This window comes from Pseudomonas sp. AOB-7, assembly GCF_003696305.1.
GTDB lineage: Bacteria > Pseudomonadota > Gammaproteobacteria > Pseudomonadales > Pseudomonadaceae > Aquipseudomonas.
This window is the reverse complement of sequence record NZ_RFFK01000007.1, coordinates 171,880-229,388: the sequence shown is the minus strand read 5'-3', so window position 1 is coordinate 229,388 and position 57,509 is coordinate 171,880. Positions and strand designations below refer to the sequence as shown.

46 protein-coding genes and 1 pseudogene (2 of these 47 only partly in view) are annotated in these 57,509 nt (G+C 66.6%); 21 read left to right on the top strand and 26 right to left on the bottom strand.

Features of this window, described 5'->3' with window-relative positions; genetic code table 11:
• The 3 genes in view from ubiB to ubiE are tightly spaced (each overlapping or abutting the next) and all read right to left on the bottom strand, a layout consistent with a single transcriptional unit that may run on beyond the window.
• On the bottom strand, window positions 1–721 hold the beginning of the coding sequence (gene ubiB / locus EA796_RS15445; RefSeq protein ID WP_122109233.1) for a ubiquinone biosynthesis regulatory protein kinase UbiB. The gene continues 863 nt to the left of window position 1, outside the view; 721 of the gene's 1,584 nt are visible here — the first part of the coding sequence; it begins with the start codon at window positions 719–721; the stop codon falls past the left edge of the window.
• On the bottom strand, window positions 718–1,335 hold the full coding sequence (locus EA796_RS15440; protein WP_021444114.1) for an SCP2 domain-containing protein: 618 nt from the start codon (window positions 1,333–1,335) through the stop codon (window positions 718–720). Before EA796_RS15440 ends, ubiB begins: the two co-directional genes overlap by 4 nt.
• Window positions 1,335–2,105, bottom strand: a complete 771-nt coding sequence (gene ubiE, locus EA796_RS15435) for a bifunctional demethylmenaquinone methyltransferase/2-methoxy-6-polyprenyl-1,4-benzoquinol methylase UbiE (protein WP_021444113.1) — start codon at window positions 2,103–2,105, stop codon at window positions 1,335–1,337. The genes EA796_RS15440 and ubiE overlap by 1 nt, the downstream gene beginning before the upstream one ends.
• A gap of 158 nt (window positions 2,106–2,263) precedes the next feature.
• On the opposite strand from ubiE, the gene EA796_RS15430 reads away from it, so the two are divergent.
• The 3 genes from EA796_RS15430 (at window position 2,264) to EA796_RS15420 (ending at window position 4,041) form a co-directional block, all read left to right on the top strand.
• Window positions 2,264–2,539 (top strand): polyhydroxyalkanoic acid system family protein, encoded by a 276-nt coding sequence (locus tag EA796_RS15430; protein WP_021444112.1) that lies wholly within the window; start codon window positions 2,264–2,266, stop codon window positions 2,537–2,539.
• 238 nt (window positions 2,540–2,777) lie between these two features.
• On the top strand, window positions 2,778–3,224 hold the full coding sequence (locus EA796_RS15425; RefSeq protein ID WP_021444111.1) for a phasin family protein: 447 nt from the start codon (window positions 2,778–2,780) through the stop codon (window positions 3,222–3,224).
• A gap of 10 nt (window positions 3,225–3,234) precedes the next feature.
• Window positions 3,235–4,041, top strand: a complete 807-nt coding sequence (locus tag EA796_RS15420) for a phasin family protein (protein ID WP_122109232.1) — start codon at window positions 3,235–3,237, stop codon at window positions 4,039–4,041.
• A gap of 57 nt (window positions 4,042–4,098) precedes the next feature.
• Here the strand turns inward: EA796_RS15420 and EA796_RS15415 are convergent, their stop codons facing one another.
• The 10 genes and pseudogenes from EA796_RS15415 to EA796_RS15370 form a co-directional block, all read right to left on the bottom strand.
• Window positions 4,099–4,713 (bottom strand): TetR/AcrR family transcriptional regulator, encoded by a 615-nt coding sequence (locus EA796_RS15415; protein ID WP_122109231.1) that lies wholly within the window; start codon window positions 4,711–4,713, stop codon window positions 4,099–4,101.
• Between the two features lie 67 nt (window positions 4,714–4,780).
• Window positions 4,781–6,549 (bottom strand): annotated as a pseudogene (locus tag EA796_RS15410) (alpha/beta fold hydrolase).
• A gap of 174 nt (window positions 6,550–6,723) precedes the next feature.
• Window positions 6,724–7,581, bottom strand: coding sequence for a poly(3-hydroxyalkanoate) depolymerase (gene phaZ / locus EA796_RS15405; RefSeq protein ID WP_122109230.1), 858 nt, complete (start codon window positions 7,579–7,581; stop codon window positions 6,724–6,726).
• Between the two features lie 141 nt (window positions 7,582–7,722).
• Entirely contained in the window at window positions 7,723–9,402 is a 1,680-nt protein-coding gene (gene phaC, locus EA796_RS15400; RefSeq protein ID WP_122109229.1) for a class II poly(R)-hydroxyalkanoic acid synthase, read from the bottom strand.
• A 296-nt stretch (window positions 9,403–9,698) separates the two neighbouring features.
• Window positions 9,699–10,070 (bottom strand): gamma-butyrobetaine hydroxylase-like domain-containing protein, encoded by a 372-nt coding sequence (locus tag EA796_RS15395; RefSeq protein ID WP_021442883.1) that lies wholly within the window; start codon window positions 10,068–10,070, stop codon window positions 9,699–9,701.
• A gap of 78 nt (window positions 10,071–10,148) precedes the next feature.
• Window positions 10,149–11,489 (bottom strand): HslU--HslV peptidase ATPase subunit, encoded by a 1,341-nt coding sequence (hslU, locus tag EA796_RS15390; RefSeq protein ID WP_021442884.1) that lies wholly within the window; start codon window positions 11,487–11,489, stop codon window positions 10,149–10,151.
• Between the two features lie 41 nt (window positions 11,490–11,530).
• Entirely contained in the window at window positions 11,531–12,061 is a 531-nt protein-coding gene (hslV, locus tag EA796_RS15385) for an ATP-dependent protease subunit HslV (RefSeq protein ID WP_021442885.1), read from the bottom strand.
• Window positions 12,062–12,157: 96 nt separating this feature from the next.
• Window positions 12,158–12,832 (bottom strand): SPOR domain-containing protein, encoded by a 675-nt coding sequence (locus EA796_RS15380; protein WP_122109228.1) that lies wholly within the window; start codon window positions 12,830–12,832, stop codon window positions 12,158–12,160.
• Window positions 12,833–14,572, bottom strand: coding sequence for an arginine--tRNA ligase (gene argS, locus EA796_RS15375; protein ID WP_122109227.1), 1,740 nt, complete (start codon window positions 14,570–14,572; stop codon window positions 12,833–12,835). It abuts the gene before it with no gap.
• Between the two features lie 172 nt (window positions 14,573–14,744).
• Window positions 14,745–16,964 carry a primosomal protein N' gene (locus tag EA796_RS15370; RefSeq protein WP_122109226.1) on the bottom strand — a complete coding sequence of 740 codons (2,220 nt, stop codon included), beginning with the start codon at window positions 16,962–16,964 and terminating at the stop codon, window positions 14,745–14,747.
• A 157-nt stretch (window positions 16,965–17,121) separates the two neighbouring features.
• Here EA796_RS15370 and rpmE point away from each other — a divergent pair, with 157 nt between their 5' ends.
• The 4 genes from rpmE (at window position 17,122) to EA796_RS15350 (ending at window position 20,970) form a co-directional block, all read left to right on the top strand.
• Window positions 17,122–17,337 carry a 50S ribosomal protein L31 gene (rpmE, locus tag EA796_RS15365; RefSeq protein ID WP_021445703.1) on the top strand — a complete coding sequence of 72 codons (216 nt, stop codon included), beginning with the start codon at window positions 17,122–17,124 and terminating at the stop codon, window positions 17,335–17,337.
• 26 nt (window positions 17,338–17,363) lie between these two features.
• The gene (locus tag EA796_RS15360) at window positions 17,364–18,164 is read left to right on the top strand and encodes a thermonuclease family protein (RefSeq protein WP_122109225.1); all 801 of its coding nucleotides are present in this window, start codon (window positions 17,364–17,366) and stop codon (window positions 18,162–18,164) included.
• Complete coding sequence (locus EA796_RS15355; RefSeq protein ID WP_122109224.1) at window positions 18,161–19,597, top strand: M48 family metalloprotease; 1,437 nt, start codon at window positions 18,161–18,163, stop codon at window positions 19,595–19,597. Before EA796_RS15360 ends, EA796_RS15355 begins: the two co-directional genes overlap by 4 nt.
• A 104-nt stretch (window positions 19,598–19,701) precedes the next feature.
• A complete protein-coding gene (locus EA796_RS15350) occupies window positions 19,702–20,970 on the top strand; it encodes a malic enzyme-like NAD(P)-binding protein (protein ID WP_122109223.1) in 1,269 nt (422 codons plus the stop codon).
• A gap of 126 nt (window positions 20,971–21,096) precedes the next feature.
• Here the strand turns inward: EA796_RS15350 and EA796_RS15345 are convergent, their stop codons facing one another.
• Window positions 21,097–23,508 carry a penicillin-binding protein 1A gene (locus tag EA796_RS15345; RefSeq protein WP_122109222.1) on the bottom strand — a complete coding sequence of 804 codons (2,412 nt, stop codon included), beginning with the start codon at window positions 23,506–23,508 and terminating at the stop codon, window positions 21,097–21,099.
• A 181-nt stretch (window positions 23,509–23,689) separates the two neighbouring features.
• On the opposite strand from EA796_RS15345, the gene EA796_RS15340 reads away from it, so the two are divergent.
• From EA796_RS15340 to EA796_RS15285, 12 genes are all read left to right on the top strand, one after another.
• Window positions 23,690–24,754 (top strand): pilus assembly protein PilM, encoded by a 1,065-nt coding sequence (locus EA796_RS15340; protein WP_031302590.1) that lies wholly within the window; start codon window positions 23,690–23,692, stop codon window positions 24,752–24,754.
• A complete protein-coding gene (gene pilN, locus EA796_RS15335; protein ID WP_122109221.1) occupies window positions 24,754–25,326 on the top strand; it encodes a type 4a pilus biogenesis protein PilN in 573 nt (190 codons plus the stop codon). The genes EA796_RS15340 and pilN overlap by 1 nt, the downstream gene beginning before the upstream one ends.
• Window positions 25,323–25,943, top strand: coding sequence for a type 4a pilus biogenesis protein PilO (gene pilO, locus EA796_RS15330; protein WP_021441993.1), 621 nt, complete (start codon window positions 25,323–25,325; stop codon window positions 25,941–25,943). The genes pilN and pilO overlap by 4 nt, the downstream gene beginning before the upstream one ends.
• Window positions 25,943–26,467 carry a type 4a pilus biogenesis lipoprotein PilP gene (gene pilP, locus EA796_RS15325; RefSeq protein ID WP_082457771.1) on the top strand — a complete coding sequence of 175 codons (525 nt, stop codon included), beginning with the start codon at window positions 25,943–25,945 and terminating at the stop codon, window positions 26,465–26,467. The genes pilO and pilP overlap by 1 nt, the downstream gene beginning before the upstream one ends.
• 54 nt (window positions 26,468–26,521) lie before the next feature.
• On the top strand, window positions 26,522–28,630 hold the full coding sequence (gene pilQ / locus EA796_RS15320; protein WP_122109220.1) for a type IV pilus secretin PilQ: 2,109 nt from the start codon (window positions 26,522–26,524) through the stop codon (window positions 28,628–28,630).
• A 5-nt stretch (window positions 28,631–28,635) separates the two neighbouring features.
• Entirely contained in the window at window positions 28,636–29,154 is a 519-nt protein-coding gene (gene aroK, locus EA796_RS15315; RefSeq protein WP_122109219.1) for a shikimate kinase AroK, read from the top strand.
• Between the two features lie 51 nt (window positions 29,155–29,205).
• On the top strand, window positions 29,206–30,309 hold the full coding sequence (aroB, locus tag EA796_RS15310) for a 3-dehydroquinate synthase (RefSeq protein WP_122109218.1): 1,104 nt from the start codon (window positions 29,206–29,208) through the stop codon (window positions 30,307–30,309).
• Between the two features lie 10 nt (window positions 30,310–30,319).
• Window positions 30,320–31,876 (top strand): SPOR domain-containing protein, encoded by a 1,557-nt coding sequence (locus EA796_RS15305; RefSeq protein ID WP_122109217.1) that lies wholly within the window; start codon window positions 30,320–30,322, stop codon window positions 31,874–31,876.
• A gap of 237 nt (window positions 31,877–32,113) precedes the next feature.
• A complete protein-coding gene (gene gltB, locus EA796_RS15300; RefSeq protein ID WP_122109216.1) occupies window positions 32,114–36,562 on the top strand; it encodes a glutamate synthase large subunit in 4,449 nt (1,482 codons plus the stop codon).
• Window positions 36,563–36,596: 34 nt separating this feature from the next.
• Window positions 36,597–38,015: an FAD-dependent oxidoreductase gene (locus tag EA796_RS15295; RefSeq protein ID WP_122109215.1), complete on the top strand. Its 1,419-nt coding sequence runs from the start codon at window positions 36,597–36,599 to the stop codon at window positions 38,013–38,015.
• Window positions 38,016–38,134: 119 nt separating this feature from the next.
• On the top strand, window positions 38,135–39,202 hold the full coding sequence (gene hemE, locus EA796_RS15290) for a uroporphyrinogen decarboxylase (protein ID WP_122109214.1): 1,068 nt from the start codon (window positions 38,135–38,137) through the stop codon (window positions 39,200–39,202).
• Between the two features lie 113 nt (window positions 39,203–39,315).
• Complete coding sequence (locus tag EA796_RS15285; protein ID WP_021442235.1) at window positions 39,316–40,086, top strand: ParA family protein; 771 nt, start codon at window positions 39,316–39,318, stop codon at window positions 40,084–40,086.
• Between the two features lie 46 nt (window positions 40,087–40,132).
• Here EA796_RS15285 and EA796_RS15280 read toward each other — a convergent pair whose 3' ends face one another.
• The 10 genes from EA796_RS15280 to EA796_RS15235 all read right to left on the bottom strand — a co-directional run bounded on the left by EA796_RS15280 (window position 40,133) and on the right by EA796_RS15235 (window position 55,263).
• Entirely contained in the window at window positions 40,133–40,930 is a 798-nt protein-coding gene (locus EA796_RS15280) for a universal stress protein (RefSeq protein WP_021442234.1), read from the bottom strand.
• Between the two features lie 87 nt (window positions 40,931–41,017).
• Window positions 41,018–41,461 carry a YiiD C-terminal domain-containing protein gene (locus EA796_RS15275; RefSeq protein ID WP_122109213.1) on the bottom strand — a complete coding sequence of 148 codons (444 nt, stop codon included), beginning with the start codon at window positions 41,459–41,461 and terminating at the stop codon, window positions 41,018–41,020.
• A gap of 180 nt (window positions 41,462–41,641) precedes the next feature.
• Window positions 41,642–42,076, bottom strand: a complete 435-nt coding sequence (gene trxC, locus EA796_RS15270; RefSeq protein WP_122109212.1) for a thioredoxin TrxC — start codon at window positions 42,074–42,076, stop codon at window positions 41,642–41,644.
• 58 nt (window positions 42,077–42,134) lie between these two features.
• Window positions 42,135–43,925 carry an SLC13 family permease gene (locus EA796_RS15265; RefSeq protein ID WP_021442193.1) on the bottom strand — a complete coding sequence of 597 codons (1,791 nt, stop codon included), beginning with the start codon at window positions 43,923–43,925 and terminating at the stop codon, window positions 42,135–42,137.
• 238 nt (window positions 43,926–44,163) lie between these two features.
• Window positions 44,164–45,627, bottom strand: a complete 1,464-nt coding sequence (gene selO, locus EA796_RS15260; protein ID WP_031302667.1) for a protein adenylyltransferase SelO — start codon at window positions 45,625–45,627, stop codon at window positions 44,164–44,166.
• An 18-nt stretch (window positions 45,628–45,645) separates the two neighbouring features.
• Complete coding sequence (mscK, locus tag EA796_RS15255) at window positions 45,646–48,993, bottom strand: mechanosensitive channel MscK (RefSeq protein ID WP_021442195.1); 3,348 nt, start codon at window positions 48,991–48,993, stop codon at window positions 45,646–45,648.
• A gap of 149 nt (window positions 48,994–49,142) precedes the next feature.
• A complete protein-coding gene (locus EA796_RS15250) occupies window positions 49,143–50,888 on the bottom strand; it encodes a potassium/proton antiporter (protein WP_021442196.1) in 1,746 nt (581 codons plus the stop codon).
• A gap of 145 nt (window positions 50,889–51,033) precedes the next feature.
• Window positions 51,034–52,836, bottom strand: a complete 1,803-nt coding sequence (locus tag EA796_RS15245; RefSeq protein ID WP_122109261.1) for an acyl-CoA dehydrogenase — start codon at window positions 52,834–52,836, stop codon at window positions 51,034–51,036.
• Window positions 52,837–53,033: 197 nt separating this feature from the next.
• On the bottom strand, window positions 53,034–54,083 hold the full coding sequence (locus EA796_RS15240) for a nitronate monooxygenase family protein (RefSeq protein ID WP_122109211.1): 1,050 nt from the start codon (window positions 54,081–54,083) through the stop codon (window positions 53,034–53,036).
• Window positions 54,055–55,263, bottom strand: coding sequence for a YbfB/YjiJ family MFS transporter (locus tag EA796_RS15235; protein ID WP_122109210.1), 1,209 nt, complete (start codon window positions 55,261–55,263; stop codon window positions 54,055–54,057). Before EA796_RS15235 ends, EA796_RS15240 begins: the two co-directional genes overlap by 29 nt.
• A 93-nt stretch (window positions 55,264–55,356) precedes the next feature.
• Between EA796_RS15235 and EA796_RS15230 the strand changes: the two genes are divergently transcribed.
• Together EA796_RS15230 and EA796_RS15225 are read left to right on the top strand one after the other, a co-directional pair.
• Entirely contained in the window at window positions 55,357–56,244 is an 888-nt protein-coding gene (locus tag EA796_RS15230) for a LysR substrate-binding domain-containing protein (protein WP_122109260.1), read from the top strand.
• A gap of 26 nt (window positions 56,245–56,270) precedes the next feature.
• A complete protein-coding gene (locus EA796_RS15225) occupies window positions 56,271–57,119 on the top strand; it encodes a 23S rRNA (adenine(2030)-N(6))-methyltransferase RlmJ (RefSeq protein ID WP_122109209.1) in 849 nt (282 codons plus the stop codon).
• A gap of 57 nt (window positions 57,120–57,176) precedes the next feature.
• Here the strand turns inward: EA796_RS15225 and EA796_RS15220 are convergent, their stop codons facing one another.
• Both EA796_RS15220 and msrA read right to left on the bottom strand, forming a co-directional pair.
• The gene (locus tag EA796_RS15220; protein ID WP_021442718.1) at window positions 57,177–57,374 is read right to left on the bottom strand and encodes a putative motility protein; all 198 of its coding nucleotides are present in this window, start codon (window positions 57,372–57,374) and stop codon (window positions 57,177–57,179) included.
• Window positions 57,375–57,390: 16 nt separating this feature from the next.
• On the bottom strand, window positions 57,391–57,509 hold the end of the coding sequence (gene msrA, locus EA796_RS15215) for a peptide-methionine (S)-S-oxide reductase MsrA (protein WP_021442717.1). It continues 541 nt past the right edge of the window; the window shows 119 of its 660 coding nt (coding positions 542–660); its start codon lies off the right edge, out of view; it ends in the stop codon at window positions 57,391–57,393.

Sequence of the window (57,509 nt, the reverse complement as noted above, 5' to 3'; positions counted from 1 at the left end):
GCACCTGCGGGCGGCACAGGTCCCAGTACACCTGTGGCACGTAGAGCAGCGGCGAGCCGTCGAAGTTGCGCTTGAGCTGGCTGGCATTGGCCGCTTCGCGCAGCAGGTCGAGTTCGTCGTAGATGGTCTTCTCGTAGTCGCCGACCACCTCCACCGGGCGCAGGCGGCGGGCGTCGGCCGAGGCCTGCTCGGCGATGCGGGCGAGCAGGAACAGCCAGGCCAGGTCCTGGCGGATCACCGGCCTTAAGCCCGGGCGGATCACCTTGACCACCACCTCTTCACCGCTTTTCAGCTGCGCGGCGTGCACCTGGGCCACCGAGGCGGAGGCCAGCGGCTGGCTATCGAAGCGGGCGAACAGCTCGCCCACCGGCGCGCCGAGCTGGCCTTCGATCAGGGCGATGGCCTGGGCTTCGGGGAAGGGCGGCACCTGATCCTGCAGGCGCGCCAGCTCGTCGGCGATGTCCGGCGGCAGCAGGTCGCGGCGGGTGGAGAGCAGCTGGCCGAACTTGATAAAGATCGGCCCCAAATCTTCCAGAGCCAGGCGCAGGCGCGCGCCGCGCGACAGTTGCAGCGGCTTGCGCGGCAGCCAGCGCCAGGGCAGCAGCCAGCCCAGGGCGCGCAGCCACACCGGCAGCGGCAGTGCCAGCAGCAGCTCGTCCAGCTGGTAGCGGACGATCACGCGCTGGATGCGCAGCAGGCGGCGAACGGCGAGTAGTTTCATGCGTCGGGCTTAGGTCGTGAGGCGAGGCGCTCGATGCGCGCCTCGAGGCGGTCGAGGGCGAGCTTGAGCTGGTCCAGTTCGGCGAAGCGCACCTCGGCCTCGCGCTGGCCGACCAGGCTGCGCGATTCTTCGGCGAGGTAGTCGGCCAGGTCCTGCTTGAGGCTGGCGGCGCCATTCGCCGCGAGGTTCACCCGGCTGCGCAGATGGCCGGCGAGCAGGGGGCTGGCGACTGGGCCGAGCCAGCGCGACAGTTCGTATTCCCAGTCCAGCTCCAGGTCCTGGAGGATGCCGGCCAGCTCCAGCAGCACCGCGCTGTCGCCGTCCAGCGACACTTCCGGGCGGTGCAGCACGGCGGTCTTGTCGCGGCTCAGGGCCAGGCGCGCCAGGCTGGCGGCGGGGGCGGTGAGGCTGCAGTCGGCGGGCGCCTGCCACTGCCCGGCCAGCTGCAGGCCGTCGCCGCTGGGCAGGATGAACAGCTCCAGCGCCGGGCTCTGGCAGTGCACAGCGATCACCTTGCCGGCCAGCTTGTGCAGGCGCGGCAGGGCGGTGCCGTCCAGGCGCAGGACGCGATTGAGGCCCGCCTCGACGCCGGCCAGCAGCCCGCTCAGCAGCATCAGGGCTTGATGCCGCGGTGCAGGGCGACGATGCCGCCGGTCATGTTGTGGTAGGTGACGCGCTCGAAGCCGGCCTCGACCATCATCGCCTTGAGGGTCTCCTGATCCGGGTGCATGCGGATCGACTCGGCGAGGTAGCGGTAGCTGTCGGCGTCGTTGCTGATCAGCTTGCCGGCCAGCGGCATGAAACTGAACGAGTAGGTGTCGTAGGCCTTGGCCAGCAGCGGGTTGCCGGGCTTGGAGAACTCCAGCACCAGCAGGCGCCCGCCGGGCTTGAGCACGCGCAGCATGGAGCGCAGGGCGTCTTCCTTGTGCGTCACGTTGCGCAGGCCGAAGGCGATGCTGACCACGTCGAAGTGGTTGTCGGGAAATGGCAGCTTCTCGGCATCGGCCTGGACGAACACCACGTTGCCGGCCACGCCCTTGTCCAGCAGGCGGTCGCGGCCGACCTTGAGCATGGAGTCGTTGATGTCGGCCAGCACCACCTGGCCGCTCGGGCCGACCAGGCTGGAAAACTTGCGGGTCAGATCGCCGGTGCCGCCGGCGATATCCAGCACGCGGTTGCCCGCGCGCACGCCGGACAGCTCGATGGTGAAGCGCTTCCACAGGCGATGCAGGCCGCCGGACAGCACGTCGTTCATCAGGTCGTACTTGGCGGCCACCGAGTGGAACACCTCGGCCACTTTTTCCGCCTTCTGGCTTTCCGGCACGTCCTGGAAACCGAAGTGGGTGGTGGGTTCCTGCTCCTGGGCCTTGCGTGGATCGCTCATATCGCTCTACCGGCTAAAGATCGCCGCTCATTCTAAAGGCGCCCGGCGCCTTTGTCTTGCCCGGGTGCCCGGCCGCGCGGCGGGCTGGTAGAGTGATGTGACCCCATGCCGCAGGCCACGGCCGCCGCGGCGCCCGGCAGTCAGTCGAAGGAGTTGCCATGTCCCGTATTCGCGTCGAACGTCCCCACCAGCTCGGCCGCGCCGCTGCGCGCGAGAAGGCCGAGCAACTGGCCGAGCGCCTGGCCCGCGAGTACGACGTGCGCTACCGCTGGAATGGCGACACCCTGGAGTTCAAGCGCAGCGGCGCCGACGGCAGCATCGAGGTGGGCGAGGACCGGGTGTGCGTCGAGCTCAAGCTGGGCCTGCTGCTGTCGGCCATGGGCGGCAGCATCAAGCGCGAGATCGAGCAGGTGCTGGACAAGTCGTTGGCGTAGGTTGGCGCTAAGCGCAGCGAAGCCCAACAGGGAGCGCGCAGTGCTCCGCCCGACGATCTCGGCGCCTGGCGCGCCGCCGCCCGGCTGCAATCCGGGGGATCCACCATGGTGGAGCGGTGACGCGCGACCCACCCTGCCGCGCGCCTAGTATGCGATTTCTAATTTTTCTCCCTAGGGTGTACCCAAGCCTGCATTCCGTGGGCGTTTCCGCTAACTGTCAAAGCGCGTGAGGTGCACCATGTCGAAAGTTGCCGTGAAGAAGAAAGTCGAAGCCGTGGCCGAGGACAAAGCCGGTCTGCTCGATGACGTCAAGGGCTATGCCCGCAAGATCTACCTGGCGGGCCTGGGTGCCTACGCCAAGGCCGGTGCCGAGGGTGTCGAGTACTTCAAGGAGCTGGTCAAGAGCGGCGAGAGCCTCGAGAGCAAGGGCAAGCAGCTGGTCGACGAACAGGTCGAAGCCGCCAACAGCCAGATCGAATCGGTAAAGAAAACCGTCAACTCCAACGTCACCAGCGTCAAGGGCAAGGTCGAAGTGCAGCTCGACAAGATCGAGAAGGCCTTCGACACCCGTGTCGCCGCCGCCCTGAACCGTATCGGCATTCCCTCCAAGCAGGATGTTGAGGCACTCTCTGCTAAGCTGGATGAGCTGAGCGCGTTGCTCGAGCACGTCGCGCGTACCAAATAAGGAGATCAGGATGGCTGTTAAGAAGAAAACCGAGAAACAGACCAGCTCCTGGATCGGCGAGGTCGAGAAATACTCGCGCCAGATCTGGTTGGCAGGCTTGGGCGCTTACTCCAAGGTCAGCAAGGACGGCACCAAGCTGTTCGATACCCTGGTCAAGGACGGCGAGAAGGCTGAGAAACTGGCCAAGAGCGAAGTCGACAAGCAGGTCGATGCGGTGAAAGCCGGCGTCGGCTCCAAGGTCGGTTCCGCCAAGTCCAAGGTCGATGAGGTCAAGGACAAGGCGATCGGCAAGTGGAGCGAGCTGGAAGAGGCTTTCGACAAGCGTCTGAACAATGCCATCTCGCGGCTGGGCGTGCCCAGCCGCAACGAGGTGAAGGCATTGAACGACAAGGTCGACAGCCTGACCAAGCAGCTGGAGAAGATCGCTGGCGTGTCGGCCAAGTCGGTGGCCAAGCCGGCGGCGAAAGCGGCTGCCAAGCCGGCACCGAAAGCCGCGGCGAAACCGGCCGCCAAGCCGGTGGCCAAGGCTGCCGCCAAGCCGGCTGCAAAACCTGCGGCCAAACCGGCAGCGGCCAAGCCTGCGGCCGCCGCCAAGCCCGCTGCCAAACCTGCAGCCAAGGCCGCGGCGAAACCTGCTGCCAAGCCGGCGGCGAAACCGGCAGCGGCGAAGAAGCCGGCGGCGAAGAAGCCTGCCGCGCCCAAGGCCACTGCAGCGAAACCGGCTGCTGCGGCCCCCGTCGCGGCTCCCGCGGCGACGCCTGCAGCTCCGGCACCGGCCCCGGCTGCCGTTGCGGCGACGCCTGCCAACCCGTCCTGAGTTTCTCGGGATCACAAGCGCCCGGCCTAGTGCCGGGCGTTTGCGTTTCTGCGCGGCTCAGGCGTCCAGGTAGCGCTGCGCCATTTGCTCGGCGGCGAAGCGCGAAGGCGCAGCCAGGTGCGGCGCCACCAGCATCATCACCTGATAGACCACCAGGCGACTCTCGCCGTCGCTGCCGAGGATGCGCTGGTAGTCGAGGGAGAACAGCAGGGTGAGGGTGATCTGCTCCACCAGCTGGCCGAGGGCGCGGGTGTCGCTGACCAGTTGTCCCTCGGCCATCAGTCGCGCCAGCAGGGCGGCCAGGGTGCGCTTGAGCGAGTTCAGCCAGTGGCGGATGCCGCGCGCCAGCTTGGGCAGGCGCCCGGCCAGGTTGGACAAATCCTGGAACAGGAAGCGGTACTGCGCCAGGCGCTCGACGATCAGGTGCAGGAACAGCCAGTAGTCCTCGACGTCCAGTTGCGCCTCGGCGGGCGGATCGAGCAGCGGCGCCATCTCGGCCTGGAAACGCTCGAACAGCTCCAGCACCAGCGGCTCCTTGCCGTGGAAGTGGTAGTAGAGATTGCCCGGGCTGATGTCCAGCTCGTTGGCGATCTCCAGGGTGGAGACGTTGGGCTCGCCCTGCTGGTTGAACAGCTGCAGGGCGGTGTGCAGGATGCGCTCGCGGGTTTTCATCCGGTCTTCTTGTCGGTGGCGCGGAGGCGTTGACGATAACGCGGCCGGCGCGGCGCCGGCCAGCCCTTCAACGGATATGCACGTAGGTGCCGGGCGCGGCCTCCATCGGCGGATGCTTCTGGTCGCCCAGCGCCAGCAGGGTCTCGCGCTGCTCGCCGGAGCGTGCCTGAATCCATTCCAGCCACTGCGGCCACCAGCTGCCCTGCACGTGCCGGGCATCGTGGTACCAGGCGCGCGGGTCCGAGGTCAGCTTGCCGTTCTCGTAGTAGTTGGCCTTGGGGTTGCCCGGCGGATTGAGGATGCTCTGGATATGCCCGCTGTTGGACAGGATGAAGCGGCGGTTGCCGCCGAGCAGCAGGGCCGAGCGGTACACCGCGTCCCAGGGCGTGATGTGGTCGTTGATGCCGGCCACGCTGAAGCTGTCCACCGTGACCTTGGCCAGGTCCACCGGGGTGCCGCAGACCTCCAGGCCGCCGGCGCGGCTGAGCGGATTGTGCTTGAAGAAGTCGATCAGGTCGCCGTGCAGCGCCGCCGGCAGGCGGGTGTTGTCGTTGTTCCAGTAGAGGATGTCGAAGGCCGGCGGCTGCTTGCCGAGCAGGTAGTTGTTGACCCAGTAGTTCCAGATCAGGTCGTTGGGGCGNTCCAGTAGAGGATGTCGAAGGCCGGCGGCTGCTTGCCGAGCAGGTAGTTGTTGACCCAGTAGTTCCAGATCAGGTCGTTGGGGCGCATCCAGGCGAACACCTTGGCCATGTCGCGGCCGTCCAGCACGCCCTGCTGGTAGGAGCGGCGCTTGGCCGATTCCAGGGTCTGCTCGTCGGCGAACAGCATGGCCGGGCTGTCGATCTGGCTGTCCAGCAGGCTGACCATGTAGGTGGCGCTGGCCACCTTGCGCAGCTGCCGCTTGGCCTGCAGGTGGCCCTGCAGGGCGGCGATGGTCAGGCCGCCGGCGCAGGCGCCGAGCAGGTTGACCTCCTTGCTGCCGGTGATCGCGCGGCAGGCGTCGACGGCTTCCTCGACCGCCTGCACGTAGCTCGACAGGCCCCATTCGCGGTGCCGCGCGTCCGGGTTGCGCCAGCTGATCATGAAGGTCTGCAGGCCGTTCTTCAGCGCGTACTGGACGAAGCTCTTGTCGGTGGACAGATCGAAGATGTAGTACTTGTTGATCTGCGGCGGCACGATCAGCAGCGGCTTGGCGTACTGTTTCTCGCTCATCGGCCGGTACTGGATCAGCTCCAGCAGCTCGTTGCGAAACACCACCGAGCCGGGGGTGCAGGCCAGGTTGCGGCCGACTTCGAAGGCATGCTTGCTGACCTGGCTGGGCAGGCCGTCGTTGTGCAGCAGGTCGTCGAGCAGATGGCGCATGCCCTTGAACAGGCTGCTGCCGCCACTGTTGAACAGCTCCTTGAGCGCCAGCGGGTTGAGCAGGCTGTTGGACGGCGCCAGGGCGTCGCTGAGGATCGCCGCGAGAAAGCGCGCGCGGGCGCGGTCGTCGGCCGACAGCTCGCTGTCGTCGATCCAGGCGCCCAGCTGCTTCTGCCAGGCCAGGTAGGCCTGCAGGCTGCGCCGGTAGAAGGGGTTGAGCTGCCAGGTGGGGTCGGCGAAGCGCGCGTCCTGCGGGTTGGTCTTGTGCAGCGTATCGCCGAGCAGCACGCGGCCGAGCTGGCCGCCGAAGGCGAGCAGGTGGCGGCTGCTGCGCACTGGATGCTTGAGCCCCTGCACGGCGAGCAGGCGCACGGTGGAGAGCAGGTCGCGGCCGCGCACGCCGACCACGGCGCTCTGGGCGTTCATGAAAGTAGCAGGCGTTGGCAGGGCGCCGCTATTGGGCTTGTCTCGCATGGGGCAACACTCCGTCGTCAATCCTTGTAGAGACTTTCAAGGTACGAGGCTGCGCAGCAAGCCTTGTACCAAGCGCGCCGGAAGGGCATTCCAGACAGCCGCGCGCATCAGGCGGAGGCGCCTCGGCGGCCTCCTTGTCGAGCAATCTGACAGCCTTGCACTACAGTTGTGCGCTCAATGCTGGCGTGCCGGGGTTGGCTGCGGGTGCATCACCGCGCGCTGCCGTTCCTCCTCGAGAAACTTCATGATGATCGGCGCCACCGCCTCGGCACGGGTCACCAGGAACAGGTGGCCGTCGTCGATCACGTGCAGTTCGGCGTTGGGGATGCGCCAGGCCAGCAGGCGCATGTTGATCAGCGGGATCAGCGGGTCGTCGTCGCCGGCCATCACCAGGGTCGGCTGACGGATCTTGTGCAGCCAGTGGATGCTGGTCCAGCCGAGGCCGGCGAACAGCTGCCAGTAGTAGCCCATCTTGCCGCCGGAGCGCACCTTGCTGGCGTGCGCCATGGCCAGCTTGGGATCGCGGCGGAAGGCGCCGCCGTAGATGTCCGGGGCGATGCGCACGCCGTAGGACGGCTGCACGTAGCGCCGCGGGCTGGCCATGCGCCAGAGCACCTTGGGCTTGCCCGGCACCATCACCGCGCCGGCCGAGGTGGCGGCGAGGATCAGCTTCTTGCAGCGCTCCGGGTAGTCGTGGGCGAATTGCTGCGCCAGGGCGCCGCCCCAGGACACGCCGATGGCGTTGACCTGGCCATAGTCGAGGTAGTCGAGCATGCGCGCCGCCAGCCTGGCCAGGCCGGGGAAGCGGTAGGGCGTGGCCGGGGTCGACGAGCCGCCGACGCCGGGCACATCGAAGGCGATCACCTCCAGGTCCGGGTCGAGGGCCTGGACGAAGGGCATCACCAGCTCCAGGTTGGCGCCGATGCCGTTGAAGATCAGCAGCGGCACCAACTGGCCGTTACCGGGGCGCACCGCGGTGCGGATGGTCTGACCATCGAGGTCGATGGTGCGAAATACGAAAGGTGACGGCATGCGCGCGGGCCCTATCAGTTGAAACGCTGGGGGCGACCGTCCCGGCCACTCCCAGATTCACCAGGGCGAGCCTGGTTCGCCGGCGTCGCGGCGAGCGGCACCTCCCAGTGCCGCAGGCAGTGTGGCGCAAACTGCGCCGAATCAGCGTTCGTGCACATAGGTGCCCGGGGCGGCTTCAGCGGCCGGATGTTTCTTGTTGCCCAGCGCGGTGGGCGCGTTCTTGGTCTTGCCCGAGCGCTCGGCCAGCCAGCTCTGCCAGTGCAGCCACCAGGAGTCAGCGTGCTTGGTCGAGCCTTCCTGCCAGGCCTTGGGGTCGGCCGGCATCTCGCTGTTGGTCATGTAGCGCGCCTTGGGGTTGCCCGGCGGGTTGAGGATGCTCTGGATATGGCCGCTGTTGGACAGCACGAACTCGCACTTGCCGCCGAACAGGTGGGCCGACTTGTAGCAGGAGTCCCAGGGGGTGATGTGGTCGGTGGTGCCGGCGACGCAGAAGAAGTCGCAGGTGACCTGCTTGAGGTCGATCGGCGTACCGCAGACCTCCAGCGCGCCCGCACGGGTCAGCGGGTTGGTCTGGAACATGTCGATGAATTCGCCGTGCAGGGCGGCGGGCAGGCGCGTGGTGTCGTTGTTCCAGTAGAGGATGTCGAACACCGGCGGCTCGTTGCCGAGCAGGTAGTTGTTGACCCAGTAGTTCCAGATCAGGTCGTTGGGACGCATCCAGGCGAACACCTTGGCCATGTCGCTGCCTTCGAGCACGCCGGCCTGGTAGGAGCGGCGCTTGGCGGCTTCCAGGGTCTTCTCGTCGGCGAACAGCGCCACCTGGGTGTCGAGCTGGGTGTCGAGCACGCTGACCAGCAGGGTCAGGGCATGCACCTTTTGCTCGCCGAGGGCGGCGTAGTGGCCGAGCAGGGAGGCGGTGGTCAGGCCGCCGGAGCAGGCGCCGAGCATGTTGACGTCCTTGCTGCCGGTGATGGCGCAGATGACCTCGATGGCTTCCTTGAGCGCCTGGATATAAGTGGACAGGCCCCACTCGCGCTGCGCCTTGGTCGGGTTGCGCCAGCTGACCACGAAGGTCTGCACCTGGCTGCGCAACAGGAAGCGCGCCAGGCTCTTGTCCGGCGACAGGTCGAACACGTAGAACTTGTTGATCTGCGGCGGCACCACCAGCAGCGGGCGCTCGTGCACGCTCTCGGTGATCGGCTTGTACTGGATCAGCTCCAGCACGTCGTTGCGAAACACCACGGCACCCTCGGTGGTGGCCAGGTTCTTGCCGACCTCGAAGGCCGCCATGTTCACCTGGCTGGGCATGCCGCCGTTGTTGACCATGTCCTTGGCCAGGTGCGACATGCCGTCGAGCAGGCTCTTGCCGCCGGTCTCGAAGAAGCGTTTGAGCGCGGCCGGGTTGGCCATGCTGTTGGACGGTGCCATGGCCTCGGTCATCAGGTTGATCACGAAGTGGCCGCGGCTGGCGTCCTGCTCGGACAGCGAGCTGTGCTCGATCCAGTCGTGCAGTTCCTTGCGCCAGGCCAGGTAGGTCTGCAGGTAGCGGCGGTACAGCGGGTTCTGGCTCCAGGCCGGGTCGGCGAAGCGGCGGTCGCCGTCCTCGGGCTTGAGCTCGGACTTGCCGAGCATGACGTTCTTCAGCTCCAGGCCGAAGTGGGCGACGTGCTTGGCGCTGTGGAAGGGTTGCTTGAGCGCCTGGGCCAGCACCATGCGGGCAGAGGTCAGGAGGTCCTTGCCGCGAATGCCGACCACCGGGTTGAGTCCCAGGGTGTTTTCCGAGGCCTGGCGTTTCAGGTCTTCGTTGTTCTTGTCACTCATCTACGACGCTCCATTGTCCTGAGACGAATACCGGCGTGTTGGCGCGCGCGGCGACACAGGGCCTGGTACTGCTCGGGTTACCGGGGGCGGATCGAGTCCGCATCTTTCGTTGCACCTGGCGCAGCCAAATGCAGGGAACCTGCCAGTTCCTTGGTTACCCGAGTTTGTGAAGTTAAGCAAGCCGGTCAATGGCGCGGGAGTATGCCGCGATAGATTAGAAAACGCGCCCTAACTCCGCCGAACCTGAGCCGCGGGCGCAGGGCCGCACGCTCTGCGGCGAGGCTTTGCCCGAAGGCTCAGAGCATCAGACGGACGACCGATTCGTCGGGGTCGCGGGATTTGCCGGCGGCGCTGAGCTGGGCCAGGTAGTCGGCCCACAGCTGCTCCTGGCGGGTGGCCAGTTCGAACAGGTAGTCCCAGGTGAACAGGCCGCTGTCGTGGCCGTCGTCGAAGCACAGTTTCAGTGCATAGTTGCCGGCCGGCTCGATGCGTTCGAGCCCGACATTGAGCTTGCCGGTCTGCAGGATGGGTTTGCCATGGCCCTGCACCTCGGCCGAGGGCGAGTGCACGCGGAGGAACTCGGCGCTGAGCGAATAGCTCTGCTCGCCGTAGCGCAGCTCCAGGGTCCTGGAGGCCTTGTGCAGTTTGATCGCGCTGGGGATGGGCATGCTGGATGTCCGTTGTCGGTAGCCCGGATGCCATCCGGGGGCTTTCAGGGGCCCCGGATTTCACCCGGGCTACGGGGCTTACAGAATATAGCGCGACAGGTCTTCGTCCTGCGCCAGCTCGCCGAGGTGGCCGTTGACGTAGGCCGCGTCGATGCGGATTGGCGTAGCGCTGTGCTGCGCGGCCAGGTCGCCGGCGCTGAAGGAGACTTCCTCGAGCAGACGTTCGAGCAGCGTGTGCAGGCGCCGTGCGCCGATGTTCTCGGTCTTCTCGTTGACCTGCCAGGCGATCTCCGCCAGGCGCTGGATGCCGTCTTCGGCGAACTCGATGTCCAGGCCCTCGGTCTTCAGCAGCGCGGCGTACTGTTCGGTCAGCGAGGCGTGCGGCTCGCAGAGGATGCGCTGGAAGTCCTGCGGGCTGAGCGCCTTGAGCTCGACGCGGATCGGCAGACGACCCTGCAGCTCGGGCACCAGATCGCTGGGCTTGGCCAGGTGGAAGGCGCCCGAGGCGATGAACAGGATGTGGTCGGTCTTGACCATGCCCAGCTTGGTGTTGACCGTGCAGCCCTCGATCAGCGGCAGCAGGTCGCGCTGCACGCCCTCGCGGGAGACGTCGGCGCCGCCGGTGTTGCCGCGCTTGGCCACCTTGTCGATCTCGTCGATGAAGACGATGCCGTGCTGCTCCACCGCCTCCAGGGCGCGGGCCTTGAGTTCCTCCTCGTTGACCAGGCGCGCGGCTTCCTCGTCGCGCACCAGCTTCAGCGCATCGGCGACCTTGAGCTTGCGGCTCTTCTTCTTGCCCTTGCCGAGGCCGGCGAACAGGTTCTGCAGCTGGTTGGTCATTTCCTCCATGCCCGGCGGGGTCATGATCTCCACGCCCATGGGCGACTCGGCCACCTCGATGTCGATTTCCTTGTCGTCCAGCTGGCCTTCGCGCAGGCGCTTGCGGAACAGCTGGCGGGTGTTGGAATCCTCGCTGCGCACCGGTTCGTCGCCGAAACCCTGGCGCGCCGGCGGCAGCAGGGCGTCGAGGATGCGTTCCTCGGCGGCGTCCTCGGCGCGGTGGCGGACCTTGGTGATCTCCTGCTCGCGCAGCATTTTCACCGCGGCGTCGGCCAGGTCGCGGATGATCGACTCGACGTCGCGGCCGACGTAGCCGACCTCGGTGAACTTGGTCGCTTCCACCTTGAGGAAGGGCGCATTGGCCAGCTTGGCCAGGCGCCGGGCGATCTCGGTCTTACCGACCCCGGTGGGGCCGATCATCAGGATGTTCTTCGGCGTCACTTCCTGGCGCAGCTCGGCCGGCAGCTGCATGCGCCGCCAGCGGTTGCGCAGGGCGATGGCCACGGCGCGCTTGGCGTCGTCCTGGCCGATGATGTGGCGGTTGAGTTCGTGGACGATCTCGCGGGGCGTCATGGACATGGAATCGGGCTCGCTATCGAATCGGGATGAACAACCGGACGCTATTCGGCGGCGTCCAGTTCCTCGAGGGTCTGGTGGTGGTTGGTGAACACGCAGATATCGCCGGCGATGCCAAGCGCGGTCTCGGCCACCTCGCGGGCGCTCAGCTCGGTCTTCATCAGCAGGGCGCGTGCCGCGGCCTGGGCGAAGGCGCCGCCGGAACCCATGGCGATAAGGCCTTCCTCGGGTTCGACCACGTCGCCGTTGCCGGTGATGATCAAGGAGGCGTCCTTGTTGGCCACCGCCAGCATGGCTTCCAGGCGGCTCAGGCTGCGGTCGGTGCGCCAGTCCTTGGCCAGCTCGACGGCGGCGCGCACCAGGTGGCCCTGGTGTTTTTCCAGCTGGCCCTCGAAGCGCTCGAACAGGGTGAAGGCGTCGGCGGTGGCGCCGGCGAAACCGGCCAGCACCTGGCCGTGGTAGAGGCGGCGGACCTTCTTGGCATTGCCCTTCATCACGGTGTTGCCGAGGGATACCTGGCCGTCGCCGGCCATCACGACCTTGCCGTGGCGGCGCACTGAAACGATGGTGGTCAAGGGGAGAGTCTCCACGCAGCGGGGCGAATTGCCCGGATGCAGACTCAAATGGGGGGGCCGCCGCGGCTTTTCAACCGACGGCGGACAAAAGGCGGATCAACGGACCTGGCGCTGCTGTAACAGCAGATTGCCGAAGCCGCTGGCGGCCAGGGTCTTCTGCGCGCCGGCCAGCTGTTCGCGGTTGGCGAAGGGGCCGACCAGCACGCGGTGCCAGGTTTCCTCGCGCACCTTGCCGGTTTCCACCCGCACGTTCTGGCCGAGCAGGATGATCTGCGCGCGCAGGCTGTCGGCATCGTCACGGCGGCGGAACGAGCCGGCCTGGAGGAAGAACTGGGTGGTCAGCGGCGCGGCGGCGATCACCGGCGGCGGGGGCGGCGGCACCTGGCCGTTGAGCGCGGCCTCGGCGCGGGCGGCGTCGATCTTCGCCGCTTCCTCCGGGGTCACCGGTTTCTGCGCCGGAGCCGGCGGCGGGGTCTCTTCCAGCGCCTGCGGCAGGATCACCTCGGACTCCGGCAGCAGGGTGTAGAAGTCGTACTTGGGCTTGCTCGGTTCGCTCGGCGCCGGCTTGGGGGCCGGTTTGGCGGTGCGCGGCGGCTCGCCCTTGTCGCGCTGGATCTCGTCGCGACCCGGCTCGAGGCTGAACAGGAACATGAAGAAACCGCCGACCAGCAGGCCGCAGGCCAGCCAGATCCAGCCCGGCACCGGCTTCTTCGCCGGCGCCTGGTAGCGGCTGGCGCCGCGCTTGGGGGCGGGTTTCTTGCGCGCGGCCATTTACATGCGCTCCAGGGTTTCCAGGCCGAGCAGCTCCAGGCCCTGCTTGAGCGTGCGGCCGGTCAGGGCGGTCAGGCGCAGGCGGCTGTGCTGGGTGGCTTGGTCCTCGGCGGTGAGGATCGGGCAGTTCTCGTAGAAGCTGGAGAACAGCCCGGCCAGGTCGTACAGGTAGCTGCACAGCATGTGCGGCGTGCCCTTGTCGGCGACGCTGGCGAGCAGCTCGCCAAACTGCGCCAGCTTGGCACCGAGCGCCTGTTCCTGCTCGGCGACCAGGGTGATCTGCCCGCCGATCTCCTCGATGCCCTTGCCCAGCTTGCGGAACACGCCGGCCACGCGGGTATAGGCATACAGCAGGTAGGGCGCGGTGTTGCCCTCGAAGCTCAGCATCAGCTCGAAGTTGAAGCTGTAGTCACTGGTGCGGTGCTTGGACAGGTCGGCGTACTTCACCGAGGCGATGCCGACCACGCGGGCGATGCGGCGCAGCTCGTCTTCGGCCAGCTCCGGGTTCTTGCTCTTGACCAGCTCATAGGCGCGCTGCTCGGCCTCGTCGAGCAGCTCCACCAGCTTCACCGTGCCGCCGTCGCGGGTCTTGAACGGGCGGCCGTCCGGACCGTTCATGGTGCCGAAGCCCATATGCTCCAGCTCCATGCTGGGCGGCACGAAACCGGCCAGGCGCGCGCAGGCGAAGACCATCTGGAAGTGCAGGGCCTGGCGCTGGTCGACGAAGTACAGCACGCGGTCGGCCTTGAGCACGCCTGCGCGGTAGCGGGTGGCGGCCAGGTCGGTGGTGGCGTACAGGTAGCCGCCGCCGGCCTTCTGCACGATCAGCGGCAGCGGGTTGCCCTCGGCGTTCTTGAACTCGTCCATGAACACGCACTGGGCGCCGTTGTCCTCGGTCAGCAGGCCCTTGGCCGCCAGATCGGCGACCACCTGCGGCAGGTCGTCGTTGTAGGCGCTCTCGCCCTTGACGTCGGCCATGGAGAGCTTGACGCCGAGGCGGTCGTAGATGGCCTGGCAGTGGCTCAGGGAGATATCGTTGAAGCGGTGCCACAGGCGCAGGCATTCGGCGTCGCCGGCCTGCAGCTGCACCACCAGCTGGCGGGCGCGGTCGGCGAACTCGGGGGATTCGTCGAAGCGCTTCTTCGCCGCGCGGTAGAAGCCTTCCAGGTCGGCCAGCTCGCTTTCGGCGGCGGCCGGGTTTTCCTGCATGTAGGCCAGCAGCATGCCGAACTGGGTGCCCCAGTCGCCGACGTGGTTCTGCCGGATCACGGTGTCGCCGAGAAACTCCAGCACCCGCGCCACGCCGTCGCCGATGATGGTCGAGCGCAGGTGGCCGACGTGCATCTCCTTGGCCAGGTTGGGCGCCGACAGGTCGACCACCACGCGCTGCGCCGGGCCGTTCTTGCGCACGCCGAGACGCTCATCGGCCAGTGCCGCCTCCAGGCGCTGGGCCAGGGCGTCGCTGTTCTGGAAGAAGTTGAGAAAACCCGGGCCGGCGATTTCCACCTTGGCGACGCCGGCGTCGGCCGGCAGGGCTGCGATCAGCTTCTCGGCCAGCTCGCGCGGCTTCATCCCGGCCGGCTTGGCCAGCATCATGGCGATATTGCTGGCGAAGTCGCCGTGGCTCTTGTCCTTGGTGTTCTCCACCTGGATGGCCGGGCTCAGGCCCTCGGGCAGCACGCCGTCGGCAGTGAGGCGGTCGAGGGCTTGCTGGATCAGGTGGCGAATGCTGTCTTTCATGGTCGGCTCGGGTCGCCCGGGGGCATTGGTCGAAAACTGCGCATTATAAAAGCAGCCGCAAGCGGCAGGCCATCACTTGTAGGGTGCGCCGTGCGCACCAAGGGTTGTCTGGTCGCGAATCGAGAAGCTGGAGCGCACGGCGCCCCCACGGCTGGGCGAATCGCTGGTGCGTTCAAAACAGATCGATCGGATCGACGTCCAGCGACCAGCGCACCGCGCGGCCACTGGGCATCTGCTCCAGCGCCTGCAGCCAGGGCGTGAGCAGGCGGTGCAAGGGGGCGCGGGCGTTGCCCTGCAGCAGCAGCTGGGCGCGGTAGCGGCCGGCGCGGCGTTCCATCGGCGCCGGCACCGGGCCGAGCAGTTCGATGCCGGAAAGGCCCAGTTCGTTCAGCAGCAGCTCGGCTTCGCTGCAGGCTTCGTCGAGAAAACCCTCGGCCTGCCCCGGTTTGTGCGCCTCGGCGCGCAGCAGCGCCAGGTGGCAGAAGGGCGGCAGGCCGGCGCCGCGGCGCTCGGCCAGGGCCTGTTCGGCGAAGGCGAAGTAGCCCTGCTCGGTCAGCTGCACCAGTAGCGGGTGGTCGGCCAGGTGGCTCTGGATGATCACCTTGCCCGGCTCCTCGGCACGTCCGGCGCGGCCGGCGACCTGGACGATCATCTGCGCCATGCGCTCGCTGGCGCGGAAATCGGCGGAGAACAGGCCGCCGTCGGCATCGAGGATCGACACCAGGGTCACCCGCGGGAAATGGTGACCCTTGGCGAGCATCTGGGTGCCGATCAGGATGCACGGCTCGCCCTTGTTGATGGTGGTCAGCAGCTTGGCCATGGCGTCCTTGCGCGCGGTGCTGTCGCGGTCGATGCGCAGCACCGGGTAGTCGGGAAACAGCAGCGCCAGGCGTTCCTCGGCGCGCTCGGTGCCGGCGCCCACCGGGCGCAGGTCGACGTGCTGGCACTTGGGGCAATTGCTCGGTCGGCGCTCGACGTGGCCGCAGTGGTGACAGCGCAGCTCGCCGTGGCGCTGGTGCACGGTCATCCGCGCGTCGCAGCGCGGGCATTCCGACAGCCAGCCGCAGTCGTGGCAGAGCAGGGTCGGGGCGAAGCCGCGGCGGTTGAGGAACACCAGCACCTGCTGGCCGGCGGCCAGGGTCTGGCCGATGGCCTGCTGCATCGGTCCGCTGATGCCGGAATCCAGCGGCCGGCTCTTCACGTCCAGGCGCAAAAAGCGCGGGGCGATGGCGCCGCCGGCGCGCTGGGTCAGCCTGAGCAGGGCGTAGCGGCCGCTGTGGGCGTTGTGCAGGCTCTCCAGCGACGGGGTGGCCGAGCCCAGCACTATGGGGACGTTCTCCTGGCGGGCGCGCACCAGGGCCAGGTCGCGGGCGTGGTAGCGCAGGCCTTCCTGCTGTTTATAGGAGGCGTCGTGCTCCTCGTCGACGATGATCAGCCCCGGGTTGTGCAGCGGGGTGAACAGCGCCGAGCGGGTGCCGATGACGATGTCGGCCTCGCCGTCGCGCGCCGCCAGCCAGGCGTCGAGGCGCTCGCGGTCGCTCACCGCCGAGTGCAGCAGGGCGATGCGTGCGTTGAAGCGGCGGGCGAAGCGGTCCAGGGTCTGCGGCCCCAGGTTGATCTCGGGAATCAGCACCAGCGCCTGCTTGCCGGCCTCCAGGCACTGGCGGATCAGCTGCAGGTAGACCTCGGTCTTGCCGCTGCCGGTGATGCCGGCCAGCAGGTAGGCATTGAACTGGCCCCAGCCGGAGGCCACGGCATTCACCGCCGCGCGCTGCTCGGCATTCAGCGGCAGCTCCGGCTGCGCCAGCCAGTGCGCCGGCTTGGCGTGCGGCTGGGTGCGGCGCACCTCGACCCGCACCAGGCCTTTTTCATGCAGCAGCTGCAGGCTGTCGCGGTTGAGCTGCAGCTGGCTGAGCAGGCCGTGGGCGACGCCGTGCGGATGCTGCGCCAGCGCCTTGAGCGCCTCGCGCTGGCGCGGCGCGCGGGCCAGGCGCAGATCCTCGACGCTGGCGCCGCTGTTGGCCAGCCAGTAGCGCTCCTGGCGCGTCTCCGCCGGCTCGCCCTGACGCAGCAGCACCGGCAGCGCCCAGCTCAGGGTATCGCCGAGGCTGTGCTGGTAGTACTGCGCGGTCCACAGGCACAGCTTGAACAGCGCCGCCGGCAGTGGCGGGCGGGCATCGAGCAGTTGCAGGGCGGGCTTGAGCTTGTCCGCCGGCACTTCGCTCTGGCTGTCGACCTCCACCAGAATGCCGATCATCTCGCGCCGGCCGAACGGCACGCGCAGGCGCAGGCCGGGCTGCAGCGCGCTGCGCGGCACACCGGCGGGGGCGCGGTAGTCGAACAGGCGGCGCAGCGGCGAGGGCAGGGCGAGGCGCAGGATCAGGTCGGGCACACGAGCCTCCATGGACAGGCCGGCGATCTTAGCACGCGACGGTCGGCACCCCGCGCGGCTTGCATCGACTGGCGGCTCTGGTATGATCCGCGGCCTATTTCTGTGCGGTGCCTGACGTTGGGTCGGGTGGCGGCACAAACACCCCGAGGAAACCCCCATGAAAGCCGATATCCACCCGAATTACGTCGAGATCGACGCCACCTGCTCCTGCGGCAACGTGATCAAGACCCGCTCCACCCTGGGCAAGAACCTGAGCCTCGACGTTTGCTCCGAGTGCCACCCGTTCTACACCGGTAAGCAGAAAGTGCTGGACACCGGCGGCCGTATCGATCGCTTCAAGCAGCGCTTCGGCGTGTTCGGCGCTACCAAGTAAGCGACCGCGCGATTGCGGAACGGCCCATGGTCTTGTCCGTGAAGCTTAAAAAGGCGTCCCTGGTGGGCGCCTTTTTCGTTTCTGTCGCCTGGGCAGGGCTCGCCCAGGCCTTCTGCCCGTTGCAGGCGGATCTGCCGCAGCTGGCGGTCAAGCAGGTGGTGGACGGCGATACCCTGCGCCTGGTCGATGGTCGCAGCGTGCGCCTGATCGGCCTCAACGCGCCGGAACTGGGGCGCCAGGGGCGTAGCGACGAACCCTTCGCGGTGCAGGCCCAGCGCCGTCTGCAGGCGCTGGTGGCGGCCAACGACGGCCGTGTCGGCCTGCGCCCGGGGCGCGAGGGCAAGGATCGCTACGGCCGCACCCTGGCCCATCTCTATGACCGCCAAGGGCGCAATCTGGAGGCGCAGCTGCTGGCCGAGGGGCTCGGTTTCATGGTCGCGGTGGCGCCCAACGTCGCCTTGGTGAGCTGCCAGCAGGCGGCCGAGCGTCAGGCGCGCCAGCAGCGCCTGGGGCTATGGCGCAAGGAGCAGGTGCAGGCAGCCGGCCAGTTGCGCAGCGGCGGCTTCGCCCTGCTCGGCGGGCGCGTGAGCCAGGTGCAGCGTAATCGTGGCGGCCTGTGGCTGGAACTGGACGGCGGGCGGGTGCTGCGGGTGGCGCCGGCGCTGCTTGAGCAGTTCGATGTGCACGCGCTGCAGCGCCTCGAGGGCGCGCGGGTGGAGGCGCGCGGCTGGGTGATCGACCGCCAGTCCCGCGGCGGCTTGAAATCCGCCCAGGCGCGGTGGATGCTGCCACTGACCCACCCGGCGATGCTGGAGGTGTTGCCATGATGCGAACCGTGCTTGTCTGTCTGGCCTGTGCCTGGCTGGCCGGTTGCGCGGTCAACCCGGCCACCGGGCGCAACGACTTCGTGATGATGAGCGAGCGCCAGGAACTGGATCTCGGCGCGCGCTACAACCAGGAAATCCTCAAGCAGTACCCGCGTTACGACGACGCCAGGCTGCAGGCCTATATCCAGCGGGTCGGCGAGCGGGTGGCGCGCAACAGTCATCGCAGCCAGCTCAACTATGTCTTCACCCTGGTCGACAGCCCCGACATCAACGCCTTCGCCTTGCCCGGCGGCTATATCTACATCCACCGCGGCTTGCTCGCCTACCTCAATTCCGAGGCCGAGCTGGCCGCGGTGCTCGGTCACGAGGTCGGCCACGTCACCGCGCGGCACAGCGTGCGCCAGCAGAGCCAGTCCACCGCCTGGGGTCTGCTCGGCCAGGCCGCGGCCATCGGCACCGGCATCGGCGCGGTGGGCGACCTGACCGGCGTGATGGGCAACGCCTTCGTGCGTGGCTACGGCCGCGACATGGAGCTGGAGGCCGACGGCCTCGGCGCCCAGTACCTGGCGCGCAGCGGTTACGACCCGCAGGCGATGATCGAGGTGGTCAAGGTGCTGAAGAACCAGGAGGACTTCGCCCGTGCCCAGGCGGCCAAGCGCGGCGAAGCGGTAGCCGCCGGCGGTTATCACGGCCTGTTCGATACCCACCCGGACAACGAGCGGCGCCTGCAGCAGGTGGTCGGCCCGGCCCGCGCCCTGGTCGGCGAGTCTCAGGAAGTGGGGCGCGATACCTTCTTGCAGATGCTCGACGGCCTGGTGTTCGGCGACTCGGCCGCCAGCGGCATTCGTCGCGGGCGGCACTTCTATCACGGCGAACTGGATTTCACCCTGAGCTATCCGGCCGGCTGGCAGCTGGTCAACCGCCCCGACGTGCTGATCGGCCACAGCGCCGATCAGCAGGCCTTCGTCGCCATGACCCTGGAGGCGGCAGACACGCGCCTGACGCCGGCCGAATTTCTTCGCCAGCGGGTCGGCAATCAGCGCCTGGCCGCCGGCGAAGAGCTGCGCCTGGGCGCGCTGCAGGGCTACACCGCGGTGCTGCCGGGGCAGCCGGCGCGGCGCGTGGCGGCGATCTACCGCGGCGAGCGGGCCTATCTGTTCATCGGCGTGGTGAAGGGGCGCGCCTCCCTGGAAAGCCAGGACCAGCACTTCCTCGAGGTGATCCGCAGCTACCGCCCGCTCAAGGCCGAGGAGCGCAAGCTGGCCGAGCCGGTGCGCCTGCGCCTGGCCCGCGCCAAGGCCGGGCAGAGCCTGGCGGCGCTGGCCAAGGACAGCCCGCTGCCGGGTGACGGCGAAGCCCAGCTGCGCCTGCTCAACGGGCTCTATCCCGGCGGTGAGCCGCGTCCCGGCGACTGGCTGAAAACCCTGCGCTAGCCGGTCGATTCAATAGCGACCGAACGGTCTTGTGCAGCTGTATACAACTTGCGTATCCTCGGCCGCCTGCCCGTTCAACAGCCAACAAAAGCGGAAATGCCACTATGTCAGATCTCAAAACTGCCGCTCTCGAATATCACGCTCAACCCCGCCCGGGTAAGCTGAGCGTCGAGTTGACCAAAGCCACCGCCACCGCCCGCGACCTGTCGCTGGCCTACAGCCCGGGTGTCGCCGAGCCGGTCCGCGAAATCGCCCGCGACGCCGAGCTGGCCTACCGCTACACCGGTAAAGGCAACCTGGTGGCAGTGATTTCCGACGGCACCGCGATCCTCGGTCTGGGTAACCTCGGCCCGCTGGCCTCCAAGCCGGTGATGGAAGGCAAAGGCGTGCTGTTCAAGCGTTTCGCCGGCATCGACGTGTTCGACATCGAAGTCGACTCTGAGAGCCCGCAGGCCTTCATCGACACCGTGAAACGCATCTCCATCACCTTCGGCGGCATCAACTTGGAAGATATCAAGGCCCCCGAGTGCTTCGAGATCGAGCGCGCGCTGATCGAGCAGTGCGACATTCCGGTGTTCCACGACGACCAGCACGGCACTGCCATCGTCACCGCCGCCGGCATGCTCAACGCCCTGGAAATCGCCGGCAAGACCCTGGAAGAGGCGAAGATCGTCTGCCTCGGCGCCGGCGCCGCCGCCATCTCCTGCATGAAGCTGCTGGTGAGCATGGGCGCCAAGGTCGAGAACATCTATATGCTCGACCGCAAGGGCGTGATCCACGCCGGTCGCGACGACCTCAACCAGTACAAGGCGGTGTTCGCCACCGAGACCGACAAGCGCACCCTGGCCGATGCCCTCGATGGCGCCGACGTGTTCGTCGGCCTGTCCGGCGCCAACCTGCTGAGTCCGGAAGACCTCAAGCGCATGGCGGCCAACCCGATCGTCTTCGCCTGCTCCAACCCGGATCCGGAAATCAAGCCGGAGCTGGCGCACGAGACCCGCAACGACGTGATCATGGCCACCGGTCGTTCCGACTACCCGAACCAGGTCAACAACGTGCTGGGCTTCCCCTTCATCTTCCGCGGTGCCCTGGACGTACGCGCCACCCGCATCAACGAGGAAATGAAGATCGCTGCCGCCCTGGCCCTGCGCGACCTGGCCAAGCTGCCGGTGCCGCAGGACGTGTGCGACGCCTATGGCGGTATCAAGCTGGAGTTCGGCCGCGAGTACATCATTCCCAAGCCGATGGACCGCCGCCTGATTACCGTGGTCTGCGATGCCGTGGCCAAGGCCGCCATCGAGTCCGGCGTGGCCACGCTGCCCTATCCGAAGCACTATCCGCTGAACTCGGTGGACGAAGTGTTCAACGGCTAAGGCCAGGCAATAAAAAACCCGCTTCGGCGGGTTTTTTATTGCCTGCAGAAAGGCCTCGCCTTGGCCGAAGGCGTGATCCGTGAGTGCCCGTCGGATCAGGCTTCGTCGGTCTAGCCTGGGGTCGTTCTAGAACAGATCGATCGGCGCCATTTCGTCGGCCGGCAGCGGGCTGCCGGGAACGCCCATGCCGGGCTCGAACTCGCTCATCGGCGGCGGCGAATCCTCGCTCTTGAACAGCTCGAAGTAGGCATCCGGCGTACCGGGCGCCGCGGCGCGGCCGCTGAGCGGGTCGACGCGCAGGGTGAGCAGGCCCTTGGGTTCCTTGGGCCGGTGGCTGGGGCGATCCTTGAGCACGGCGCCCATGTAGCTCATCCAGATCGGCAGCGCCACGGTGCCGCCGTATTCGTGGCGGCCGAGGCTTTCCGGCTGGTCGAAACCGGCCCAGACGGTGGTCACGTAGTCGGCGTTGTAGCCGGAGAACCAGCTGTCCTTGGATTCGTTGGTGGTGCCGGTCTTGCCCGCCAGGTCGTCGCGCCCCAGGGCTAGGGCGCGGCGGCCGGTGCCGCGCTTGATCACGTCCTGCAGCATGCTGGTCATGATGTAGGCGGTGCGTTCATCGATGATCTGCTCGGCGACCTTGGGTTCCTCCAGCGGCAGCTCGGCCGCAGCGTTCACCGTCAGCGTGGCGCTGCCCGTGGCCGGCGCGCTGCTAGGCACTCGCGCCGGATTGGCGTGGAACAGCGGTTTGCCGTTGCGGTCGTCGATGCGCTCGATCAGGTAGGGCTCGACCTTGTAGCCGCCGTTGGCGAAGGTGGCCCAGCCCTCGGCGATTTCCAGCGGGGTCAGGCTGGCGGTGCCGAGCGCCAGCGACAGGTTGCGCGGCAGGTCCTGCGGCTCGAAGCCGAAGCGCTCGATGTAGCGCAGGCTGCGGTCGATGCCTATGCCCTGCAGCAGACGGATGGAAACCAGGTTGCGTGACTTGTACAGCGCCTCGCGCAGGCGGATCGGGCCGAGGAAGGTGTTGTTGTCGTTCTTCGGCCGCCATTTCTGCGACAGGTAGTCGTCGGAGAGGATGATCGGCGCGTCGTTGACCAGGGTGGCGGCGGTGTAGCCGCTGTCCAGCGCCGCGCTGTAGATGAAGGGCTTGAAGCTGGAGCCGGGCTGACGCTTGGCCTGCACGGCGCGGTTGTAGTTGCTCTGGTCGAAGGAGAAGCCGCCGACCAGGGCCTGGATGGCGCCGCTGTAGGGGTCGAGCGACACCAGCGCGCTCTGCGCCGCCGGAATCTGCAGGAAGCGCAGGCTGCCGTCAGTCTGGCGCTGCACGCGCACGATGTCACCGACCTGGGCGACGTCCGCCGGCTGTTGAGGGCGCGGGCCGAGGCTGTTGGTGCTGAGGAAGGGGCGCGCCCATTTCATGCTGTCCCAGGACACCGCCTGCTCCTCGCCGCCGCGGGTCAGCACCAGAATGCCGCTCTTCTCCACCTGGGTCACCACGGCCGGCTCCAGGCCGCCGATGCTGCGGAACTTGCCCAGCTCGGCGAGCCAGGTCTCGCGGGTCATGCCCGGCAGGCGGCTTTCCGGGCCGCGATAGCCGTGGCGCTGGTCGTAGTCGATCAGGCCTTCGCGCAGCGCGCTGTTGGCCACTTCCTGCAGCTGGCTGGGCACCGTGGTGGTGACGTTGAAGCCCTCGGTGTAGGCCTCGCTGCCGTAGCGGCCGACCATCTCCGCGCGGGCCATCTCGGCGATGTAGGGGGCGCTGAGTTCGGGGGTGGGGACGTGGTAACGGGCATCGACCTCTTCGGCCAGGGCGGTCTCGTAAGTGGCCTGGTCGATACGGCCGAGGCGGTAGAGGCGGCCGAGAATCCAGTCGCGACGCTCCTTGGCGCGGGTTGGATTGACCAGTGGGTTGTAGCGCGAAGGCGCCTTGGGCAGGCCGGCGATCATGGCCATCTGCGCCAGGTTCAGCTCGCGCATCGACTTGCCGTAGTAGACGTGCGCCGCCGCCTCGATGCCGTAGGCGCGATTGCCCAGATAGATCTTGTTGACGTAGAGCTCGAGGATCTCGTCCTTGCTCAGCTCGCGCTCGATCTGCAGGGCCAGGAGGATCTCGGTGATCTTGCGCGAGAAGCTGCGCTCGCTGGTGAGGAAGAAGTTCTTCGCCACCTGCATGGTGATGGTGCTGCCGCCAGTCTGGATCTGCCCGCTTTTCAATAATTGCGTGGCAGCGCGCATCAGGCTGGTCACGTCGACGCCATAATGATTGGCGAAATTATCGTCCTCGGCGGCCAGCAGGGCGCTGATGAATTCCTTGGGAATTTCGTCGAAACGAATCGGCGAGCGGCGCATCTCGCCGAACTCGGCGATCAGCTTGGCATCGCTGCTGTAGACGCGCAGGGGGATCTGCAGCTGCACCTGGCGCAGCGACTCGACGGAGGGAAGGGTCGGACTAAGATAAAGAAACGCGCCGCTGAAACTGAGCAACAGCCCACAGAAAACGGCAACGCAAGACCACCAGAAGAACTTCAGCAGGCGTATCAAAATGTTCGGAATTCCAAGTAAAAGAATGAGTTAAGCGGGAGCTGAGGCTAAAAGGGAAAAGCTGATCACATTATAAGCGTTTTTTTTCCCGGGTAGCCATTTGCGCTTCTGTCAAGACTGATATTTAATGTGGAAAAACATAAATAGTCCGTAAGTCGCGGATGCCAATAGGAAAACGGTCGTGCTAGGGCTCTTCAATAAGAAAGCGAATACGCTGCTGGGGATCGATATCAGCTCGACCTCGGTCAAGCTCCTCGAATTGAGTCGCTCGGGAAGCCGCTACAAGGTAGAGGCTTACGCAGTCGAGCCGCTCCCTCCAAACGCTGTGGTGGAGAAGAACATCGCCGAGCTGGAGGGGGTCGGTCAGGCCTTGTCGCGGGTGCTGGCCAAGGCCAAGACCGGCGTCAAGACGGCCGCCGTGGCGGTTGCCGGTTCGGCGGTCATCACCAAGACCATCGAGATGGAGGCCGGGCTTTCCGACGACGAGCTGGAAAACCAGCTGAAGATCGAGGCCGACCAGTACATTCCCTATCCGCTCGAAGAAGTCGCCATCGATTTCGAAGTGCAGGGCCCTGCCGCGCGCAACCCGGAACGGGTCGAGGTGCTGCTGGCGGCCTGTCGCAAGGAGAACGTCGAAGTGCGCGAAGCCGCCCTGGCGCTTGCCGGTCTGACCGCTAAGGTGGTGGATGTCGAGGCCTACGCGCTCGAGCGCGCCTACGGCCTGCTCGAAGCCCAGCTGGGTGGCGGCCATGACGAGCTGACGGTGGCCGTGGTCGATATCGGCGCCACCATGACCACCCTCAGCGTGCTGCACAATGGGCGCACCATCTATACCCGCGAGCAACTGTTCGGCGGCAAGCAGCTGACCGAGGAAGTGCAGCGCCGCTACGGCCTGTCGGTCGAAGAGGCCGGTCTGGCCAAGAAGCAGGGCGGTCTGCCCGACGACTACGAAAGCGAGGTGCTGCAGCCCTTCAAGGAGGCCGTGGTCCAGCAGGTGTCGCGCTCCCTGCAATTCTTCTTCGCCGCCGGCCAGTTCAACGATGTCGACTACATCCTCCTGGCGGGCGGTACCGCCTCCATCCCCGACCTCGACCGCCTGATCCAGCAGAAGATCGGCACGCAAACTCTCGTGGCCAATCCCTTCGCCGACATGGCGCTGAGTAGCAAGGTCAATGCTGGCGCACTGGCCAGTGACGCGCCGGCACTGATGATTGCCTGTGGTCTGGCGATGAGGAGTTTCGACTGATGGCACGGATCAACTTACTTCCCTGGCGCGAACAGCTGCGCGAAGAGCGCAAGCAGCGTTTCCTGGTGACCCTGGTGGGTGTGCTCGTCATGGCCGCCGGCGTGGTTTTCCTTGGCGATCAACTGCTCAACGCCGCCATCGAACAGCAGAATGCGCGCAACAACTTCATCAAGAAGGAAATCGCCGTTCTGGACGCGCGGATCAAGGAAATCAGCGAGCTGAAGACCCGCCGTCAGCAGCTGCTGGAGCGGATGAAGATCATTCAGGATCTACAGGGTAATCGCCCGATCACGGCGCGGGTGTTCGATCAGTTGGTGAGAACCCTGCCCGATGGCGTGTATTTCACCAGCGTCAAGATGAGCGGTAAGAGCATCGCTATTGTCGGTGCGGCGGAGTCGAACAATCGCGTTTCCAATCTGATGCGCAACCTGGATGGTTCCGATTGGTTGCAAGCGCCTAACTTGACCGAGGTCAAGGCTGTTACTGCAGGGGCCGTGGATCAGGCCAACGTGTTTCAGCTGACTGTTCAGCAAACCCAGCCGCAGCTGGAAGAAACGGAGGCTGGGAAATGAGTGTGCGCGAGTCGCTCGAAGGTCTGCGCAATATTGATTTCAATGACCTTGACTTTAACAACGTTGGGTCATGGCCGGCAGCGGTTAAATTCATTGCGGGTTTTTTGCTGCTGGCTGTTGTACTGGCACTGGGTTACAACCTCCATTTGAAAGAGCTGCGAGAGCTGTTGGAGAGGCAGGAGCGTGAAGAGGTTACGCTGAAAGAGCAGTTTTCCAGCAAGGCTTTCCAGGCCGCAAACCTGGAGGCTTACAAGGAACAGATGAAAGAAATGGAAGTCTCGTTTGGCGCGCTGCTGAGGCAGTTGCCAAGTGATACCGAAGTGCCTGGTTTGCTGGAAGATATCACGCGCACCGGGCTGGGGAGTGGTCTGGAGTTTTCCGAGATCAAGTTGCTGCCGGAAGTGGCGCAGCAGTTCTATATAGAACTGCCCATCGAGATCAAGGTGGTCGGCGGCTATCACGATCTCGCGACCTTCGTCAGCGGCGTGGCCAGCTTGCCGCGTATCGTGACGTTGCATGACTTCGAATTGCTTCCGGAAAGTAAGGAAAGTTCCAGCAGGTTGAGTATGCGGATACTGGCCAAGACCTATCGTTACAATGACAAGGGGGTACAGTGATGCGCCTTTCTCGTTTAGCTCTGGTCTTGGCTTTGTCTGTACTGGTTGGTTGTGGTTCGGGTGGCGACTTTGCCGATCTGCGCGCTTATATGGATGAGGTGCGCGCGCGCCCCAAGGGTGCGATTGAGCCGTTGCCCAAGTTTCAACCCTATGAAAGCTTCACTTATCGTGCCGCCTCATTGCGAAGCCCCTTTCAGCCCCCTGTCAGGGTGGATGTGGTTAGCCGTCAAAAGGGAACTCAGGAAATTAAGCCTGATGAGGCGCGCGCCAAGCAATTTCTCGAGGGCTTTAACATAGAAACTTTCGTGATGGTCGGGACACTCGAAAATGCGACGGGTTTCTATGCTCTGGTTAGCGGTGCTGGTGGCGTGCACCGAGTAAAAGTAGGCGACTACCTCGGGCGTAATCACGGAAAAATTCTCGCGATCGATGAGTCCAAGGTGGATGTGATGGAAATCGTTCCGGATGGCGAGGGCGGTTGGTTGGAGCGGCCACGTAGCCTTTCCTTAAAGGAGCGCTCTTAAGGGAGCGAAGCGAGTATGAAAATAAATAATCTGTCTGCCCAACGGAATATGAATATGAACGGCTCCTTGTCGCGTATAAGCGTTGCCTTGCTGGCGACCATGCTTTCATCCGCCACGCTGGCGGCTAACCTGCAGGCGCTGGATGTGGCCAGCCTTCCAGGCGACCGCGTTGAACTCAAACTGTCGTTCGACGAACCTGTCGTGGCGCCGCGTGGCTATACCATCGAGCAGCCAGCACGAATTGCATTGGATTTGCCGGGGGTGGCCAACAAGCTTGGTGCGAAGAATAAGGAGCTTGGTGTTGGTAATGCTCGCAGTGTGACCATTGTCGAGGCTAAGGATCGCACGCGTCTCATTGTTAATCTTACTTCGTTGGCGCCTTACAGTACTCGCGTGGATGGTAACAACCTCTTCGTGCTGGTTGGCGAAGGCTCCTCTGGCGCTACGGTCTCGACGCCTCCTGTTGCACAGGCTGTCCCTGTTACCTCGCCCAAGGCATATGGGCCACAAGCAAAATCGATAAGTAATATCGATTTCCAGCGTGGCGAGCAGGGTGAGGGTAATGTGGTGATTACGCTTTCCGATGCTTCGGTGAGCCCCGATATTCAGGAGCAGAGTGGGAAGATCCGCTTGGATTTCGCCAAGACTCAACTACCGGAGTCTTTGCGCGTGCGCCTGGATGTGAAGGATTTCGCAACGCCAGTGCAGTTCGTCAGCGCCACTGGCAGTTCCGACAAGACCAGTATCCTCATCGAGCCGACGGGGCTGTATGACTATCTTGCCTATCAGACCGACAACAAGCTAACCATCAGCATCAAGCCGCTGACCCAGGATGACGCCGAGCGCCGCAAGGCCGAGCGTTTTGCCTACAGCGGCGAGAAGCTGTCGCTTAACTTCCAGGACATCGACGTGCGTTCGGTGCTGCAGCTGATCGCCGATTTCACCGACCTGAACCTGGTGGCCAGCGATACGGTCACCGGCAATATCACCCTGCGTCTGCAGAACGTGCCCTGGGACCAGGCGCTGGATCTGGTGCTCAAGACCAAGGGTTTGGACAAGCGCAAGGTGGGCAACGTGCTGCTGGTCGCTCCGGCCGACGAGATCGCGGCGCGCGAGCGCCAGGAGCTCGAGGCACAGAAGCAGATCGCCGAACTGGCACCGCTGCGTCGCGAGCTGATTCAAGTCAACTACGCCAAAGCCTCCGACATGGCCAAGCTGTTCCAGTCGGTGACCGGGGCTGAGGGGGCGGCCGATACCCGCGGCTCGATTACCGTCGACGACCGTACAAACAGCATCATTGCCTACCAGACTCAGGAGCGTCTGGACGAATTGCGCCGTATCGTCGCCCAGCTCGATATCCCTGTGCGTCAGGTGATGATCGAGGCGCGCATCGTCGAGGCCAACGTGGACTACGACAAGGCCTTGGGTGTGCGTTGGGGCGGAGCGCATACTCGTGGGAACTGGAGCGTTTACGGCAAGGATGGCGCTACCTCGTTCGACGATGGGCAGGCATTCCTGCCAGGAACCGATACGGTGGGTGACTTCACGCTGGAGGACGGTGTTTCGCCTGTGCCCTTCGTCGACATGGGTGTGGTCGGCAGTACCTCGGGTATCGGCATCGGCTTCCTGACGGACAATGTGACTTTGGACCTGCAACTCTCGGCCATGGAAAAAACCGGTAATGGTGAGATTGTCTCCCAGCCAAAGGTCGTGACCTCGGACAAGGAAACGGCCAAGATTCTGAAGGGGCAGGAGGTTCCCTACCAGGAGGCGAGCTCCAGCGGCGCCACTAGCACATCCTTCAAGGAGGCTGCTCTGTCGCTGGAGGTGACGCCGCAGATCACCCCGGACAACCGCATCATCATGGAGGTCAAGGTCACCAAGGATGCGCCCGACTTTGCTCGCGCCCTGAATGGCGTGCCACCGATCAACAAGAACGAGGTCAATGCCAAGGTGCTGGTCAACGATGGCGAGACCATCGTGCTCGGTGGCGTGTTCTCCAATACCCAGACCAAGGCGGTCGAGAAGGTTCCTTTCCTCGGCGACCTGCCTTATCTGGGGCGGTTGTTCCGCCGCGATATCGTCACCGACAACAAGGCCGAGTTGCTGGTTTTCCTCACTCCGCGCATCATGAACAACCAAGCCATTGCCGTGAACCGATGACCTAAGTGCGGAATGTAATCCTCGTTGGCCCGATGGGAGCTGGAAAGAGCACCATCGGGCGTTTGCTTGCTAAAGAACTGCGTTTGCCTTTCAAGGACTCCGACAAGGAGATCGAGCAGCGCACCGGTGCTGATATTCCCTGGATCTTCGATGTCGAGGGGGAGCAGGGTTTTCGTGAGCGAGAGCAGGCGGTGATCGCCGAGCTGTCGCTGCAGGATGGCCTGGTGCTCGCCACCGGCGGCGGCGCGGTGATGCGTCCGGAGAATCGCCAGGCGCTGCATGCCGGGGGGCGGGTGGTGTACCTGCATACCTCGGTGGAGCAGCAGATCGACCGCACTTCGCGCGATCGCAATCGTCCCCTGTTGCGTACGGCCAACCCGGCCCAGGTGCTGCGGGATTTGATGGCGGTGCGCGATCCGTTGTACCGGGAGGTCGCCGATATCGTCATCGAAACGGACGAGCGTCCACCGCGCATGGTGGTGCAGGAAATCCTGGCGCGCCTGGAAGCCTTGTCGCCCCGTTAAAGCGCGGGGCGAACTGCGCTATCCTAGAGCCCTTTTGATTCTGGGGGCCTCATGCAGACTCTTCACGTTGAACTCGGCGAGCGCAGCTATCCCATCTATATCGGCAGTGGTCTGCTGTCCCAGTCCGAGCTGCTGGCACGGCATATAGGCGGGCGGCAGGTGGCGGTGGTGACCAATGAAACCGTCGCGCCGCTCTATCTGCAGGGCCTGCTGCAGTCCTTGGCGGGGTTCAATGTGGCCTCGGTGGTGTTGTCGGACGGCGAGGCGTTCAAGAACTGGGAGACCCTGCAGCTGATCTTCGACGGCCTGCTGACGGCGCGCCACGACCGGCGTACCACCGTGGTGGCTCTGGGCGGCGGGGTGATCGGCGACATGGCCGGTTTTGCTGCGGCCTGTTATCAGCGCGGTGTGGATTTCATTCAGGTGCCGACCACCCTGCTGTCGCAGGTCGATTCCTCGGTCGGCGGCAAGACCGGGATCAACCACCCGCTGGGCAAGAACATGGTCGGCGCCTTCTACCAGCCCAAGGCGGTGCTGATCGACACGGCAAGCCTGAACACCTTGCCCGCACGTGAGCTCTCTGCCGGACTGGCGGAGGTGATCAAGTACGGACTGATCTGCGACGAGCCCTTCCTCGGCTGGCTCGAGGCCAATATGCCGGCGCTGCGCAGTCTGGATCAGGCGGCGCTGACCTATGCCATCGAGCGCTCCTGTGCGGCCAAGGCGCGGGTGGTCGGTGCCGACGAGCGCGAGTCCGGCGTGCGGGCGACGCTGAACCTCGGCCATACCTTCGGTCATGCCATCGAGACCGAGCAGGGTTATGGCGTGTGGCTGCACGGCGAGGCGGTGTCCGCGGGCACCGTGATGGCGCTGGAGATGTCCCATCGCCTGGGCTGGTTGTCGGTGGCCGAGCGCGATCGCGGCGTCCGTCTGCTGCAGGCGGCGGGTTTGCCGGTGGTGCCGCCGCGGGACATGACCCCGGCGCAGTTTCTCGAACATATGGCGGTGGACAAGAAGGTGCTCGATGGCCAGTTGCGCCTGGTGCTGCTCAAGCGCCTGGGCGAGGCCGTGGTCACCGCCGACTACCCGCGTGAAATTCTCGACGCCACGCTGCGCAGCGACTACGCCGCGTTGGCTCAGTCGTTCAACTCTTGAAGAGTGATCCATGACCAGTCTGCATGCTGACGAAGCTTTCCTGGCGCATTACCAGTTCAGTCACGACCCCTTCGCGCCGCGGGTGCCCGGCTTCAAGTTTTTTCCGGCGCAGCGCAAGCCGGTGCTGGGCCAGTTGCACCATCTGGCGCGCTATAGCCAGCTGCTGCTGGCGGTAGTCGGCCCGCAAGGCAGTGGCAAGACCCTGCTGCGCCAGGCGCTGGTCGCCAGTACCAACAAACAGGCGGTGCAGAGCATCGTGCTGGCCCAGGGTGTGGGCGGCAGCGACGCTCTGCTGCGCCAGGTCGCCCAGGGGTTGTCCGTGGCCCAGGCCGACCTGCGCTCGATCCTGGCGCAGGTCGCGCAGTTGGCGCTGACCGGCCAGGAGGTCTATCTGCTGATCGACGATGCCGATCAGCTCGACGATGCTGCGCTGAAGACCGTGCTGGCGCTGGCGGCGGGTAATGGCGAGGGGCGCCCGCATGTGTTCCTGTTCGCCGAGCCCGAGCTGCTGGGGCGGCTCGAGGCCCTGGCTGGCGGCGAGGAGTGCTACCACGCTATCGAACTGCAGCCCTACAACGAGGAGGAGACGCGCGATTATCTGGCGCAGCGCCTCGACGGTGCTGGGCAGGGTATCGAGGTGCTGAACGAGGAGCAGATCGAGGAGATTCATCTGCGTTCCCAGGGCTGGCCGGGGGCGATCAACCAGGAGGTGCGCGAGCTGCTGGTGGAGCAGATGCTGGCGCAGCGCGCCGCCGGGCGGGGGGCGAGTGCCGGCTTCGCCTTGCCGAAGAAGCATCTGCTGGCGCTGGCCGTGGTGCTGGTCGGCGTCGCTGCGGCCTGGCTGATGCAAGGGCGCGAGGCGCCGGCACCGGCAACGGCGGAGATCACGGCGCCGCTGTCGCTGCAGCCTGCCGCTCCGGCGCCGGTAGTCGAGGCGCCTGCCGAGGCGCCGGTGGTCGAGAGCAAGGCGCCGGCCATCGAGTTCGCCGGCGCCAGTCAGCCGCTGCCTCTGCCGTTGGTGGGGGAATCGCAGGCAGTGATTCGTCAGCCTCTGGCGGAAGCGGCAGGCGAGGAGCTGGATGGCTTCGAGCCGCCGGCCGCGCCCGTCGTGCCGGCGCCCTCGACAGTCGTGGCGCCGGCCGCTCCAATCGTTGCTGCACCTGCACCTGCACCTGCACCTGCACCGGCATCTGCGGTGCCCAAGCCGGCGGAGGTGGCGGTCGCCAAGCCTGCTGCGCCGGCCCCTACGCCTGCTCCGGTCAAGCCCGCCCAGGGCGCTACGGCAACGGGCGACTGGTATGCCCAGCAGCCGGCTTCGCGTTACGCCCTGCAGATTCTCGGCTCGCGCTCGGAGGCCAATATCCAGGCGCTGGTGCGCGAAGGTGGCGGCGAATACCGCTACTTCAAGAAAGTGCACCAGGGGCAGCCGCTGTTCGTGCTGACCTATGGTAGTTTCGCCAGCCGCGATGCCGCCCAGGCGGCGGTCAAGACGCTGCCGGCCAAGTTGCAGGCGGGCAAGCCCTGGCCGCGCACCCTGGGCAGCATTCAGCAGGAAATGCGCCGCTAGCCCGCTGCTTCGGAGTGACCGCTGGGTCGTTAGCACGACCTGGCGGTCTTATCCTTCGTTTTCGCGACATAAGTTTTCATCGCCTCGTCACGAAGATTTGTGACGGCCTAGGCGGATATGTACAATGACCTCCCTTTTGCCTGCGCAAAGCTGGTGCATGCCCGTGCGTGCAAGGTAAGTGGTTGAATTAGAAAGCAATTTGCCTGAAGTCTAGGCAGCCTGGTGAGAGTTTCCCCTATGAAAGCAGGTTTGTACCGTCCTGATGAGTTCAAGGATAACTGCGGCTTCGGCTTGATCGCCCATATGCAAGGTGAGGCGAGCCATCACCTGCTGCAGACCGCCATTGAGGCCCTTACCTGCATGACCCACCGCGGCGGCATCAACGCCGACGGCAAGACCGGTGACGGCTGTGGTCTGCTGATCCAGAAACCGGATCTGTTCCTGCGCGCCGTGGCCCAGGAGTCTTTCGGCGTCGCACTGCCGACGCAGTATGCCGTGGGCATGGTGTTCTTCAACCAGGACCCGGCCAAGGCCGAGGCCGCTCGCGAGAACATGAACCGCGAGATCCTCGCGGCCGGCCTGCAGCTGATCGGCTGGCGCAAGGTGCCGATCGATACCTGCGTGCTCGGCCAGCTGGCACTGGAGCGTCTGCCGATCATCGAGCAGGTGTTCGTCGGCGGCGAAGGGCTGTCCGATCAGCAGTTCGCCATCAAGCTGTTCAGCGCCCGTCGCCGTTCCTCGGTGGCCAACGCCGCCGACGCCGATCACTACATTTGCAGCTTCTCGCACAAGACCATCATCTACAAAGGCCTGATGATGCCGGCGGACCTGCAGCAGTTCTACCCGGATCTGGGCGACGAGCGCCTGCAGACCGCGATCTGCGTGTTCCACCAGCGCTTCTCCACCAACACCCTGCCGAAATGGCCGCTGGCGCAGCCGTTCCGCTTCCTCGCCCACAACGGTGAGATCAACACCATCACCGGCAACCGCAACTGGGCTCAGGCCCGTCGCCTGAAGTTCGCCAACGAGTTGATCCCCGATCTGGAAGAGCTCGGCCCGCTGGTCAACCGCGTCGGCTCCGACTCCTCGAGCATGGACAACATGCTCGAGCTGATGGTCACCGGCGGCATCGACCTGTTCCGCGGCGTGCGCATGATCATTCCGCCGGCCTGGCAGAACGTCGAGACCATGGACGCCGACCTGCGCGCGTTCTACGAATACAACTCCATGCACATGGAGCCCTGGGACGGTCCGGCCGGCGTGGTGCTGACCGACGGTCGCCATGCCGTGTGCCTGCTCGACCGCAACGGCCTGCGTCCGGCGCGCTGGGTCACCACCAGCAACGGCTACATCACCCTGGCGTCGGAAATCGGCGTGTGGGACTACAAGCCGGAAGACGTCATCGCCAAGGGCCGCGTCGGCCCGGGGCAGATCCTCGCCGTCGATACCGAGACCGGCCAGGTGCTGTCCACCGACGACATCGACAACCGCCTGAAATCGCGCCACCCCTACAAGCAGTGGCTGCGCAAGCACGCCCAGCGCATCCAGGCCACCCTGGAAGACCGCGACCACGGCTCGCCCTTCTACGACCCGGACCAGCTCAAGCAGTACATGAAGATGTTCCAGGTCACCTTCGAGGAGCGTGACCAGGTGCTGCGCCCGCTCGGCGAGCAGGGCCAGGAGGCGGTCGGCTCGATGGGCGACGACACCCCGATGGCGGTGCTCAGCCAGCGCGTGCGTTCGCCCTACGACTATTTCCGCCAGCAGTTCGCCCAGGTCACCAACCCGCCGATCGACCCGCTGCGCGAAGCCATCGTCATGTCCCTGGAGATCTGCCTCGGCGCCGAGCGCAACATCTTCCAGGAGTCGCCCGAGCATGCCGCCCGCGTGATCCTCAGCAGCCCGGTGATCTCGCCGGCCAAGTGGCGCGCGCTGATGAACCTGGATCGCCCGGGCTTCGAGCGCCAGCTGATCGACATGAACTACGACGAGTCGATCGGTCTGGAAGCGGCCGTACGCAACATGGCTGACCAGGCCGAGGAGGCGGTACGCAGTGGCAAGGTGCTGCTGGTGCTGTCCGACCGCCACATCGCCCCGGGCAAGCTGCCGGCGCATGCCGCGCTGGTCACCGGCGCCGTGCATCACCGCCTGACCGAGAAGGGCCTGCGCTGCGACTGCAACATCCTGGTCGAGACCGCCACCGCGCGCGATCCGCACCACTATGCGGTGCTGCTGGGCTTCGGCGCCTCGGCGGTGTATCCGTTCCTGGCCTGTGAAGTGCTGGGCGACCTGATCCGCACCGGCGAAGTGCTGGGCGATCTGTACGAGGTGTTCAAGCATTACCGCAAGGGCATCTCCAAGGGCCTGCTGAAGATCCTGTCGAAGATGGGCATCTCCACCGTCGCCTCCTACCGCGGCGCCCAGCTGTTTGAGGCCGTCGGCCTGGCCGACGAGGTCACCGAGCTGTGCTTCCGTGGCGTCGCCAGCCGCATCCAGGGCGCGCGCTTCGTCGACATCGAGAGCGAGCAGAAGCTGCTGTCGGCCGAGGCGTGGAACAACCGCAAGGCCATCCAGCAGGGCGGTCTGCTCAAGTTCGTCTACGGCGGCGAGTACCACGCCTACAACCCGGACGTGGTCAGCACCCTGCAGGCCGCCGTGCAGCAGGGCAGCTACGCCAAGTACAAGGAATACTCGGCGCTGGTGGACAACCGCCCGGTGTCGATGATCCGCGACCTGCTCAAGGTCAAGACCGCCGAGCAGCCGCTGGCGCTGGACCAGGTCGAGCCGCTGGAGGCCATCCTCAAGCGCTTCGACTCCGCCGGCATCTCCCTCGGCGCGCTGTCGCCGGAGGCCCACGAGGCCATCGCCGAGGCGATGAACCGCCTCGGTGCACGCTCCAACTCCGGCGAGGGCGGCGAAGACCCGGCCCGCTACGGCACCGTGCGCAGCTCGAAGATCAAGCAGGTGGCCACCGGCCGCTTCGGCGTCACCCCCGAGTACCTGGTCAACGCCGAAGTGCTGCAGATCAAGGTGGCCCAGGGCGCCAAGCCCGGCGAGGGCGGCCAGCTGCCGGGCGGCAAGGTCAACGGGCTGATCGCCCGCCTGCGCTACGCGGTGCCGGGCGTGACCCTGATCTCGCCGCCGCCGCACCACGACATCTACTCGATCGAGGACCTGGCGCAGCTGATCTATGACCTCAAGCAGGTCAACCCGGCCGCGCTGGTGTCGGTCAAGCTGGTGGCCGAGGCCGGTGTCGGCACCATCGCCGCCGGCGTGGCCAAGGCCTATGCCGACCTGATCACCATCTCCGGCTACGACGGCGGCACCGGCGCCTCGCCGCTGACCTCCATCCGCTACGCCGGCGCGCCCTGGGAACTGGGCCTGGCCGAGACCCACCAGACCCTGCGCGGCAACGACCTGCGCGGCAAGGTGCGGGTGCAGACCGACGGCGGCCTGAAGACCGGCCTCGACGTGATCAAGGCGGCCATCCTCGGCGCCGAGAGCTTCGGCTTCGGCACCGCGCCGATGATCGCCCTGGGCTGCAAGTACCTGCGCATCTGCCACCTGAACAACTGCGCCACCGGCGTGGCCACGCAGAACGACAAGCTGCGCAAGGACCACTTCATCGGTACCGTCGAGATGGTGATGAACTTCTTCACCTACGTCGCCGAGGAAACCCGCGAGTGGCTGGCCAAGCTCGGCGTGTCGAGCCTGGAGCAGTTGATCGGGCGCACCGATCTGCTCGAGATGCTGCCGGGCCAGACCGCCAAGCAGGGCAACCTGGACCTGTCGCCGCTGCTCGCCAGCGCGCATATACCGGCCGACAAGCCGCAGTTCTGCCAGGTTGAGAAGAACCCGCCGTTCGACAAGGGTGAGCTGGCCGAGAAGATGGTCGAGCTGGCCAGGTCGGCGATCGACGGCCGCAGCGGCGGCGAGTTCGAGCTGGACATCTGCAACTGCGACCGCTCCATCGGCGCACGCGTGTCCGGCGAGATCGCCAAGCTGCACGGCAACCAGGGCATGAACGACGCGCCGATCACCTTCCGCTTCAAGGGTACTGCGGGGCAGAGCTTCGGCGTGTGGAACGCCGGTGGCCTCAACCTGCACCTGGAAGGCGACGCCAACGACTACGTCGGCAAGGGCATGACCGCCGGCAAGCTGGTGATAGTGCCGCCCAAGGGCAGCCCGTTCGCCACCCAGGACTCGGCCATCATCGGCAACACCTGCCTGTACGGCGCCACCGGCGGCAAGCTGTTCGCCGCCGGCACCGCCGGCGAGCGTTTCGCCGTGCGCAACTCCGGCGCCCATGCGGTGGTGGAAGGTGTGGGCGACCACTGCTGCGAGTACATGACCGGCGGCTTCGTCTGCGTGCTGGGCAAGACCGGCTACAACTTCGGTTCCGGCATGACCGGCGGCTTCGCCTACGTGCTCGACCTGGACAACGGCTTCTACGACCGCGTCAACCACGAGCTGGTGGAAATCCAGCGCATCAACAGCGAAGCCATGGAGGCCTACCGTAGCCACCTGCAGCGCGTCCTCGCCGAATACGTCGAGGAAACCGCCAGCGAATGGGGTCGCAACCTGCTGGAAAACCTGGACGACTATCTGCGCAAGTTCTGGCTGGTCAAGCCGAAAGCCGCGAGCCTGAAGTCGCTGCTGTCCAGCACCCGTGCCAACCCGCAATAAGAATGCGCCTGAAGTGGTTTGATGAGGTAATGCAATGACTGAACGTCTGAATAACGACTTCCAGTTCATCGAAGTCGGGCGCAAAGACCCGAAGAAGAAACTGCTGCGTCAGCGCAAGAAGGAATTCGTCGAGATCTACGACAACTTCAAGCCGGCGCAAGCTGCAGACCAGGCGCACCGCTGCCTGGGCTGCGGCAACCCGTATTGCGAGTGGAAGTGCCCGGTGCACAACTTCATTCCCAACTGGCTCAAGCTGGTGTCCGAGGGCAACATCCTGGCCGCCGCCGAGCTCTCGCACCAGACCAACACCCTGCCGGAAGTCTGCGGCCGGGTGTGCCCGCAGGATCGGCTGTGCGAGGGTGCCTGCACCCTTAACGACGGCTTCGGGGCGGTGACCATCGGTTCGGTGGAGAAGTACATCACCGACACCGCCTTCGCCATGGGCTGGCGCCCGGACATGTCCAAGGTCAAACCGACCGGCAAGCGTGTCGCGGTGATCGGTGCCGGCCCTGCCGGCCTGGGCTGTGCCGATGTGCTGGTGCGCAACGGCGTGACCCCGGTGGTGTTCGACAAGAACCCGGAAATCGGCGGCCTGCTGACCTTCGGCATTCCCGAGTTCAAGCTGGAAAAGACCGTGCTCAGCCGCCGCCGTGAAGTGTTCACCGGCATGGGCATCGAGTTCCGCCTGAATACCGAGATCGGCAAGGACATCGGCATGGATGAATTGCTCGCCGAATTCGATGCCGTATTTATGGGCATGGGCACCTACACCTACATGAAGGGCGGCTTCCCCGGTGAAGACCTGCCGGGCGTCTATGACGCGCTGGACTTCCTCATCGCCAACGTCAATCGCAACCTCGGTTTCGAGAAGGCGCCGGAAGACTTCATCGACATGAAGGGCAAGCGCGTCGTGGTGCTCGGCGGCGGCGACACCGCGATGGACTGCAACCGCACCTCGATCCGTCAGGGTGCCAAGGCGGTGACCTGTGCCTACCGCCGCGACGAAGAGAACATGCCGGGCTCGCGCAAGGAAGTGAAGAACGCCAAGGAAGAGGGCGTGAAGTTCCTGTTCAACCGCCAGCCTATTGCGATTGTGGGTGAGGATAAGGTGGAAGGCGTCAAGGTGGTCGAGACCCGTCTCGGCGAGCCGGATGCCCGCGGCCGCCGCAGCCCCGAGCCGATCCCGGGCTCCGAGGAGATCATTCCGGCCGAGGCCGTGCTGATCGCCTTCGGTTTCCGTCCGAGCCCGGCGCCCTGGTTCGAGCAGTTCGAGATCCAGACCGACAGCCAGGGCCGCGTGGTGGCGCCGGAGCAGAACCAGTTCAAGCACCAGACCAGCAACCCGAAGATCTTCGCCGGCGGCGACATGGTGCGCGGCTCGGACCTGGTGGTGACGGCGATCTTCGAGGGGCGCAACGCCGCCGAAGGCATCCTCGACTACCTGGGCGTCTGATCGATTGCGTCAGGGCCTGCCCGCGACAAATTGACCCGATGGACAAAAGGCACGGCACTCGCCGTGCCTTTTGTTTGGCGCTCTGCGAAAATGCCCGCACTTTTTTCTAGGACTCTGCCATGACCGCCCTGAAGAACGATCGCTTCCTTCGCGCCCTGCTCAAGCAACCCGTGGACGTCACGCCGGTGTGGATGATGCGCCAGGCCGGTCGTTACCTGCCGGAATACCGCGCCACCCGCGCCAAGGCGGGCAACTTCGTCAACCTGATGAAGAACCCGGAACTGGCCTGCGAAGTCACCATCCAGCCGCTGGACCGCTACCCGCAGCTGGATGCGGCGATCCTCTTCTCTGACATCCTCACCATTCCCGATGCCATGGGCCAGGGCCTGTATTTCGAGACCGGCGAAGGCCCGCGGTTCAAGAAGGTGATCAGCAGCCTGGCCGATATCGAGGCGCTGCCGATCCCGGATGCCGAGCAGGACCTGGGCTACGTGATGGACGCGGTGCGCGGCATCCGCCGCGAGCTGAACGGCCGCGTGCCGCTGATCGGCTTCTCCGGCAGCCCCTGGACCCTGGCCACCTATATGGTCGAAGGCGGCTCCAGCAAGGATTTTCGCAAGTCCAAGGCGATGCTCTACGACAACCCCCAGGCCATGCACGCGCTGCTCGACAAGCTGGCCCAGGCGGTCACCGCCTACCTCAACGGGCAGATCAAGGCCGGCGCCCAGGCGGTGCAGATCTTCGATTCCTGGGGCGGTTCGCTGTCGGCGGCGGCCTATCAGGAATTCTCCCTGGCCTATATGTGGAAGATAGTCGACGGCCTGATCCGCGAACACGACGGCCGCCGGGTGCCGGTGATTCTGTTCACCAAGGGCGGCGGTCTGTGGCTGGAATCCATGGCCGATAGCGGCGCCGAGGCCCTGGGTCTGGACTGGACCTGCGATATCGGCAGCGCCCGCGCTCGCGTCGGCGCCAAGGTGGCGCTGCAGGGCAATATGGACCCGAGCGTGCTGTACGCCAACCCGGCGGCGATCCGTGCCGAGGTGGCGCGCATCCTCGCCGCCTATGGGCAGGGCAGCGGCCATGTGTTCAACCTCGGCCACGGCATCACCCCGGAGGTCGATCCGGCCCATGCCGGCGCCTTCTTCGAGGCGGTGCACGAGCTGTCGGCGCAGTACCACCAGTAAGCAGAACAGGGGCCGCGCAAGCGGCCTCTTTGCTATCGGCCGGGCAAGCTCCTCGCGCTTGTCACGGGCTTTGCATAGAATCCAAGGCCATCTGAGGCTCAGGGAGGTGTGAGATGCGGCGTGTGGTGTTCAACCAGAAAGGCGGTGTGGGCAAGTCCAGCATCGCCTGCAACCTGGCGGCAGTGAGCGCGTCTCAGGGCTATCGCACCCTGCTGATCGACCTCGACAGCCAGGCCAACTCGACCCATTACCTCACCGGCCTGACCGGCGAGGACATTCCCATGGGCATCGCCGACTTCTTCAAGCAGACCCTGGCCAGCGGTCCCTTCGCCAAGAAGGGCAAGGTGGACATCTACGAGACGCCGTTCGACAACCTGCACGTGGTCACCGCCACCGCCGAGTTGGCCGAGCTGCAGCCCAAGCTGGAGCAGAAGCACAAGATCAACAAGCTGCGCAAACTGCTCGACGAGCTGGCCGAGGACTACGACCAGATCTACCTGGACACCCCGCCGGCGCTGAATTTCTACACGGTTTCCGCGCTGATCGCGGCCGATCGCGTGCTGATCCCCTTCGATTGCGACAGCTTCTCGCGTAATGCCCTGTACGGCCTGCTGGCTGAGATCGAGGAGCTCAAGGACGATCACAACGACGGCCTGGAGGTGGAGGGCATAGTGGTCAACCAGTTCCAGCCGCGTGCGACCCTGCCGCAGCAGCTGCTTGACGAGCTGATCGCCGAGGGCCTGCCGGTGCTGCCGGTGAACCTGATGAGCTCGGTGAAGATGCGCGAATCGCACCAGGTATGCACACCGCTGATCCATCTGGATGCGCGGCACAAGCTGACCCAGCAGTTCGTCGAACTACACGACCTGCTCAACGCCGGTTGAGAATGAAAAAGGCGCCTGGAGGCGCCTTTTTCGTTTGTCGCTGGCCTTAACGCACCACAAATACGTCGCACGGCGCCTTGTGCAGAAAATGCTGCGCCAGGCTGCCGAGCAGGGCCTGGGACAGCGCGCTGCGGCCGTGGCTGCCGAGCACCAGCAGCTCGCTGCGGCGGGTTTTGATCTGCTCCTGCAGGCAGCGCAGGATGCCGCCCTGGATCACCTCGTGAGTCAGCGTCGGGCCGCCGGGCGGCAGGTTCTGCGCCTCGTCCTGCAGCAGTTGGTCGATCAGCCCCTGCTGGGTCTGCAGTTGCAGCTGCACCTCCTTGGGCGTGCCCTTGTCCGGCTCGAACACATGCAGGGCGTGCAGCTCGGCGTCGCCCGGCAGCAGGCGATAGGCCTGGCCGAGGGCGCTGCAGGCGCACAGGGAGAAGTCGATGGCGGCCAGGGCGTGCCGGTAGGGGGCGAAGTCGTTGCGCGCCACCAGCAGCAGCGGCACCGTACAACGGCGGGCGATGCGATCCAGGCTGGTGCCGGAGAAGAAATCGTGGCGCTGGTGGTGGCCGCCGAGCACCAGCAGGTCGCAGCCGCTGTCCTGCACCTCCTGCAGCACCACCTCCGAGGGCTTGCCGCTGAGCATGCGCAGCTCGCTGCCGGGTGGGGCGTACTGGGTCAGGCTGCGGTCCAGCGCCTGGCGCGCCTTCTCATGCTGCTCGCTGCTCTGGCTGGGGTCGAGCACGTGCAGCAGGGTCAGGCGGGCACCGTGCTGGCGGGCGAGTTGGGTGGCGCGGCACAGGGCCATGTCGGCGGTGTCGCGCAGGTCGTGGGCGATAAGAATGTGATGGAACATGGCGACGGCTCTCCTGCCGATACCAGTCGGCAATTTTATTGTGCCTGTTCAATTAGCCGTTCTTTTGACTTATGGCAAGGTCGAGGCTCAGCGTAACCGCAATTGGTAATGCCCGCGACTCTCGGCGACCACCTCGCCGGCGCCGTCGGTCAGCTTCAGGTCGAGCTGGTACTCGGCCTTGCCCAGGCGTCCGGCCTCGTCCTCCAGGCGGGTGATCTCGGCCGCGCTCAGGCGCGCCTCGACCCGGATGTCGCCGCTGGCCGGGCGACGGAATCTCAGGTTCATCTCCTTGACCAGTGGGTAGAAGCGTTCCACGTCGAAGCTGGTGAGAAACAGCGCGCCGCCGGGAATCTCCGCCAGGGTGAACAGCGCACCGGCGTACATGCTGCCGATATGGTTCTGGTTGCCGGCCAGCGGCATGCGCAGGCGCACGAAGCCGGGTTCGAGCACCTCGGCCTTGAGGCCGCTGCGCTGGACGAAGGCGATCTGCTTTTCGGTGAGCTGGCGGGCGAGTTCCACGGACAGGGGCATGGCGCGACTCCTTGGCGACGGTCTGCCCAGACTAAGGCTTGGTGCGGCCCGTGCAATTGACCGCAGCGCCCCGGCGGACTGACCGAACCGCTCAGGCCCTGTCAGTGATCGCTCGCGGATATGCGCTAACCGCATTGTGGAAGGCTGCTCCGTAGCCCGGGTGAAACCCGGGGGGCTCGCTCAGATGCCCTGCTGGCGCAGCCAGCTCAGCAGCTGTGGCAGCGGCAGGGCGCCGCTCTGCCGCGCCACCTCCACGCCGCCCTTGAACAGCAGCAGGCTGGGAATCGAGCGGATGCCCAGTTGCCCGGCCAGCTGCGGGTTGCCCTCGCTGTCCAGCTTGCCCAGGCGGCAGCGGCCCTGCAGCTGGCTGGCGGCCAGGGCGAAGGTCGGCGCGAAGGCCTGGCAGGGCCCGCACCAGGCGGCCCAGACGTCCACCAACAGCGGCAGCTCGCCCTTGAGCTGGCCGGCGAAGTTGCTTTGCGTCAGTTCGATGGGCGCGGCCGGCAGCAGCTCGGCTTTGCAGCGCCCGCAGCGCGGGGCGTCGCCCAGGCGCGCGGCGGGGATGCGGTTGAGGCCGTTGCAGTGCGGGCAGGGAATCAGCAGGGGATCGGACATGACAGCGAGCTCCGTGGGACATGTCCGCTAGATGGAGCCGCCGCCGCTCGATATCAAGTCACACCGGCGTCAGCGGCCAGAACAGCGGGATAACGAAGCTGGCCACCACCCAGAGAATCAGGTTGAGCGGGATGCCGATGCGCATGAAGTCGGTGAAGCGGTAGCCGCCGGCGTTGTAGACGAAGGTGTTGGTCTGGTAGCCGATGGGCGTGGCGAAGCTGGCGCTGGCGGCGAACATCACCGCCACCACGAAGGCACGCGGGTCGACGCCCAGGTGCTGGGCCATGCCGATGGCGATGGGGGTCACCAGCACCGCCACGGCGTTGTTTGACAGCAGCTCGGTGAGGATCGAGGTGAACAGGTAGATGAAGCTCAGCATCAGCAGCGGCCCGGCCCAGGGCAGCCAGCCCATGACGTTCTGCACCAGCAGGCTGACCAGGCCGACCTTGTCCATGGCGATGCTGATGGCCAGCATGCCGAAGATCAGGCTGAGAATCTTCCAGTCCACCGCCTTGTAGGCGTCTTCCACGTCCAGGCAGCGGGTCGCCAGCACGCTCACCGCGCCGATGATCGCCAGGCCCTCGATGGGCATCAGGCCGAAGGCGGCCAGCAGCATCACCGCCAGGGTGGCGCCGATGGCGATCGGCGCCTTGTCGCGGCGGAAGGCGCGTTCCTGCACGGCGTTGAGGCTGATCAGCTCGCCGTTGTCGGCGAAGCGTTTGATCTGCGCCGGGGTGCCTTCGACCAGCATCACGTCGCCGAACTGCAGCTCGAACTCGTCGAGGTTGCCCTGCACGTTCTCGTCCTGGCGGTGCACGGCGAGCACGGCGATGCCGTAACGCGCGGTGAGGTCGAGATCGCGCATCGGCCGGTGACTGTAGCGCGAGTTACGCCCGACTATGGCCTCGGCGAGGATCACGTCGTGGCTGCTGATGGTCTCGAAGGCGTCGCCGCGGTTGAACGACAGGTGGCCGCTCTCGCGCAGCTCGACCACGTCCTTGACCTGGCCGTGCAGCACCAGGCGGTCGCCGCTGGCCAGCAGGGTGCCCCCGCCCGGCTCGGTGAGTTCCTGCTCCTCGCGAAACAGCTTGAGCACCTGCAGGCCGCTGCCACCGTTGAGGTTGGCCTCGTGCAGGGTCTTGCCGATCATCGGCGAGTCGTGCGGCACCAGCAGCTCGGTCATGAAGGTGCGGTCCAGGTCCGGGCGCAGCTGCTTGGACAGGGTTTCGCGATCGGGCAGCAGGCGGTGGCCGACGGTCAGCAGGTAGAGCATGCCGACCGCGGCCAGGATCAGCCCGGCGCCGGTGATCTCGAAGATGCCGAAGGGCTCCAGGCCGGCCTTGCGCGCCACGCCGTCGACCAGGATGTTGGTCGAGGTGCCGATCATGGTCAGGGTGCCGCCGAGGATGGTGGCATAGGACAGCGGGATCAGCAGCTTCGACGGCAGGGTGCCGGCGCGCCGCGCCAGGGCGATGGCCACCGGGGTGAGAATGGCCACCACCGGGGTGTTGTTGAGGCAGGCGGAGATCACCAGGGCGGTGACGGTCAGGCCGGTCAGCACGCGGATCGGGCTGGTGCCCACCAGCTCGCCCAGCCAGTTGCCCAGAGCGTCGATGCAGCCGGTGCGCTCCAGCGCGGCGGACAGCACGAACATGCAGGCGATGGTCACCGGCGCCGAGTTCGACAGCACGCTGAGCACCTCGCCCGGGGTCAGCAGCTGGCTGACCAGCAGCGCCGCCACGGCGATGGCGGCGACTATGTCCGGGCTCCATTTCTCGCGCACGAAGGCATACAGCACCCAGATCAGCAGGGCGCCGACGAACAACAGGGGCAGGGAGTCCCAGGGCATGAAAATCCTTAGCGTCGAATCTCGTGTGAGGTATCGGGCCCGCGCTGGGCGGCCGCACAAGGTCGCCACGATAGTGGGCTTCGCTTAGATAGTCTAAGAATGTTTGAGAAGGTTTATATGCCTTTTCGATTTATTGGATAAGGGCACGGAGGAGCACGTCGCCGCCCCCAACATAAGCGTGACGAAGCTTACGCATAGCCGGGGGGGCGCTCCCTGTCGAGTGCCGGCTCAAGCCAACCTAGGACGAGCAGCTGATCTGCAGATGCTTGCCCCAGTCCGGCGGGCGCTGGGCGTAGCGCTCCATCCCCGGCTGCTCGTCGAAGGGCCGCGCCAGCACCGCGTGCAGCTCGCGCACCGGGCCATAGTCGCCGGCCTCGGCCGCTTCGATGGCCTGCTGCGCCAGGTAGTTGCGCAGGATGTAGCGCGGATTGACCGCGTGCATGCGCGCCTGGCGTTCGGCCTGTTCGCCCCCCTCGCGGGTGCAGCGGGCCAGGTAGTCGCGGCCCCAGGCGTCGAAGCCGGCCAGGTCGACGAAGTCCTCGCGCACCACCTGCAGCGCATCGAAGGGCGCCTGTTCGCCGAGCCGGCGGAAGAACAGCGTGTAGTCGCTCGCCTTACCCTGCTGCATCAGCTGCAGCAGGCGCTGCACCAGCTCCTCGTCGCCGTCCTCGGCGCCCTGCAGGCCCAGGCGGCGACGCATCAGGTCGAGGTAGTGGGTCTGGTACAGCGGCAGGAACAGCTCCAGGGTTGCGCGCAGCTTGTCCACTTCGATCATGGGCGTCAGCGCTTGGGCCAGCGCCGCCAGGTTCCAGTGGGCGATCGGCACCTGGTTGCTGAAGCTGTAGCGGCCGGTGTCGTCGGAATGGTTGCAGATGTGCCCGGCGTCGAAGTCGTCGAGGAAGGCGTAGGGCCCGTAGTCGAAGGTGATGCCGAGGATCGACATGTTGTCGGTGTTCATCACCCCGTGGCAGAAACCGTAGGCCTGCCAGTGGGCGATCATGCCGGCGGTGCGCTCCAGCACCTCGCGGAACATCGCCAGCCAGGGTTCGTCCTGCGTCAGGCAGGCGGGGAAATGACAGGCCAGCACATGCTCGCCGAGGATCTTCAGCTGCTCGTGCTGGCGGGTGTAATAGAAGTACTCGAAGTGGCCGAAGCGCACGTGGCTGGGCGCCAGGCGCAGCAGCATGGCGGCGCGCTCCTGACGCTCGCGCCACACCGGGGTTTCCGAGGCGGTGACGCACAGCGCCCGCGAGCTGGGGATGCCGAGGGCGTGCAGGTGTTCGCTGGCGAGGAACTCGCGGATCGACGAGCGCAGCACCGCGCGGCCGTCGCCCATGCGCGAGTAGGGGGTCTGCCCGGCGCCCTTGAGGTGCAGGTCCCAGTGTTCGCCGGCGGCGTTGACCACTTCGCCCAGCAGCACGCCGCGGCCGTCGCCCAGGCGCGGGGTGTAGCCGCCGAACTGGTGCCCGGCGTAGACCATGGCGCGCGGCTCGGCCTCGCTCCATAGCTTGTGTCCGGCGAACAGTTCGGCGAACTCCGCGCGCTGCGCCTCCTCCGGCGCCAGGTCGAGCAGGGCCATGGCCGCGGCGCTGGCCACCACCAGGCGCGGCTGCTCGATGGGCTCGGGCAGCACCTCGGTGGAGAAGGCGTCGCCGAGGCGGGCGAAGCGGTTGTCGAAGCTCAGCTGGTCGAGGCGTTTCACCGCGTACTCCGCCATGGCTCAGGTCGCCGCCGGCGGGGGCGGCGTCTGCACGTTGGCCGCACCGGCTGCGGCGGCCTTGATCAGGTCCTTCTGTTCGAGCTGGTGTTCGCCGCGTTCGAGGTTCTTCACATACACCTCGACCTGGCGGAAGGCGATGTTGATGCCGTGCTTGGGGAATTCGCGGTCGATGAAGCGGTTGATCTCGTCGGTGGCCGGGTTGCGGTCGCCGAGGTCGCGCACGTGGATGCGCAGCTCGTGATCCAGGGTGCTTTCGCCGAAGTTGAGGAAGTACACCAGCGGCGCCGGCTCCTTGAGCACCCGCGCGTTCTCCTGGGCGGCCTGCAGCAGCAGCTTGCGCACCAGGTCGAGGTCCGAACCGTAGCCGACGCCGACCTTGAGGGTGACGCGGGTGACCGTGTCGCTCAGCGACCAGTTGATCAACTGGCCGGTGATGAAGGTCTTGTTCGGCACGATGATTTCCTTGTGGTCGAAATCGGTGATGGTGGTGGCGCGGATGCGGATCTTGCTCACCGTGCCGGACAGGTTGCCGATGGTCACCACGTCACCGATGCGCACCGGGCGCTCGAACAGGATGATCAGGCCGGAGATGAAGTTGGCGAAGATCTCCTGCAGGCCGAAACCGAGGCCCACCGACAGCGCCGCCACCAGCCACTGCAGCTTGTCCCAGCTGACGCCGAGGGTGGACAGGGTGGTGACGATGCCGATGCCGACCAGCGCATAGGACAGCAGGGTGGTGGTGGCGTAGGCGCTGCCCTGGGCCAGTTTCAGGCGCGACAGCACCAGCACCTCGAGCAGGCCGGGCAGGTTGCGCGCCAGGGCCACGGTGATGGCGACGATGATCAGTGCGCCGAGCACGTCCATCAGGCTGATCGGCACCAGAGTGGCGGCCTCGCCGCTGCCGCTGCTGTATTCGTAGAGGGTCACGGTGTCGAGGTAGGTGAATACCCCGATCAGCTCGGCCCAGACCCAGTACAGGCAGACCAGGAAGCCGCCGAGCAGGGCCAGGCGGATCAGCCGCAACGACTGCTGGTTGACCTGCTCGATGTCCAGGGTCGGCTCCTCGACCACCGTCTCGCCTTCGCTGCCGTCCTTGCTTTGCGCCTGGCGCTTGCTCAGGGCGCGCTGGTAGGCCAGGCGCCGGGCGGCGACGCCGAGGCCGCGGATGAAGGCGGCTTCCAGCACCAGCCAGAGGATCAGCAGGTAGAGGGTGTCGATCAGGCGGTCGGTGAGCTTCAGCGCGGTGTAGTAGTAGCCGAACGCCACGGCGGCGATCAGCGCCAGCGGCAGCAGGCTGAACAGCAGGCCGACGCTCGAACGTAGCGCCGAGGTGTGCTCCCGCAGCGGCGCGCCGAGCAGCAGGCGGAACAGCAGCCAGGCCATCAGCGCGTAGCAGGTCAGCACCACGCCGATGCCGATCACGTCGCCGGCCAGGCTGGCCGGCTGGTGCTCGGCGACGCTGGTCACCGCGACCAGGGCCATCACCACCAGGCCCAGGCTGCGGATATGGTGGCGGAAGAAGGCGACGTTGGCCGGCGGCCAATGGAAGTGCAGCACGGCCACGCCATTCGGCGAGAGGATGCGGTAGAGGGTGTAGAACACCAGCCAGGCCTGGGCCATCTCGTACAGCGCGGCGCCGAGGTAGAGGTTCTGCCCGCGCGCGTCCATCAGCAGGGCGTAGCCGCACAGGGCGAGGAACAGCGCGCCGGGCAGCGCCAGGGCCAGGTTCAGGGCCAGCGCCAGCGGCGTGTGCAGCTGGCTGTCGCGCTTGTAGTGGCCGATGTCGTCGTGCAGGCCGCCGAGCTTGGCGAACAGGTACTGGCGGCGCCAGAGAATGAAGGCGCAGAGCAGCAGCAACGGCAGGAACACCAGCGGCCGCTCCAGCAGGGCGGCGCCCAGCTCCTTCAGCGCCACGCCCCAGGGCAGGCTTTCCAGCTGCTGCTGCAGGCGCCGCGGCGCGCCCTTCAGCCACTCGAGGTCGAGCGGCTTGTTGCTGGGAATCCAGAACATCTGCTCGTCGATGGTGGCGCGCAGGCTGCTGGCGGTGCTGTGCAGCTCCTTCTGGTTGAGCTGCAGGGTGATCGATTCGTTGAGCAGGGCGTTGAGCTCGCGGTTGAGCCGGTCGAGCAGTTCACGGCGGGTGCTCAGCAACTCGCGCAGGGTGGCGCGCAGCTCGGCGGTGACCTCCTCGGCGGGCTGGCCGGCGAGCAACTGGTCGATATAGGCCTCGGGATTGCCGATCTCCTCGCGCTGCTTGCCCAGCTCGAACTGGTACAGGCGGATATCGGCGATCTCGTCGGCCAGTTTGCTGTCTTCCAACGTCAGGCTGGGCAGCGCCTGCTTCTGCTGGTAGAGGATCTTCGACAGCAGCAGGCTGCCCTGCAGCACGCCGATCTGCTCGTCGAGGGCCTGGTCGGCCTGCACCAGGTTGTCCAGCTGCTGCTTGGTCTGCAGGTTTTCCTCGGTCAACTGGTTGAGGCGCTCGGTGGCGCGCAGCAGGTAGTCGGAAAGCTTGAGGTTGCGCGTGCTCTCGCGTGCCAGCAGCTTGTCCGAGCCGGCGCGCTCGGCCTCGCGCGACTGCTCGGCGACGGTCTGCTCGGATTCGGCGCGGCGCCTTTCGTTGATCAGGCTCTGCAGCTCCAGGCGTTCCTGCTCGGCGCGCTTGATGCGCTCCTCGAGCAGCTCGCGCTGGGCGTTGCCCAGGTCCTGCAGCAGGCTGTTGCCGGCCAGCTCCTGGCGGCGCAGCTGGGTCTGCGCGGTGAGCAGGGCCAGTTCCGCGGCGAGCTGGTCGCGGCGCTCGGCGCTCAGCGGTTTGCCGTTGTCGCGGTCGCTCTTCAGGCTGTTGTTGATCTGCTGGCTGCGCGCCTGGTTCTGGCTGATCTCGGCCTGGGCGCGCTCGGGGCGGGTCTGCGCGGTGATCACCAGGCTGTTGGCCTCGATGATCGCCTTGTTCCACTCGCTGAGCTGGCTGGAGCGTTCGCCGAGCAGCTGCTCCAGCTGCGCCAGGGCGGTGCGCGCGTGGCGCTCGGCCAGCGGCGCCGGCTGGCTGGCCTTGAGCTGGGCGAGTTCGCGCTGGGCTTCGGCGATCAGCCGCGGGGCGTTTTCCAGCTGGGTGCGCAGGTCGGCCAGACGCTGCTCGCTGGCCTCGCGGTCCTTGAGCAGGCGCAGGGTCTGCTCCAGGGTCTGCTTGAGCGCCAGCTGCTCGGCTTCCGGCAACTTGCGATCAGCCAGGCCGTCGAGGCTCTGCTGCACGCTCTCGGCCTTGGGCGGCTCCTGGGCGAGAACCGGGGGAATGCTCAGGCACAGGGCGAGCAGGGCGGCGACGAACGGGAGGCGCAACAGGGACATGGTCGTGGGATCTGCTGAATGGGACGATGACAGTGTAGGACGGCCGCCGCAGGCGCCGCCGCGCCGGCCCTCGCGGGAGGGGCGTGCGCAGCTGCGATGCTAGCAGAGTCCGGCGCGCTCGCGGCTGCGACGCTGGTGCGACGAGCCTGTTACAGGAACAGCCCGGGGCCCGGGCGGCTGCCTTCGGGGAATTTGACGCCGACCTTGCGCACCTTGTTCCCGTCCATCGCCGCCACCGTCCAGGTCAGGCCCTGCCATTCCACCTGGTCGCCGACGATCGGTTCGCCGCCCACCTTGTGCGCGATAAAGCGGCCCAGGTGCAACTGGCCTTCGGCGCCTTCCAGCTTGAGGCCGTAGAGCGCGGCCACCGCGCCCAGCTCGGCGTCGCCTTCGAGGACGAAGTCGCCGAAGAAGCGCAGGTCCTGACCGCGCTTGGGCGCCTGGCTGAACAGCTTGCCGAGTGCCGGCAGATCGGCCTCGTGGCCGATCACGCAGAGCAGGTCGCCGGCCTCCAGGCGCGTGCTGCCGGACGGGTGAAGCAGCTCGCGACCGCGAAACAGCGCAGCGATGCGTGTGCCCTCGGGCATGTTCAGCTCGCGCAGGGCGGCGCCGATGCACCACTTCTCCGCGCCCAGGCGGTAGACGAACAGCTCCCACTGGCTGGTGGGGTGCACCTCCAGGCCGGCGCGCGACACCGGCGCCGGCTCCGGCGGCACGGTCACGCGCATCAGCCGGGCGGCCAGCGGCAGGCTGGTGCCCTGCAGCAGCAGCGAGACCAGGACGATGAAGAAGGCCACGTTGAAGAACAGCTGGGCATTGGGCAGCCCGGCCATCAGCGGGAACACCGCGAGGATGATCGGCACCGCGCCGCGCAGGCCGACCCAGGCGATGAAGACTTTCTCGCGGTCGTGGAAGGCCGGAAATGGCAGCAGGCCGAGCAGCACTGACAGCGGTCGGGCGAAGAGGATCATCCACAGCGCCAGACCCAGCGCCGGCAAGGCGATGGGCAGCAGCTCGTGGGGGGTGACCAGCATGCCGAGGACCAGGAACATGCCGATCTGCGCCAGCCAGGTGAGGCCGTCGAGCATGTGCAGGATGCCGTGGCGCGAACGGATCGGCCGGTTACCCAGCAGCAGGCCGCACAGGTAGATGGCGAGGATGCCGCTGCCGCCCACCGCGGTGGTGATGGCGAAGATGATCAGGCCGCCGCTGACTACCAATAACGGGTACAGGCCGCTGGCCAGCTCCATGCGGTTGATCAGCTTGAGCAGCAGCCAGCCGCCGCCGAGGCCGAGCACGGCGCCGAGGCCGAACTGCTGCAGCAGCTGGATCGGCAGGTCCCAGCTGAAGCCGGTCTGGCCGCTGGCGAGCATGGCGATCAGGGTGACGGTGAGGAAGACCGCCATCGGGTCGTTGCTGCCGGATTCGATTTCCAGGGTCGAGCTGACCCGTTCGTTGAGGCCGCGGCCGCCGAGCAGGGAGAACACCGCCGCGGCGTCGGTGGAGCCGACGATGGCGCCGATCAGCAGGCCCTCCAGCAGGCTCAGGTCGAACAGCCAGGCGGCGGCCAGGCCGGTCAGCCCGGCGGTGATCACCACCCCCAGGGTGGCCAGCGACAGTGACGGCCACAGCGCCACGCGGAAGCTGGAGACGCGGGTACGCATGCCGCCGTCGAGTAGGATCACGGCCAGCGCCAGGTTGCCCACCAGGTAGGCCAGCGGGTAGTTGTCGAAGACGATGCCGCCGGGGCCGTCGACGCCGGCGAGCATGCCGACGGCGAGGAAGATCACCAGGATGGGGATGCCGAAACGGGTGCCGAAGGCACTGACCAGGATGCTGGCCGCCACCAGCAGGGCGCCGATCAAGAACAGATTGTTGATGGCGCTGGCGTCCAACGGCGTACTCCTGGCCTGGTGGTGAGTGCGCCGTTATGCATGGCGCGTGCCAGGGATTCTAACCGCTGCCTTCGCCCCGCTGTCAAAAAGGTTATTACATTTTTCCAGCCGGCCGCGGCCCGCCGGGGCGGGCCGCCGACGGCATCTAGAACCAGGCGTCGCGCATGCCCAGGCAGGTGTCGTCGCGCGCCTCGAGGATGGCCAGCTCATGCTGGCAGCCCGGCACTTCCCAGGTCAGGAAGTAGCGCGCAGCCTGCAGCTTGCCCCGGTAGAAGTCGGCGTCGCCGCCATCGCCCCTGGCCAGGCCCTGCTCGGCGCGGATCGCCTGCTCCAGCCAGCGCCAGCCGATCACCGCGTGGCCGAACACCTTGAGGTACAGCGCCGAGTTGGCCAGGCCCTGGTTGACCTGGCCGGCCATCAGGTCGCCGAGCAGGGCCAGGGTCACCGCCTGCAGGCGCGCCAGCAGTTGTTCCAGCGGCTGGCGTAGGGCGGTGAGCGACTCGTACTCGGCGGCGCGCTGGCAGGTGCCGTGGATCAGCCTGAGCAGCTGCTTGAGCGCGGCGCCGCCGTTCATCGCCACCTTGCGCCCGAGCAGGTCGAGCGACTGGATGCCGTGGGTGCCTTCGTGGATGGGGTTGAGACGGTTGTCGCGGTAGTACTGTTCCACCGGGTATTCGCGGGTGTAGCCGTGGCCGCCGAGGATCTGGATCGCCAGTTCGTTGGCCTTGAGGCAGAACTCCGAGGGCCAGGACTTGACGATGGGGGTGAGCAGATCGAGCAGCTGCAGCGCCTCGGCGCGCTCCTCGGCGGTTGCCAGGGTGTGGGTGTCGTCGAACAGGCGCGCGGCATACAGGCCGAGGTCGAAGGCGCCTTCGACGTAGGCCTTCTGCGCCAGCAGCATGCGCCGCACGTCGGTGTGCTCGACTATGGCTACCTGCGGGCTGCTCGGGTCCTTGCCGTCCGGCTGGCGGCCCTGCGGGCGGTTGCGCGCGTAGTCCAGCGAATAGAGGTAGCCGGCGTAGCCGAGCATGATCGCGCCCATGCCGACGCCGATGCGCGCCTCGTTCATCATCTGGAACATGTAGGAAAGGCCCTGGTGCGGCTTGCCCACCAGGTAGCCGACGCACTCGCCGCTGTCGCCGAAGTTCAGCGCGGTGGAGGTGGTGCCGCGCCAGCCCATCTTGTGGAACAGCCCGGCCAGGGTCACGTCGTTGCGCTTGCCCAGGCTGCCGTCGGCGCCCACGTGGAACTTGGGCACGATAAACAGGCTGATGCCCTTCACCCCGGGCGGCGCGTCCGGCAGCTTGGCCAGCACCATGTGCACGATGTTTTCGGAGATCGGCTGGTCGCCGCCGGAGATGAAGATCTTGTTGCCCTTGATCCGGTAGCTGCCGTCCGCGGCGGGTTCGGCCTTGGTGCGGATGTCCGACAGCGACGAGCCGGCATGCGGTTCGGTCAGCGCCATGGTGCCGAAGAAGCGGCCCTCGATCATCGGCGTGAGAAAGCGCGCTTTCTGCTCGTCGCTGCCGAAACTCTCGATCAGGTTGCTGGCGCCCATGGTCAGCATGGCGTAGGAGGCGGTGGCGCAGTTGGCCGACTGGAAGTGGGCGAAGCAGGCCTGCGACAGCAGGTTGGGCAGCTGCATGCCGCCATGCTCGAAGTCGCGGGTGGCGTTGAGGAAACCCGCCTCGTGGAAGGCGCGCAGGGCCGGTTCGACCTCGGGGATCAGCACCGCCGCGCCGTCGACGTACTGCGGCTCGTGCTCGTCGCCCTTGCGGTTGTGCGGGGCGAACAGCTCCTCGGCGATGCTGCGTGCGGTGGCGATCGCGGCGTCGAAGGTCTCGCGGTTGTGCTCGGCGAAGCGTTCGCGCTGGGTCAGGGCTTCGGCGTCGAGCACCTCGTAGAGTTCGAACGCCAGGTTGCGGGAGCTGAGTAGGGTCTCGGACATGGAACGGGCCTCCAGATGATCGATCGAGTCTAGGCAGCCAGTTGCCTGGCTGCCCAGCATCATCATCGGCCGTGATAATCGCTCGTTGGCGCACGGGGGTAGGGCGGGTGCAACCCGCTATTGCCGAAGTGGCGGGTTGAACCCGACCTGCGGAGCCAGTTAACCGTCGTTTCCGCGCAGGCGGGAGTGACGCTTCGTCATATCGAGTGAGCGAAGCCGCGCGCCAGTTCGCGGGTCAGCTCGGCCGCCGGCAGGGGCCGGCAACTGGCGACGTTCTGCCCGGCCCACAGCGGCGAGAAATCGCCGCTACCCCGGGCTTCGGCCGCCGCGCGCAAGGGCGCGATGGCCGCGGTGGCCAGGGGGAAGGCCGGCGCCCGTTCGCTCAGCGGCCCCAGCTCGCGCATCAGGCGGTTGACGATGCCGCGCGCCGGGCGCCCGCTGAACAGGTTGGTCAGCGCCGTATGGCGCGCCGCCGGGCTCTGCAGGGCGGCGCGGTGGATGGCGCTGGTGCTCGCCTCCGGGCACAGCAGGTAGGCGCTGCCGACCTGCACCCCGGCCGCACCCAGGGCCATGGCTGCGGCTACGCCGCGGGCGTCGCCGATGCCGCCGGCGGCGATCACCGGCACCGACAGTGCATCGACCAGCTGCGGCAGCAGGGCGAAGGTGCCGAGCTGGCGGCTCAGGTCGAAGTCGAGAAAGTGTCCGCGATGGCCGCCGGCCTCCAGGCCCTGGGCAATCACCGCATCGACGCCGCGCGCTTGCAGCCACAGCGCCTCGTCCAGGGTGGTGGCGCTGGAGAGGATCTTCGCCCCGCTGCGCCGTACCCGCTGCAGCAAGGCCTCCTCCGGCAGACCGAAGTGGAAGCTGACCACCGCGGGGCGGAACTCCTCCACCAGTGCCGCCGCCTCTTCGTTGAACGGCAGGCGCCCCGGGCCGCCGGCGATGGCGGCCGGATCCAGGCCCAGCTCGTCATAGTAGGGCGCCAGCGCTTCACGCCAGCCTGCCTCGCGGGCCGCGTCCGGCGCGGGCGGCACATGGCTGAAGAAGTTCAGGTTGAACGGCCGCTCGGTCAGCTCGCGCAGCGCCTGCAGCTCCTGACGCAGGGCGGCAGGCGTGAGCATGGCGCAGGGAATCGAGCCGAGGCCTCCGGCCTGGCACACGGCGGCGGTCAGGCGATGGTTCTGCGAGCCGGCCATCGGCGCCTGGATCAGGGGCAGGTCAGTGTCGAGCAGGGCGGTGAGAGACATGGGATGGCTCCATTTCAGCGAGGGATCGTGGTTCGGACACCTGCCAGGCCCACAATAGGGCCCAGAGCAATGCCGCCGTGCCGATAAGGAAGCTGCTGGTGAGGCTATGGCCAGCGGCAGTCCAGTGCTGCACCAGCCAGGGGCCGAGCAACTGGCTGCCGCTGTACAGACTGATCAGCAGGGCGGCCAGGCGCAAGCCCTGGTCCGGGTTGAGGGCGCGGGCCAGACGCTGGGTCAGCAATACGGTGCCGAGGAAGGTGCCGCCCACCAGCAGGGCGCAGGCCAGCACGCCGACGGGGCCGGGCAGCAGGATCGGCATGGCCACACCGAGCAGTTGCAGCAGGTAGTTGGCCAGCAGGGCGCGGCGGTCGCCCAGCCAGGCACCGGCCTGGTTCCACAGGCTCGCCGAGATCAGGCAGGCGAGCGCCGTCCACCACCAGTTGCCGACCAGTAGCGGATGACCGGCGGGCAGCTGTTCGCGAGCCAGGGCCGGCAGAAAGGTCAGCGGCAGGATGTAACCCAGGCCTGCCCCCAGATAGGCCATCAGCAACGCCAGATTGTGGCTGCCGAACAGTGCGCCACGGGCGGTCGCGGGGGGCTTGTCGGGCAGGTCCCGCGCCAGGCGCCTTAGCATCGGGGCGCAGAGCAGCGCCAGAGGCAGGGCGCACAGGGCGATCGGCAGCCAGCGTAGCGGCCCGTGCCAGGGCGTGATGGCCACCAGCAGGCCGCACAGCAACATGCCGCCGCCCAAGCCCAGATAGACCAGACCGCTGAGCGCCGTGGCCTGGCGCAGGGCCAGCCATTCCAGCACCAGCGCCGGGGCGAGGACGAACACCACGCCGTTGCTGATGCCATTGGTCAGGCGCAGGGCAGCCAGCAGGGCGATGTCCTGCGTGAAGACCTGGGCCAGGGTCAGGCCGGCATTGATCAGTAGGGCCGCCGGCAGGCCGAGGCGCAAGCCGCGCGGGTTGGCCATGGGCAGCGCGAGCAGGGCGCCGAGCAGGTAGCCGAGGTAGTTCCAGGTCGCCAGTTGGGCGCCTTGGCTCAGGTCGAACAGGCCATCGTCGAGCAGCAGGGGCAGCAGCGGGGTATAGGCGAAGCGGCCGAGCGCATGCACGACCACCAGCGCCAGGGCGGCGGCGAGCAACGCAGTAAGGTGGGCGCGGTCACATCTGGGCATAGGGCCTCCGGTCGTGCTGCGCACCTTAGTCGTTGTCGTTGACCGATCGTTAGTGAAAAATACTGCTTTCATCTTTCACTTTTGGTGATGTTCATGGGCGCCTGGCAGCGACTCAATCCGCAGTTGTTCCGCTATTTTCTCGCCGTGGCGCGCGAGGGCTCGCTGAGCGCCGCCGGTCTGCGCCTGAGCTGCGTGCCGTCGAACGTCTCGGCGCGTCTGCGCCAGCTGGAGCAGCAACTCGACACCCGGTTGTTCCTGCGTCAGGGCCAGCGCCTGCGTCTGACCCCGGCCGGCGAGCGCCTGCTGCCCCACGCCGAGCATCTGGAACAGCTCTGCCAGACGGCCTGGCGCAGCGTGCAGGAGGATATCTGGAGTGGTGACCTGCGCCTGGGCTCGATGGAAACCACCGCGGCCGTGCGTCTGCCGGAGCTGCTCGCGGCTTTCCACCAGCGGGCGCCGCGGGTCAACCTGCAGCTCAGCACCGGGCCGAGCCGGCGCCTGGTCGAGGGCGTGCTGGCCGGGGAGCTGGACGCCGGATTGATCGGCGGGCCGTTCGAGCATCCGCAGCTCGAGTGCCTGCCGATCTGGCACGAGGAACTGATGCTGGTGCTGCCGCCGACGCAGGATGCCGACAGTCTGGAGGCGCGGCCGCAGACCCTGCTGGGCTTCCCCGAGGGCTGTCACTATCGCGAGCGCCTGGAGCGCTGGGTGGTCGGCCGCGGGTTGCAGGTGGCGGCGCGGCAGAGCTACGGCTCGATCGACGCGATCTTCGCCGGCATCGCCGCCGGCATGGGCATCGGCCTGCTGCCGCGCAGCCTGCTCGAGCGCCACCCACGTGTGCACCTGGTGCAGTACCAGGCCATCGCCGCGGAGTTCGGGGCGACCACCACGCTGCTGGCGCGCCGCCGCGATGCCGGCGAGCACCCGCCGCTGGCGCTGCTGCTGGAGCTGATGCGCGCGCAAAGCTCGCTCAGCGGGTAAACTTGGCGACCGCTTCGGAGACATCCATGAACTACCGCCACGCCTTCCACGCCGGCAACCACGCCGACGTGCTCAAGCACCTGGTGCTGACCCGCCTGATCGCCCTGCTGTCGCGCAAGGAGGCGCCCTTTGCCTACCTCGACAGCCACGCCGGCATCGGCCTGTACGACCTGCGCGGCGATCAGGCCAGCCGCACCGGCGAATGGCTGGAGGGCGTCGGCCGCCTGTGGCAGGCCACGCAGCTGCCGGATGCGGTGGAGGCCTACCTGGAAGTGGTGCGGGCGATGAACCCGGACGGCGAGCTGCGCTACTACCCCGGCTCGCCGGAGTTGGCGCGCCTGCTCAGCCGCGAGCAGGATCGTCTGCAGCTCAACGAGAAGCACCCGGAAGACGGCCGCCTGCTCAAGGACAACATGCGCGGCGACCGCCGCGTAGCGGTGCACCTGGGCGAGGGCTGGCATGTGCCGCGGGCGCTGCTGCCGACCCGCGAGAAGCGCGTGCTGCTGCTGATCGACCCGCCGTTCGAGCAGGCCGACGAGCTGCAGCGCTGCGTCGAGGCGCTGAACGAGGCGCACGGGCGCATGCGCCAGGCCATAGTCGTGATCTGGTATCCGATCAAGGACGAGCGTCAACTGGCGCGTTTCTACCGGGATCTGCAAAAGAGCGCCGCGCCCAAGCTGCTGCGCGCCGAGCTGTACGTGCACGCGCCGGACGATGCCAGCCGGCTGACCGGCTCGGGCCTGGTGATCAGCAACCCGCCCTGGGGCCTGGAAGACGAGCTCAGGCAGCTGCTGCCCTGGCTGGCCGATGCGCTCGGCCAGAGCCTGGGCGGCTGGCGCCTGGACTGGCTGATCGAGGAAAAACCGGCCGCTTGAGCGAGCCTGGGGACGCTGCGCATGGCGCACCCGGCGGGGCCGCTTCGGCGCCGCGTCTCAGGCCATCACGTCGATGCTGTTGCCCAGGTGCGGCGGGTTGCTCGGCGCACTGACCGGGGCGGCCGCCTGCACCAGGCTGGCGACGCCGGACGCCTGCAGCTCCAGGGTCTTGCGCAGCAGCAGGAGCGACATCTGCGCCGAGAATTGCGCCGACGCCTGGCTGGAAACCTGGCTGGCGAGGCTGCTCAGTTCCATGGCGATCGCCCCTCCTTCAGGCCTTGGGTTCAGGCGGTAGGCATACGCCCGTTCCGCCCAGGCCGCAATAACCGTTCGGGTTCTTCGCCAGGTACTGCTGGTGATAGGCCTCGGCGTAGTAGAACGGCGGCGCCT

Excerpts from the sequence above, each read along its gene's own strand:
- EA796_RS15430 (WP_021444112.1), top strand. The coding sequence starts at position 2,264 with ATGTCCCGTATTCGCGTCGAACGTCCCCACCAGCTCGGCCGCGCCGCT.
- aroB (WP_122109218.1), top strand. The coding sequence starts at position 29,206 with ATGCAGACTCTTCACGTTGAACTCGGCGAGCGCAGCTATCCCATCTAT.
- EA796_RS15305 (WP_122109217.1), top strand. The coding sequence starts at position 30,320 with ATGACCAGTCTGCATGCTGACGAAGCTTTCCTGGCGCATTACCAGTTC.
- EA796_RS15350 (WP_122109223.1), top strand. The coding sequence starts at position 19,702 with ATGTCAGATCTCAAAACTGCCGCTCTCGAATATCACGCTCAACCCCGC.
- EA796_RS15280 (WP_021442234.1), bottom strand. The coding sequence starts at position 40,930 with ATGTTCCATCACATTCTTATCGCCCACGACCTGCGCGACACCGCCGAC.
- ubiE (WP_021444113.1), bottom strand. The coding sequence starts at position 2,105 with ATGAGCGATCCACGCAAGGCCCAGGAGCAGGAACCCACCACCCACTTC.
- pilN (WP_122109221.1), top strand. The coding sequence starts at position 24,754 with ATGGCACGGATCAACTTACTTCCCTGGCGCGAACAGCTGCGCGAAGAG.
- rpmE (WP_021445703.1), top strand. The coding sequence starts at position 17,122 with ATGAAAGCCGATATCCACCCGAATTACGTCGAGATCGACGCCACCTGC.
- EA796_RS15240 (WP_122109211.1), bottom strand. The coding sequence starts at position 54,083 with ATGTCTCTCACCGCCCTGCTCGACACTGACCTGCCCCTGATCCAGGCG.
- EA796_RS15395 (WP_021442883.1), bottom strand. The coding sequence starts at position 10,070 with ATGCCCATCCCCAGCGCGATCAAACTGCACAAGGCCTCCAGGACCCTG.
- hslU (WP_021442884.1), bottom strand. The coding sequence starts at position 11,489 with ATGTCCATGACGCCCCGCGAGATCGTCCACGAACTCAACCGCCACATC.
- argS (WP_122109227.1), bottom strand. The coding sequence starts at position 14,572 with ATGAAAGACAGCATTCGCCACCTGATCCAGCAAGCCCTCGACCGCCTC.
- mscK (WP_021442195.1), bottom strand. The coding sequence starts at position 48,993 with ATGTCCCTGTTGCGCCTCCCGTTCGTCGCCGCCCTGCTCGCCCTGTGC.
- EA796_RS15225 (WP_122109209.1), top strand. The coding sequence starts at position 56,271 with ATGAACTACCGCCACGCCTTCCACGCCGGCAACCACGCCGACGTGCTC.
- EA796_RS15440 (WP_021444114.1), bottom strand. The coding sequence starts at position 1,335 with ATGCTGCTGAGCGGGCTGCTGGCCGGCGTCGAGGCGGGCCTCAATCGC.
- EA796_RS15420 (WP_122109232.1), top strand. The coding sequence starts at position 3,235 with ATGGCTGTTAAGAAGAAAACCGAGAAACAGACCAGCTCCTGGATCGGC.
- EA796_RS15285 (WP_021442235.1), top strand. The coding sequence starts at position 39,316 with ATGCGGCGTGTGGTGTTCAACCAGAAAGGCGGTGTGGGCAAGTCCAGC.
- hemE (WP_122109214.1), top strand. The coding sequence starts at position 38,135 with ATGACCGCCCTGAAGAACGATCGCTTCCTTCGCGCCCTGCTCAAGCAA.
- gltB (WP_122109216.1), top strand. The coding sequence starts at position 32,114 with ATGAAAGCAGGTTTGTACCGTCCTGATGAGTTCAAGGATAACTGCGGC.
- trxC (WP_122109212.1), bottom strand. The coding sequence starts at position 42,076 with ATGTCCGATCCCCTGCTGATTCCCTGCCCGCACTGCAACGGCCTCAAC.
- phaZ (WP_122109230.1), bottom strand. The coding sequence starts at position 7,581 with ATGCCGTCACCTTTCGTATTTCGCACCATCGACCTCGATGGTCAGACC.
- EA796_RS15230 (WP_122109260.1), top strand. The coding sequence starts at position 55,357 with ATGGGCGCCTGGCAGCGACTCAATCCGCAGTTGTTCCGCTATTTTCTC.
- EA796_RS15355 (WP_122109224.1), top strand. The coding sequence starts at position 18,161 with ATGATGCGAACCGTGCTTGTCTGTCTGGCCTGTGCCTGGCTGGCCGGT.
- phaC (WP_122109229.1), bottom strand. The coding sequence starts at position 9,402 with ATGAGTGACAAGAACAACGAAGACCTGAAACGCCAGGCCTCGGAAAAC.
- pilO (WP_021441993.1), top strand. The coding sequence starts at position 25,323 with ATGAGTGTGCGCGAGTCGCTCGAAGGTCTGCGCAATATTGATTTCAAT.
- pilP (WP_082457771.1), top strand. The coding sequence starts at position 25,943 with ATGCGCCTTTCTCGTTTAGCTCTGGTCTTGGCTTTGTCTGTACTGGTT.
- EA796_RS15425 (WP_021444111.1), top strand. The coding sequence starts at position 2,778 with ATGTCGAAAGTTGCCGTGAAGAAGAAAGTCGAAGCCGTGGCCGAGGAC.
- EA796_RS15235 (WP_122109210.1), bottom strand. The coding sequence starts at position 55,263 with ATGCCCAGATGTGACCGCGCCCACCTTACTGCGTTGCTCGCCGCCGCC.
- EA796_RS15295 (WP_122109215.1), top strand. The coding sequence starts at position 36,597 with ATGACTGAACGTCTGAATAACGACTTCCAGTTCATCGAAGTCGGGCGC.
- EA796_RS15275 (WP_122109213.1), bottom strand. The coding sequence starts at position 41,461 with ATGCCCCTGTCCGTGGAACTCGCCCGCCAGCTCACCGAAAAGCAGATC.
- EA796_RS15220 (WP_021442718.1), bottom strand. The coding sequence starts at position 57,374 with ATGGAACTGAGCAGCCTCGCCAGCCAGGTTTCCAGCCAGGCGTCGGCG.
- EA796_RS15265 (WP_021442193.1), bottom strand. The coding sequence starts at position 43,925 with ATGCCCTGGGACTCCCTGCCCCTGTTGTTCGTCGGCGCCCTGCTGATC.
- EA796_RS15360 (WP_122109225.1), top strand. The coding sequence starts at position 17,364 with ATGGTCTTGTCCGTGAAGCTTAAAAAGGCGTCCCTGGTGGGCGCCTTT.
- EA796_RS15245 (WP_122109261.1), bottom strand. The coding sequence starts at position 52,836 with ATGTCCGAGACCCTACTCAGCTCCCGCAACCTGGCGTTCGAACTCTAC.
- EA796_RS15380 (WP_122109228.1), bottom strand. The coding sequence starts at position 12,832 with ATGGCCGCGCGCAAGAAACCCGCCCCCAAGCGCGGCGCCAGCCGCTAC.
- pilQ (WP_122109220.1), top strand. The coding sequence starts at position 26,522 with ATGAACGGCTCCTTGTCGCGTATAAGCGTTGCCTTGCTGGCGACCATG.
- EA796_RS15415 (WP_122109231.1), bottom strand. The coding sequence starts at position 4,713 with ATGAAAACCCGCGAGCGCATCCTGCACACCGCCCTGCAGCTGTTCAAC.